Source organism: Pedobacter sp. W3I1 (assembly GCF_030816015.1).
Taxonomy (GTDB): domain Bacteria; phylum Bacteroidota; class Bacteroidia; order Sphingobacteriales; family Sphingobacteriaceae; genus Pedobacter.
The window spans coordinates 692,059-749,729 of sequence record NZ_JAUSXN010000001.1 but is presented as its reverse complement, the minus strand read 5'-3'; the positions used below and the strand labels follow the sequence as shown (position 1 = coordinate 749,729).

General features: G+C 35.7%; 55 protein-coding genes (2 of these 55 only partly in view). 3 read left to right on the top strand and 52 right to left on the bottom strand.

Translation table 11 applies throughout. The annotated features are described in order from the left end of the window. From QF042_RS03260 to QF042_RS03025, 48 genes are all read right to left on the bottom strand, one after another. A protein-coding gene (locus tag QF042_RS03260; RefSeq protein WP_307525324.1) for a gliding motility protein RemB crosses the window boundary here: on the bottom strand, positions 1-1,274 show its 5' portion. The gene continues 322 nt to the left of window position 1, outside the view; only the first 1,274 of its 1,596 coding nucleotides appear in the window; its start codon is at positions 1,272-1,274; the stop codon falls past the left edge of the window. A gap of 108 nt (positions 1,275-1,382) precedes the next feature. Beyond that, positions 1,383-2,774: an undecaprenyl-phosphate glucose phosphotransferase gene (locus QF042_RS03255; protein ID WP_307525322.1), complete on the bottom strand. Its 1,392-nt coding sequence runs from the start codon at positions 2,772-2,774 to the stop codon at positions 1,383-1,385. A 271-nt stretch (positions 2,775-3,045) separates the two neighbouring features. Beyond that, complete coding sequence (locus tag QF042_RS03250; RefSeq protein ID WP_307525321.1) at positions 3,046-4,143, bottom strand: mannose-1-phosphate guanylyltransferase; 1,098 nt, start codon at positions 4,141-4,143, stop codon at positions 3,046-3,048. A 2-nt stretch (positions 4,144-4,145) separates the two neighbouring features. Further along, entirely contained in the window at positions 4,146-5,264 is a 1,119-nt protein-coding gene (locus QF042_RS03245) for a glycosyltransferase (RefSeq protein WP_307525319.1), read from the bottom strand. Further along, complete coding sequence (locus tag QF042_RS03240) at positions 5,265-6,227, bottom strand: GDP-mannose 4,6-dehydratase (RefSeq protein WP_307525318.1); 963 nt, start codon at positions 6,225-6,227, stop codon at positions 5,265-5,267. It abuts the gene before it with no gap. Then, positions 6,224-7,489, bottom strand: a complete 1,266-nt coding sequence (locus QF042_RS03235; protein ID WP_307525316.1) for a glycosyltransferase family 4 protein — start codon at positions 7,487-7,489, stop codon at positions 6,224-6,226. Before QF042_RS03235 ends, QF042_RS03240 begins: the two co-directional genes overlap by 4 nt. Positions 7,490-7,552: 63 nt before the next feature. Continuing rightward, positions 7,553-8,323, bottom strand: coding sequence for a glycosyltransferase family 2 protein (locus QF042_RS03230; protein ID WP_307525314.1), 771 nt, complete (start codon positions 8,321-8,323; stop codon positions 7,553-7,555). Beyond that, positions 8,310-9,263, bottom strand: coding sequence for a glycosyltransferase family 4 protein (locus QF042_RS03225; RefSeq protein ID WP_307525313.1), 954 nt, complete (start codon positions 9,261-9,263; stop codon positions 8,310-8,312). Before QF042_RS03225 ends, QF042_RS03230 begins: the two co-directional genes overlap by 14 nt. Beyond that, positions 9,229-9,558 (bottom strand): hypothetical protein, encoded by a 330-nt coding sequence (locus QF042_RS03220; RefSeq protein WP_307525311.1) that lies wholly within the window; start codon positions 9,556-9,558, stop codon positions 9,229-9,231. The genes QF042_RS03225 and QF042_RS03220 overlap by 35 nt, the downstream gene beginning before the upstream one ends. 143 nt (positions 9,559-9,701) lie before the next feature. Then, complete coding sequence (locus tag QF042_RS03215) at positions 9,702-11,039, bottom strand: O-antigen ligase (RefSeq protein ID WP_307525309.1); 1,338 nt, start codon at positions 11,037-11,039, stop codon at positions 9,702-9,704. Positions 11,040-11,228: 189 nt separating this feature from the next. Next, the gene (locus QF042_RS03210) at positions 11,229-12,113 is read right to left on the bottom strand and encodes an NAD(P)-dependent oxidoreductase (protein ID WP_307525307.1); all 885 of its coding nucleotides are present in this window, start codon (positions 12,111-12,113) and stop codon (positions 11,229-11,231) included. Continuing rightward, on the bottom strand, positions 12,106-13,086 hold the full coding sequence (locus QF042_RS03205; RefSeq protein WP_307525305.1) for a Gfo/Idh/MocA family protein: 981 nt from the start codon (positions 13,084-13,086) through the stop codon (positions 12,106-12,108). Before QF042_RS03205 ends, QF042_RS03210 begins: the two co-directional genes overlap by 8 nt. Further along, positions 13,086-13,775 (bottom strand): NDP-hexose 2,3-dehydratase family protein, encoded by a 690-nt coding sequence (locus QF042_RS03200; RefSeq protein ID WP_307525302.1) that lies wholly within the window; start codon positions 13,773-13,775, stop codon positions 13,086-13,088. Before QF042_RS03200 ends, QF042_RS03205 begins: the two co-directional genes overlap by 1 nt. A gap of 3 nt (positions 13,776-13,778) precedes the next feature. Next, entirely contained in the window at positions 13,779-14,534 is a 756-nt protein-coding gene (locus QF042_RS03195; protein WP_307525300.1) for an NDP-hexose 2,3-dehydratase family protein, read from the bottom strand. Between the two features lie 33 nt (positions 14,535-14,567). Continuing rightward, a complete protein-coding gene (locus tag QF042_RS03190) occupies positions 14,568-15,710 on the bottom strand; it encodes a glycosyltransferase (protein ID WP_307525298.1) in 1,143 nt (380 codons plus the stop codon). Beyond that, a complete protein-coding gene (locus QF042_RS03185) occupies positions 15,689-16,579 on the bottom strand; it encodes an NAD(P)-dependent oxidoreductase (RefSeq protein ID WP_307525296.1) in 891 nt (296 codons plus the stop codon). The genes QF042_RS03190 and QF042_RS03185 overlap by 22 nt, the downstream gene beginning before the upstream one ends. Next, on the bottom strand, positions 16,576-17,202 hold the full coding sequence (locus tag QF042_RS03180) for a DapH/DapD/GlmU-related protein (RefSeq protein ID WP_307525295.1): 627 nt from the start codon (positions 17,200-17,202) through the stop codon (positions 16,576-16,578). Before QF042_RS03180 ends, QF042_RS03185 begins: the two co-directional genes overlap by 4 nt. Further along, a complete protein-coding gene (locus QF042_RS03175) occupies positions 17,199-18,464 on the bottom strand; it encodes a hypothetical protein (protein ID WP_307525293.1) in 1,266 nt (421 codons plus the stop codon). The genes QF042_RS03180 and QF042_RS03175 overlap by 4 nt, the downstream gene beginning before the upstream one ends. Next, positions 18,461-19,366, bottom strand: a complete 906-nt coding sequence (locus QF042_RS03170) for a glycosyltransferase (protein ID WP_307525291.1) — start codon at positions 19,364-19,366, stop codon at positions 18,461-18,463. The genes QF042_RS03175 and QF042_RS03170 overlap by 4 nt, the downstream gene beginning before the upstream one ends. Positions 19,367-19,383: 17 nt before the next feature. Next, complete coding sequence (rfbH, locus tag QF042_RS03165) at positions 19,384-20,688, bottom strand: lipopolysaccharide biosynthesis protein RfbH (protein WP_307525289.1); 1,305 nt, start codon at positions 20,686-20,688, stop codon at positions 19,384-19,386. Then, complete coding sequence (locus tag QF042_RS03160) at positions 20,678-21,559, bottom strand: SDR family oxidoreductase (protein WP_307525287.1); 882 nt, start codon at positions 21,557-21,559, stop codon at positions 20,678-20,680. The genes rfbH and QF042_RS03160 overlap by 11 nt, the downstream gene beginning before the upstream one ends. A 1-nt stretch (position 21,560) precedes the next feature. Beyond that, positions 21,561-22,097: a dTDP-4-dehydrorhamnose 3,5-epimerase family protein gene (locus tag QF042_RS03155; protein WP_307525284.1), complete on the bottom strand. Its 537-nt coding sequence runs from the start codon at positions 22,095-22,097 to the stop codon at positions 21,561-21,563. Further along, positions 22,097-23,188 carry a CDP-glucose 4,6-dehydratase gene (gene rfbG, locus QF042_RS03150; protein WP_307525282.1) on the bottom strand — a complete coding sequence of 364 codons (1,092 nt, stop codon included), beginning with the start codon at positions 23,186-23,188 and terminating at the stop codon, positions 22,097-22,099. Before rfbG ends, QF042_RS03155 begins: the two co-directional genes overlap by 1 nt. 1 nt (position 23,189) lies before the next feature. Continuing rightward, positions 23,190-23,966 (bottom strand): glucose-1-phosphate cytidylyltransferase, encoded by a 777-nt coding sequence (gene rfbF / locus QF042_RS03145; protein ID WP_215166071.1) that lies wholly within the window; start codon positions 23,964-23,966, stop codon positions 23,190-23,192. A 6-nt stretch (positions 23,967-23,972) separates the two neighbouring features. Further along, complete coding sequence (locus QF042_RS03140) at positions 23,973-25,010, bottom strand: ferredoxin--NADP reductase (RefSeq protein ID WP_307525276.1); 1,038 nt, start codon at positions 25,008-25,010, stop codon at positions 23,973-23,975. Continuing rightward, positions 25,010-25,960: a GDP-L-fucose synthase gene (locus QF042_RS03135; RefSeq protein ID WP_307525274.1), complete on the bottom strand. Its 951-nt coding sequence runs from the start codon at positions 25,958-25,960 to the stop codon at positions 25,010-25,012. The genes QF042_RS03140 and QF042_RS03135 overlap by 1 nt, the downstream gene beginning before the upstream one ends. Then, on the bottom strand, positions 25,960-27,087 hold the full coding sequence (gene gmd / locus QF042_RS03130) for a GDP-mannose 4,6-dehydratase (RefSeq protein ID WP_307525272.1): 1,128 nt from the start codon (positions 27,085-27,087) through the stop codon (positions 25,960-25,962). Before gmd ends, QF042_RS03135 begins: the two co-directional genes overlap by 1 nt. A gap of 11 nt (positions 27,088-27,098) precedes the next feature. Beyond that, positions 27,099-28,682 (bottom strand): tyrosine-protein kinase family protein, encoded by a 1,584-nt coding sequence (locus QF042_RS03125; RefSeq protein WP_307525269.1) that lies wholly within the window; start codon positions 28,680-28,682, stop codon positions 27,099-27,101. Between the two features lie 43 nt (positions 28,683-28,725). Next, on the bottom strand, positions 28,726-29,460 hold the full coding sequence (locus tag QF042_RS03120; RefSeq protein WP_307525268.1) for a Wzz/FepE/Etk N-terminal domain-containing protein: 735 nt from the start codon (positions 29,458-29,460) through the stop codon (positions 28,726-28,728). An 11-nt stretch (positions 29,461-29,471) separates the two neighbouring features. Further along, positions 29,472-30,278, bottom strand: a complete 807-nt coding sequence (locus QF042_RS03115) for a polysaccharide biosynthesis/export family protein (RefSeq protein ID WP_307525267.1) — start codon at positions 30,276-30,278, stop codon at positions 29,472-29,474. Positions 30,279-30,447: 169 nt separating this feature from the next. Then, positions 30,448-31,188 (bottom strand): tyrosine-protein phosphatase, encoded by a 741-nt coding sequence (locus QF042_RS03110; RefSeq protein ID WP_307525264.1) that lies wholly within the window; start codon positions 31,186-31,188, stop codon positions 30,448-30,450. A 1,504-nt stretch (positions 31,189-32,692) separates the two neighbouring features. After that, positions 32,693-33,970: a nucleotide sugar dehydrogenase gene (locus tag QF042_RS03105; RefSeq protein ID WP_307525261.1), complete on the bottom strand. Its 1,278-nt coding sequence runs from the start codon at positions 33,968-33,970 to the stop codon at positions 32,693-32,695. A gap of 591 nt (positions 33,971-34,561) precedes the next feature. After that, entirely contained in the window at positions 34,562-35,422 is an 861-nt protein-coding gene (rfbA, locus tag QF042_RS03100) for a glucose-1-phosphate thymidylyltransferase RfbA (RefSeq protein WP_307525260.1), read from the bottom strand. Between the two features lie 71 nt (positions 35,423-35,493). Then, the gene (rfbD, locus tag QF042_RS03095) at positions 35,494-36,354 is read right to left on the bottom strand and encodes a dTDP-4-dehydrorhamnose reductase (RefSeq protein WP_307525259.1); all 861 of its coding nucleotides are present in this window, start codon (positions 36,352-36,354) and stop codon (positions 35,494-35,496) included. Further along, a complete protein-coding gene (rfbC, locus tag QF042_RS03090) occupies positions 36,351-36,899 on the bottom strand; it encodes a dTDP-4-dehydrorhamnose 3,5-epimerase (protein WP_307525257.1) in 549 nt (182 codons plus the stop codon). The genes rfbD and rfbC overlap by 4 nt, the downstream gene beginning before the upstream one ends. Continuing rightward, complete coding sequence (gene rfbB, locus QF042_RS03085; protein ID WP_307525255.1) at positions 36,899-37,951, bottom strand: dTDP-glucose 4,6-dehydratase; 1,053 nt, start codon at positions 37,949-37,951, stop codon at positions 36,899-36,901. Before rfbB ends, rfbC begins: the two co-directional genes overlap by 1 nt. 597 nt (positions 37,952-38,548) lie before the next feature. Further along, positions 38,549-38,761, bottom strand: a complete 213-nt coding sequence (locus QF042_RS03080) for a hypothetical protein (RefSeq protein ID WP_307525253.1) — start codon at positions 38,759-38,761, stop codon at positions 38,549-38,551. A gap of 233 nt (positions 38,762-38,994) precedes the next feature. Then, positions 38,995-39,558, bottom strand: a complete 564-nt coding sequence (locus tag QF042_RS03075) for a DUF3109 family protein (protein ID WP_307533242.1) — start codon at positions 39,556-39,558, stop codon at positions 38,995-38,997. A gap of 2 nt (positions 39,559-39,560) precedes the next feature. After that, positions 39,561-40,334, bottom strand: a complete 774-nt coding sequence (locus QF042_RS03070) for a DUF3108 domain-containing protein (protein ID WP_307525251.1) — start codon at positions 40,332-40,334, stop codon at positions 39,561-39,563. 145 nt (positions 40,335-40,479) lie between these two features. Further along, positions 40,480-40,995, bottom strand: coding sequence for a DUF2480 family protein (locus QF042_RS03065; protein WP_307525249.1), 516 nt, complete (start codon positions 40,993-40,995; stop codon positions 40,480-40,482). Between the two features lie 66 nt (positions 40,996-41,061). Then, the gene (locus QF042_RS03060; protein WP_307525246.1) at positions 41,062-43,146 is read right to left on the bottom strand and encodes a SurA N-terminal domain-containing protein; all 2,085 of its coding nucleotides are present in this window, start codon (positions 43,144-43,146) and stop codon (positions 41,062-41,064) included. Between the two features lie 257 nt (positions 43,147-43,403). Then, entirely contained in the window at positions 43,404-43,976 is a 573-nt protein-coding gene (locus tag QF042_RS03055) for a hypothetical protein (RefSeq protein WP_307525244.1), read from the bottom strand. After that, positions 43,976-45,268 (bottom strand): OmpP1/FadL family transporter, encoded by a 1,293-nt coding sequence (locus QF042_RS03050; protein WP_307525242.1) that lies wholly within the window; start codon positions 45,266-45,268, stop codon positions 43,976-43,978. Before QF042_RS03050 ends, QF042_RS03055 begins: the two co-directional genes overlap by 1 nt. A 1-nt stretch (position 45,269) precedes the next feature. Continuing rightward, positions 45,270-46,004, bottom strand: coding sequence for a type III pantothenate kinase (locus tag QF042_RS03045; protein ID WP_307525240.1), 735 nt, complete (start codon positions 46,002-46,004; stop codon positions 45,270-45,272). A 155-nt stretch (positions 46,005-46,159) separates the two neighbouring features. After that, on the bottom strand, positions 46,160-47,140 hold the full coding sequence (locus tag QF042_RS03040; protein WP_307525238.1) for a DUF6427 family protein: 981 nt from the start codon (positions 47,138-47,140) through the stop codon (positions 46,160-46,162). 988 nt (positions 47,141-48,128) lie between these two features. Continuing rightward, entirely contained in the window at positions 48,129-49,118 is a 990-nt protein-coding gene (locus QF042_RS03035; RefSeq protein ID WP_307525236.1) for a glycosyltransferase family protein, read from the bottom strand. Between the two features lie 20 nt (positions 49,119-49,138). Further along, positions 49,139-49,993: a UDP-2,3-diacylglucosamine diphosphatase gene (locus QF042_RS03030; protein WP_307525234.1), complete on the bottom strand. Its 855-nt coding sequence runs from the start codon at positions 49,991-49,993 to the stop codon at positions 49,139-49,141. A gap of 784 nt (positions 49,994-50,777) precedes the next feature. Beyond that, the gene (locus QF042_RS03025) at positions 50,778-53,285 is read right to left on the bottom strand and encodes a YfhO family protein (RefSeq protein ID WP_307525232.1); all 2,508 of its coding nucleotides are present in this window, start codon (positions 53,283-53,285) and stop codon (positions 50,778-50,780) included. A 129-nt stretch (positions 53,286-53,414) separates the two neighbouring features. Between QF042_RS03025 and QF042_RS03020 the strand changes: the two genes are divergently transcribed. From QF042_RS03020 to QF042_RS03010, 3 genes are all read left to right on the top strand, one after another. Continuing rightward, complete coding sequence (locus QF042_RS03020) at positions 53,415-54,500, top strand: alginate lyase family protein (protein WP_307525229.1); 1,086 nt, start codon at positions 53,415-53,417, stop codon at positions 54,498-54,500. Between the two features lie 60 nt (positions 54,501-54,560). Beyond that, positions 54,561-55,067: a GbsR/MarR family transcriptional regulator gene (locus QF042_RS03015; protein WP_307525227.1), complete on the top strand. Its 507-nt coding sequence runs from the start codon at positions 54,561-54,563 to the stop codon at positions 55,065-55,067. A 250-nt stretch (positions 55,068-55,317) separates the two neighbouring features. After that, a complete protein-coding gene (locus tag QF042_RS03010; RefSeq protein ID WP_307525225.1) occupies positions 55,318-55,767 on the top strand; it encodes an SRPBCC family protein in 450 nt (149 codons plus the stop codon). A 6-nt stretch (positions 55,768-55,773) separates the two neighbouring features. Here QF042_RS03010 and QF042_RS03005 read toward each other — a convergent pair whose 3' ends face one another. From QF042_RS03005 to QF042_RS02990, 4 genes are all read right to left on the bottom strand, one after another. Then, positions 55,774-56,223, bottom strand: a complete 450-nt coding sequence (locus tag QF042_RS03005; protein WP_307525224.1) for a nuclear transport factor 2 family protein — start codon at positions 56,221-56,223, stop codon at positions 55,774-55,776. A 461-nt stretch (positions 56,224-56,684) separates the two neighbouring features. Beyond that, positions 56,685-56,933, bottom strand: coding sequence for a DUF4834 family protein (locus QF042_RS03000; RefSeq protein ID WP_230151222.1), 249 nt, complete (start codon positions 56,931-56,933; stop codon positions 56,685-56,687). A gap of 127 nt (positions 56,934-57,060) precedes the next feature. Beyond that, complete coding sequence (locus QF042_RS02995) at positions 57,061-57,258, bottom strand: YwbE family protein (protein ID WP_086548157.1); 198 nt, start codon at positions 57,256-57,258, stop codon at positions 57,061-57,063. A gap of 56 nt (positions 57,259-57,314) precedes the next feature. Then, a protein-coding gene (locus tag QF042_RS02990) for a DUF3472 domain-containing protein (protein WP_307525218.1) crosses the window boundary here: on the bottom strand, positions 57,315-57,671 show its end. Its footprint extends 936 nt past the window's final position; the window shows 357 of its 1,293 coding nt (coding positions 937-1,293); its start codon lies beyond the right edge, outside the window; its stop codon occupies positions 57,315-57,317.

Sequence of the window (57,671 nt, the reverse complement as noted above, 5' to 3'; positions counted from 1 at the left end):
GAATAGTTTAATAAACCAACAAGCTCTCTAAAGTTAGCACCAAAAGGATGTGCTAGAGGCTCATTATAGTTGGCGTAATTGCCGATACGGGTTCTTGAAGAAAATGTATAGGGTTTGGCCGTATTGTATTCCAATAAATAATTCAAACCTGCTACATGAAATACATCTGCTCCCCGCAATCCCAATTGCCAACCGTATTTATTTCTGGAACTGCCAGAACTTGAGAAGAAATTTTTAGCCTCAAACTCATCTAATGAAAACTGACCGTAAGCCACCAATTCTTTTGCAAATTCGTATTTTGTAGTAAATCCCAACAAAGCATTGTCTGGAGAACCGCTTGAGGCTTCTACTGGCCTTAAGAAGATGACAGGATTTGCATAGCCCCAATCAAATCCTCTTCTATTCCCAGCATCATCTGTCTGTGCCCAAATAATAGAGTCGAAAAATCCAATTGATAATTTATTGTTGACGTTCCAATCGAGGTAATGAAAAATCCCCCCTTTTTTACGGTTACCCGCATCGTAAGATAGTTTGGTCGCACCTGGATCCTGCATAGATGTCCACATCACCATATATTGTACATTCCCCAAATTACCGGTCAATTTCAAAAAGGGAGTTGGAGATGAAAAGTCAGATAACAATAAAGAGCGATAACCGTCACCAATAAAGGTTTTATCATAACCTGCGGTAATGTTCAAATATTTTATGGGTGTATAAGATACTGTTGCGGTAACATACGACCAATCTTTGGTTAATTTACCAAAGCTCCTATCATAAGATTGACCTGGCACAACTTTAGTCTGATTTACATAATTATCATAATAAGCTGCAAAACGCCCCTGATTCTCAAATCCGCTGGTGTAGAAAGAAAATTTCTTTCCTATTGTACCACCGACCTGATAACCACGGGTATTCAAATAGGTAGTTTTTTTACCAGAAACATCACGACCGATCTGGAAGTCAGGCAAAAAATCGGCATATACAGTATAATCTTCCCTTTGAATATCTAGTAAATGTTCCTGGAATAATTTTCTCGATACCCACGATTTTCTGGTTGAGTCTGTTCCGATGCTTAACAACATGCTACTTTTATCACGCAGCAAACTATCATCAATAAAAAAAGGCTTTAAAGCACTATGGATCCGTGTATTGGGATTATAAACCTCTCCACTCAATTTCTGATAAAACTGGAACGAATAAGGTTGATAAACAGCCTGGGCTTTAACTTCGTAAATGGAAACGACTAAAAAAAGGAGGAATAAGATTTTCTTCATCTGATAAATTTTAATTCAAACGGCAAAGAACGTTATTAATTATCAATTTAACACCTTTACCAAAGTTCTATAAGAGAAAAGCCCTTACGGGCTTTAAAACTTTAAATACTAAAAGGCGTTCTCTTCACCTTTAACCATATTAATCACGGTCATAAAAATAATCTTGACATCCAGCATCGCACTCCAATTCTCCAGATACCATATATCGTGCTCTACACGTTTTACCATTTTGTAATCTTCTTTGGTTTCACCACGATAACCGTTTACCTGTGCCCAACCTGTAATACCTGGTTTTAAAAAGTGGCGAACCATAAACTGATCTACAATACCTTTGTACTGTTCGGTATGGCTTAACATATGCGGACGTGGACCCACTACACTCATATGACCCATAAATACATTAAAAAATTGTGGCAGTTCGTCTAAACTCGATTTTCTCAAAAATTTCCCGATTGGCGTAATCCGGTCATCGTTTTTGCTGGCCTGTCTTTTATCACTATCCGAATTCATGCGCATGCTCCTGAATTTAAAACACCAGAAAGGTTCATCATCGCGCCCACTTCTCAATTGTTTAAACAAAACAGGTCCTTTACTCTGTATTTTAATCAATAATGCAATGATCGGATACAACCAGCTCAGTACAAAAAGAATAACTAGTCCACTAAACACCACATCGATTACTCTTTTCTTAAATCTATTATGAATTTTTTCTAAGGGCTCTGAACGTAAAGAGATTACCGGAAATTCATTCCCCAAATAACTCACCGTATAAGGCGACAACAGCGCCCCGCTAATATCTGGAATAAACTTTAACCGCACACATTGGCGCTCGGCCTCTTCTGTCAACAAAGTCATGTCAGCCATTCGATCAGGCGCAATTGTAACATAAATATCTTTTATCCCCTTATCAACTGCCATTTTAAATTGTCTTCCCACTACATCAGAAATCTGACCGTTACGATCTAGATAATCTTCTGGCACATCATTAATAAAACCATGGAACTCAATATAACGCTGTTTTTCAAAATAACTGGCCAGCTGTAAACCCGTAGCATTATTGCCCATGATGGCCACAGATTTAACCCCCCTCAAATGGTTAAATAATAAAAACTGAAAAGAGGTACCAATAAAGCGGTTCACCAAAAACAAAATGGCCAACATGCCATAAAAAATCACTAGGAAAGACCTAGAGAAATCATTTTGTTTTGAGAAAAACAAGTAGATTGAAAAAAGTACTGCATGTAGTACTACACTTTTCCACGTTCCACGATATATCCGCTCTATCCTTCTTGAGCCATATTCACTGTACAAACCAAAACTCGTAGTGCTTACTACCCAGATGAGGTTACACACTACAATATAATGCCATTGCAATTCTGAACTCACCGCTTTACCCATATAAGCGGTAAATTCGTAGGCAAAAAAGTACACAATGTTGACCATAATCAGGTCAGTAATCGGTAAAATATATTTGAGTATAAATAAGTAACGTGTTTGCATAGGCTTAAAGGGAAAACTTAAACATTTATCTATTGTTTTTGTTTTAAGTGAATCATAATGAACAAAATTGATGCCCAAAATCTGATTTCAAAGTTAAAAAATCATTACCAAAGTAAAAATCGTTAATAATCACACAATATAAGCTTTAAAAATCCTTCCAATAAAGAGAAGTATCTATATATTAATAAATAGTCGACTAGTCGTGCAAATACGTAGATACAAAAAAAGTTTACAAAAATGTAAACTTCTTAATCTTATTTGGCTTAGTATACTAAGCATATTTTATTCCGTGTTCGCTAACCATATCCTTAGCCACCTGCTTAATTTCTTGCTCATCCGATTTTGGATAAATCAAAAGTACCTCACCATCATCAACAACGATGTAGTTATCCAATCCTCTTATTACCGCCGCTTTATCATTGGGTAAGTGTATAATGCAATTGTTCGTGTCTTTCAAATTAATCTTAGTTAGATTAACCATATTATTATCGATATCTTTTTCTCCAACCGCATGTAAAGAAGCCCAGGTGCCCAAATCAGACCAACCAATATCAGCGGGAATAGTGTATACATTATCAGCCTTTTCTAAAATGGCGTAATCGATAGAGATATTAGGACTTAAAGGGTATTTTTCAGCAATAAAATTAGCTTCATCAGGTGTATTATAAAAAGGCAAGCCACTTTCAAACAGCGCAGTTATTTCGGGAGCATATTTCTCAAATGCTTTCTTCAAAGAACCTGCTGACCAGATAAATATTCCTGCGTTCCAAACGTAATCGCCGCTTTTTAAATATTCCTCGGCTTTAGCCAAAACTGGCTTCTCCATGAAGGCATTTACCTTTTTAATCTCATTTAATCCTTCCTGATTCTTGATACTTGCTTCTTGGTATTGAATGTAGCCATAGCCAGTGTCTGGCCTGGTAGGAGTAATTCCTAGTGTTAGCAATGCATCGTTTTTTGAACTAAAATTCAAAGCTTGTTTAATCTTGTCTAAAAATATATCCTCTTTCAAGATTAAATGATCAGAAGGTGCAACCACAATATTGGCATCGGGATTTAACTGACCAATTTTATAAATAGCATAAGCTATACAGGGTGCAGTATTGTTACGGCTAGGTTCTAACAAAATATTAGCCTTTAAAACAGTTGGCAATTGTTCGGCAACTAAATCCGAATAACTTTCATTTGTTAATATAAATATTTGATCATTTGGGCAAATGTTCAAAAATCGCTCATAGGTAAGCTGTAATAAAGATTTACCCATTCCTAAAATATCAATAAACTGCTTCGGGAAATGATTGCGACTTTTTGGCCAAAAGCGGGAACCTACTCCCCCGGCCATAATAAGTATATAGGTATTATTCTTCATTTTTATTTTAATTTAAGATTTATACTTTCAGACACAAACTTTTGCAATTCTTTCATAAATACACTTTCATCAAATTTTTCTGCATGAGCACGTATAAATTTTGAATCAAATTCTAAGGTCTCGAACAAACTAATAGCGTCAATCAAAGATTTGACAGTCTGTTCTTTGAAAAAGACAGCTGTTGCTCTAGACGCGTCATTATCATAAGGAATCATAGTCTCGAGAACCCCTCCAATTTCATAAGCAATAACTGGCCTACCCGAAGCATTTGCCTCTAAAGGGGTAATTCCATAGTCTTCATATTGAGGAAAAATCAATGCTTTGCAGTTTGCATATAATATTGCTAATTCTTCGCTAGATAATCCCTTTCGAAATTCAATATTATTTTTCGCCAGCCGTTTCAATTCTTCTGCTTTTGTCCCATTACCAACTACAATAAGCTCGAGGCCTAATCTGTTAAATGCTTCAATAGCCAAATCCGCCTTCTTGTAAAATTCAAGCCTTGATACCAATAAATAATAATCTTGTGGTTTTTCCACAACATGAAAATTACGGGTTTTAACATCAGGTGGTATAATCTTCACATCACGAATGTCATAAGCGTCTTTGATTCTTTGTGATGTTTCATTCGTCATTCCCAGATAAAAGTGACCTTTTTGTGCTGCCTTTTTATCAACTTTTCGCAAATAGCTTACTACTTTGTCAAAAACCCATCTATGGATTCCTTTCGAATCATTATACTGACTGTAAGAAGTTGGGTTCCACGCCAAACGAAATGGAGTGTAGGTATATATGAATACTACAGCATTTTTATCAATGTCTACATATTTAGCACTATGCGTGTTAGATATTAAAACTACATCATATCCGTGAACTTTGACAGCTTTCATCGCCCAAAGTGCAAATGGGAAATATAGTCGTTGCATCCATTTTACACTTTTTGATAAAAATTGTAATGCTGAAGTCTTAATATTGTAGTTCCGGTATTCAGGATAAGTACCCTCAGGATTATATGCCAGCGTATAAACATCTGCATCGGGAAATGCTTTTAACATAGTCAACACGACTTGCTCAGCACCTCCTCTCCTCATTAGTTCATCGTGAACGATTGCTATTTTCATCTATTTAAAATTTTTATCTTCTTCTTCAATCAATAATGTCAAGACATCGAAAAAAGACCTGTTATATTCCCAACCCAAGACTGCTTTAGCCTTTTGGTTATCTCCAAACATGTCTGCCATATCTGTTGGTCTAAACAATGTGGGATCTTCTACTAACCTATTTAACGGAATATTTAAATAATCTAAAGTATAATTGATTATGTCACGTAAATAAACCGAATTACCTGAGCAAATTAAATAATCATCTGCCTTACCCTGCTGTAAAGAAAGCCACATGGCCCTTACATAATCAGGCGCATAACCAAAATCTCTTTTTACATCAATATTCCCAACACGCAATTCATTTTTGATTCCTTTTCTAATTTCTAGTCCAGTTCTAATCACCTTCTTAACAAAGAAATTTGGGCTCCTTAAATACGATTCATGGTTAAAAAGTATCCCATTCACACAAAAAACTTTATAGGACTCACGATAGTTCACACCAATCCAATATCCAGAAGCCTTAGATATAGCATATGGGCTTAATGGATGAAAAGGGGTATTCTCATTCACTGGTAAATTATTTACTTGTCCAAACATCTCACTACTTGAGGCTTGATAGATTTTAGTATCTAGCTGTAACAACCTTACGCTCTCCAGAATATTTAACACTGACTGCGTGTTATAATTTAAGGTGCCGATAGGCTGCTCAAAGGATATTCCTACTGAACTTTGCGCAGCTAAATTATAAAATTCATCAGGTTTATATTTGAGTAAAATCTTAATAATACTTGAAAAATCAAGCAAATCACATTCTTCTATAAGAATGTTTTCTGAGATGCCCAAGTAAACAAAATTCTTTTTACTAAAATTATGACTGCTTCTCGTTAAACCTACGACCACATAATCATTCCTGGATAAAAGTTGCGCCAAATAAGCACCATCTTGCCCTGTAATGCCTGATATAATTGCGACTTTCTTCATTTATTTTGTAATACTAATTCATTTTTGCCAACTATTTGTCCATAAACGCTTACCAAATTTTTAGCATGATTCATGAGGGAATGATCCCTGTTCCAAAATTTCTCATAAGTTGCCTTACTTAAAGATGATAAAAGCTCATCGTTATTATACATGCAACTTATCTTTTCAGCCAAATCATTAACATCTTCAGAACGGAATATCATTCCATCTGTTCCATCGTTAATTAATTCGCATGCAGCGGTGCAATCGGAAACAATAGATGAAATACCAAAAGAAGAGGCTTCTTGAACTACTAAACCATAAGTTTCGTACCAAACTGAAGGAAAAACCAGAAATCTAGCACTTTTCAAGATATCTCTTATTTCCAATTTGTTCTTCCACCCTACAAACTTAAACTTAGGGTATTTTTGAATTAAATTTTTAAAATTATCTCCTTCACCAATAATTATAGCATCATCTATATTCAACTTAAGCATTGCTTCGCAGAAATATTCAACTCCTTTTTCTGATGAAAGCCTGCCAATAAAAATACAATTCTTATTTAGCTCTGCTTCAATCCTAGGGATAAGTATACTATCAACGGGGTTTTCTACATAATATGTATGCTTGAAACCCTTAATGTATGGAGTTAATACCTCATACGATAATTTTGAGATAGAAATTAGACTAAGTTTTTTCTTTAAAGCTACAAACATTGCTTTCTGAACAAACGATCTGATTATCCGATATAATTTAAAGCCATAATTTCTCGAATCACAGTTTGAAGCTATACAACTTAAAGAAAGTGGTACTTTTTTGCATATGCCTTTACTTTGAAAGTTATAAAAACTACCATTGGGGCAAGCAATAAAGTAATCATGTAGTGTAATTACTGTTGAGTAGGAGTGAAGCAGTGAACAAACAATAGGGCTAATCGATAAACCTTTGGTCCAGCCATGAATATGCACTATAGTATTCTCCTGATTAAAAGTCTTTAATAGTTTTTTCATTTGGCGATAAGCCTTAACATTCCAAATACCTCTAAAAAGAGCTTTAATCTTATTTTTGGAATACAATATCTCCTCATTATTAAGGTGACTGATGGACACATTACTATCCAACAAAGATTGGTCTACATTACCAACGGCACAAAAATAATTTACATTATATCCTGCCAAGCTTAAACCAACAGCGCTATCTACAGCAACTTTTGCAGCCCCTCCATTTATATTAGAAAAGTCATTAACAATTATAATGTTGAGTTTTGAGTTATCTTTTAACATCCTTCTGTAGCGCCTAGGCTAAACAATTTTAATTCGTATCAAGTATATTATTGTTGCTTATTATTAGATATTGTAGCCAATTTTTCTCAAAATTTTCTTCAAATTACTTTTAGCTATTTGCAAACAGTAATAATATTTGGCAATTATTAAATTCAATTTTCCAGTAGAAGTAACGATTTGATAATGCTCTTTAAAAAGTTTTTTTTCATTAAAGCTTACTCCTCCCTGGGCCATTCTTACAGTAACTTTATTAAAGAATGAAGTTTTAAATGCATTTCCAGGCCGTAATAATATCTCATAATCGCTACATATTTTATATCTTGTATCAAACAGTCCATAAGTATTGAAAAAAACTCTACTGTGAAGAGAGCCAGGATGTGCAATTGTATTCATTAATCTACTTTTTTTCCAATCCCATTTTTCACCGAGTGTTTTTATATATTTATCATTTGTATTCACTAAATCCATTTTCGATGACACATACTCCAAATCAGATTTACAAGTTAAAATATGATCTACATAATCCTGCAACGCATTTGGATAGTATGAATCATCTGATCCTATGAAGCCTATCCAGTCACCGGTTGAAAAATTTATACCCTTATTCCATGCCTCATAAATACCCGAATCCTTTTCACTTATCCATTTATGAATATATTCATTATACTTCTCTATGATATCTATTGTATTATCTGTAGATGCAGCATCAATGACAATTATTTCAAAGTTGCGATAAGTTTGCCCGATTATACTTTTTAAGCAAGTTTCTAAAGTTTTACCTGCATTATAAGTTGCGATTATAACGGAAATCAGAGGTGTATTATTTTTTATCATTTTTTTTATCCAAAATCAATTCATAAAAATCAACAAGATTTTTTTTATAAATTCCCCATGTATATTTTTCACCGATTAATTTCGAAGCACTTCTACCTATTTTTTCTCGTAGCATTTTATCATTAATTAGCCTTTCAATTTCATCAGCAAGTATCATTGAATTATTTATTGGAATAATTACCCCAGTTTCATCATGTACAATAGGCACGCCACAATTCTCTGTTGTTATTACTGGTAAACCTGATGCCATTGCCTCCATGGCAGCCCTTGATGAACCTTCGGCAAAGGTTGGAAAAACATATAAATCGCTATTCTTCAAATGATCTTTAAGTTCATCATATAAAAAAATGCCATGGAAAACAATATTAGAAGGAATATCTGGTATTTTTAAATCATCTACTATGCCCAAAACATCAAGAACTACTGAAACTCCCCTTTCGTTAAGTTCCTTAATTGCTTCAATTAATATTCTTGCCCCTTTTCTAAAACAAAAATGCCCAATAAAGATAAGATGAACTGCATCTTTTTTAACAAAAGACCAATCGGTTTTTAAGCCAACAAAATCCTCTCTCACCCCAAAATAAATTACCTTTACAATATCTTCCCTATAGCCATTATCTAAAAAAGTACTTTTTACAAAGTCTGAATTTACTAGGACATAATCTGCGTCTAAGCAATCTTTTTCAACGAGCGTCCAAAATTTTGAATTAGGATCTAGGTCATATTTTTGATTAAACCTCTTATATTCTTCGATTAAATATTCTTTCATCGATACTGGGTGGGCTATACTATGATCCGCAATTGTGATCATATTTTCTTTCTTAGCCTTTTCTATCGCCCCACCTTGCCCTGCACCACTCCTAACATGAAAAATATCAGCATTTTTAATGTGTTTTTTAGTTTCTTTACCTAAATAATTTCCAGCCCCAAGTAAGTGCATTATCCTCTTTTAAGAGCTTAAGTCTAACCAGAATAATTAAAAACCACAGGTAAAATTCTGACTTTGAACATGAGATAATATCATCATCATCAAGGCCTACAGGTTGCCTAACCATTAATCTTTTATAAAGATCCGCTCTTCCTACAATCTTTCCCAGAAAGTTAACAATTATAGGGTTTATTTTTTTTGGTAACCACCCGGTTAGATACTTAACCTTAATTCCACTTTCTTTTAAAAGGGCTCCAGCCTGGCCCAATTGTATTCTACCTTGGCCTTGGGATAAGATTATCTTCATAAAAATTCTTATTTTTCTGCATTTTAAAATTACACTGATTGATCATTCATTCATTATAAATGACATGAGAATTACGTCAATAAACCTAATTGTCAGGCCTGTTTAATCTAATCATCATAGTTAAAGTAATTCCTGTGGTAATATTAAATTCCATGTCTATAATCATTCTCAGCGTTAATAAATTTCGATTGATCATATTCATAGTTTGATTTTATTAATGTTTGAGCCGATAGAATGACACTAAAAAAGACCCAAATAAAAAGCATTGTAAAAGTAGGGAAAGCAAAAAAGTAGACACAAGAAGCAAGTATACCAGCCGCTAGCACATTTGACACTTTTTTAGCACGTTTATATAAAAGATAAAGAAAATATATAAAAAGTATAAATACAAAAATACCAGTTTCTGATAAAATTTCGACATATATATTATTTGGAATTCTTTTGCCCCCTAAATCGAAATCAGGTAAATTGTTAAAGTGACTATAATGCATTCCATAACTAGAAAGTCCAACACCAAAGAAAGGATTAGAAGTAGCCATTTTCAGTCCTGTAATTGTAGTATTTAAACGATCAAGCCTTGAATATATATCATTAGTATTCTCAACAGAATCTTCACTAGCGAAAATTTTATTATAGATCAAACTTCTAAAACCATCACTAAACTGAGTTAATAGAGTAACAGAAATGGCAATTACAGTTATAGAGGCAATCAATTTTAGCTTATGTTTTTTATAAACATAATATGTATATATAACAAAAAATAAAAATAAGCAAAATATTGAAGCTGTAGAAAATGTGGTTAATATTGTTCCCCAAAAAAAATAAGCCATTTTTTTCCTCTCATAAAAAAAGGAAATGATTCCCATAAGCAATAAATAGAAACCCATGTAGTTACCTTCTTTAAATGTTCCACTGCGGATAACATTCATTATCATCTGTGATTCTTCCTCCATTCCTGGTAATTTTAATACTGGTAGATGAAGTATCCCACTAAAAAAAAGGTACCATGAATATGATGCAGAAATAATTGCACCTACAAACAAAAATTTAATTAATTCTGGTTTTCTTTTTAAAATATCCGTTGTAATAAACATCCCTGCAACAACCAAAAAAACATATATAAATTTTAGCACACTGTCAACAGTCGGACTTATTCTAACGGCACTAGTAGTTAATGGGTAGTTGTAAGTATAGAGCGTATTTATAATTAATGATATTAAAATACAAATGCAAAACATTATAATTGTTAGGCTTGGTTTTCCAACCTTCCACATTTCTGTTTTTCCAGATGCTAACTTTAAAGAAATTAAACATAACAAACAAATCTCAGATAACTTTAAAGGAAACATAATATTTATTGTCAATGCCTGGGAAAAAGGTAAAAAAATTAAAAAACCCTTTATTAAAAAATCCTCGACTGAACTTGTCTTTCTAATTACTGGAACAGTATACTGATTAGCGCTTGCCAAGTGTTGTTTCATTAAAAATTTATTAATTTTAAGTTTCGTTTATATGTTGGCACTAGTGTTTTGTTAAATGTTTGCAGCAAGCCTCTTTAGATCTATAAACGCTACTGTAATTATTAGATGGAAATCTGATTACCCAATTATAGCGTTAACTTTTAATTCATATCCCTCAATATACCCTATTTTAGGGTCCCCATCCAATCGTTAAATGAATGAAATATAGTTATACTTAATAGTTGCCATTAATGCAGAATCATCAAACATGGTATCTCCCGACTCAATTAACATATCTATCTCTGGAAACGGAATAAAATTAACTGTAACATTAAAAAAATCTGCGATAGGCGTTGCTACATCCAATAATGAAAGATGGTCCTTTCCTCCAATGTTGTATACTTTATTATTTGTGTCACTAACCATCCCTCCAATAATTAAAATATTGGTAAGATCTTCTACATGTGTAAAAGTTCTGCATAAATTCCCGTCACCATACAGACTGATAGGTTGCCCATTTTGGGCTTTACTTACAAAATGGCCTAATGTACCATATGACAATTCTGTACCGATCATATTACCATATGGCACACATATTCTAAATATTGTATAATCTAAGCCAAATAAATTTCTATAAATTTCCAAATAGCTCTCGCAAGCAAATTTGTTTATAGAATAAATTGTTTTAAATTCCTTTTCATCATCTTCTTTTAATAAGACACCTTTTTTGCCTTTATAAATCAAGCGTGTTGAAGGAAATATAATTTTTGGCTTTGTTATCTGATCCTTTATTAAATCTAAGACCTTTAATAATCCAAGTTCATTTATGTTAATAAAATTTTGATATTCCTCTATGCTTTTATACGTCCCCGTTAAGCCAGAAAAAAAATAAATGTAATCTGAGTCGCATAATTTTTTTGTAGCATTATTGCTAATGTCGCTACTCAAGTCAAGTTGCTCATAGAGTTCATTTTTAATTTTACCCGTAGCTTGAACGTCAAACAGGGCTATATCATGCTCATGATTTTCTAATAAATTGTAAGCTAAGTGCTGTCCAATGTATCCATTGGCTCCTAAAATTGAAATTTTACTCATGATTTAAATTTTGGGAAGCCTTATACATTTCAGAAATAATTTCCATTCTCATAAGGATATCATCCTTTTCATTCTTAAAACTTCGATCTTCACCAGAAATTTTATGATAAAAACCATCTAGCATAAGATGAAATTGATTTACTGCTCGAATTTCAACAATTTCCGTGCCCTTATCTGTTTTAATAACAATTTCTGCTGTCATATTTGCTGGTTTAGTATATGCCCTATCGACAATGATCGTGCCTTCGCTGCCCCATATTTCTATCCGATTTTTGTACGAAAAACCAAATCCGTATGTTAAATTTGCTGAATAGTTTGCCCAATCTAGCCTTAAAAATCCTCTCTCATCGATCTGCAATTCTTCATTATTTTGAAAGTAATACGACTTATTAGTATATTTTTTGCCGAAAATCTCCAAGCTCGCGCTTAGCGGATAAATTAAATTATCTAAAATCGCGCCACCTCCAATTTCATTTTGATTTCTTATATCAGTTAATGGTAAGCTGGGAAAGCCAAATGAACTCTCGAATAGCCTTATGTCTCCGATAATTTTTTTATTAATCAATTCTTTCAATTTCTCAAAATATGGATGATATACGTACGCTAAACCTTCCATAGCAATTAAATTAAATTGGGCTGCAATATTTATAAGGGATTGAGATTGCTCTAAAGTCGATGTAAAAGGCTTTTCAAGCAATAAATGTTTTTTCGCTTGCAAAACCCGCATGCCCCATTCATAATGGAGTCCCGTTGGTACAGAAACATAAACTGCATCAACTCTTGAGGAATTAAGAACATCATCATAAGATCCAAAATCGCATTTATACTTTGCAGCAAACTGTTTACCTTTTTCAACAGATCTGGAGCCTACCATTACCAAATTAAACAGCGGGTTTTCAATAATTGTTGGCAAAACAGTTTTATCTGCTATTGCCGAACATCCTATAATCGCTATATTTAAGGGCTTTTTCATTAAACAGGGGTAATACAAGCCAATAAACTTCTGGCTTCAATATTAAAATAATTATTAAATTTTATAAAGGCCTTAGCCTGCTTCACTGTCATCCATATATAATTTGGATGAATTTCATTCAATTCATCTTCTCCAATTTCAATCACAATGTTCTGATTCTGTTCTTGATAAAATCTCCCACCTTCTTCAGACTGGAGTGTATCGTAGTGAACAATCCCCTTCTTGTCTAAAAAGTAATCAAGATATACAACATTATATTCTGGATTATTATAACTCCCTGTGATGCATTGAACAGTTGGTGCCATTTCTAAAACATCAAAGTTTCCAGCTTCTAATTTTGCTTGGATCAGTAAATGATATATCCCATTTATCTTTTTTATGATAAAACCTATTATCCCCTCTTCTCTCTGTCTAATGATAGGTTGATACCATTCAGACATTTCTCTATTTCCGACTTTGCATTTTACACCAAGAACTTCAAAGTACTTGCCAGAATCATGTGATACTGATAAATCATCAATACTCCAGTTTTGTGTCTGGTTAATACTGCATTCTTTAATTTCCAATGAAGCGTACATCTTCAAATTAGTAAACCAGCTAATTATTAATTCAAATGAGTTTAAATCACCATCTTTTGTAAGGATAGATTCTAGGAGTTGGTTTTTAAAATCGCTATTGTAAATTGCCATATCTTATATAATTTGAATGCATGATAAAACAGTTCTAGTATCCATATTTATCAGATTTGGATAATTGAGCAATGTTTTTAGCTGGTTTAATGTTAACCAACAAAAATTATCTGGAACATCAAGCTCTATACTCTGATCCATCTGTATAATCATATTTCTATTTCTCTTTTTCAGAAACCTTGCCCCCTGCTCAGACTGTAATTGATCAACAATTATTTTTTTTCCAAACACTTCATCTTTAAAGTATTCCAAGAATTTTGGAACATTTCCTCCGTGAACTTGCGTAAAGTTACTCTTTGTGGCCTGCAAAGTGGGTGAGAGCTGAATTTTATTAACATTTCCAGGTTCAATTTTACCCTGCATCAAAAAGCAGAGTATTCCATTTCTCTCCTGGCATAAAATTCCTAAGAATCCAACTTCTGGTTGATTGATAATTGGTTGGTCCCACTCCTTGGTTAAGTTATTTATAGTTGCCTTAACATGAATTCCTTCAATGCTAAAAAACCTGCCACTTTCATGTTTAATATTACCATTTTCTTCAACTTTCCAATTCTTAAGTTTTGATAAGGGAGTAAATTCGATTTCAAACGTTACCTTTTCGTTTAAATCGTTCAGCCACTTGAAAAAACTATCTAAACTTAACTCTGGATTATACTCTACTGCAGATGATAAAATAAGTTCAACTCCAATGGGCGAAAGTTCTGGATAAGTTTCCAATATTTTCTTCCTCAATTCCAAAATTTCTTTAATCGTTTTCATTATCAAATCTATAGTTTAATTTAATTTCTCATCTTATTTAAATAGTTTGTTAAAGTCTCCCCCAAACTTTTTCTGAAAAAATTGATAATCTATTTTAATAGGCTCCAAGTCGCTTGTCAATACTCTATTAATTACCTTAGCTAAATCTTCGGCATTGTATGGATCAAAAAAACTACAGTTTAAATTTATCTGCTCTCTATGAAGTTTAATATCAGAAACAATAATGTGCTGGTTAATTACTTTTGCATCTTCAACAACAGTACTCCACCCCTCGAATAACGATGGTTGTATAATGGCAATAGAATTTGCCATTAACTTAAGCTGTTCATTTCTGTCAATAAAACCTAAAAACTCAACGTATTTCTCAAGATTATTATCTTTAATGTATTTTTTTAATTCGCCAAAATATCCTGGATTTCTATAGTCAGACTCTTTGCCGGTAAAAATAATTTTAAAAGGCAAATCACCTTCATTTTGAAGTATTTTTAATGCTTCCAGAACAACCATGTGATTTTTGTGTACCCAAAACTGATTAGATACAATAAAAAAAGGTTTATCTATTTTAAACTTGTTAAGTAATGACTGTAAATTGATTTCCTTATATGTCTCATCAATAAAACTTGCAAAATTTAAAATATACTTTTCGTTCTTATTGTTAGGATAAAATGTATCAAATTCATCGGCGGCAGTTTTACTGCTAAAAACAATTCTACTTTGATTTTTCACCAATTGTTTATGTACATTTTTTCTATTTCTAACATCTAACTTTAAGAAAAACTCTGGCAAAAAATATTCCTGTAAATCGGCAATCCAATAAAAACCGTTCTTAATGTTAGCATCGCTAACATTATAAGATAATGGATAAACGTTTGGCCCAATATCATTTGGTAATACCATATTGAATATGGATTTTCCATTAAGATAATAGAATAGTTTGTTAATTACCTTCTTAGGTAATGACAATTGAAGGTCTACAACTTTGAATTCAATAAAGGGATATTCAATATCTAAAATCGGTTTTATCGAAGATTTGAGATTATGTAATACTAAAATTTTGGGTTTATCTTCATCCTTAAGGGTTAATAAGGCCTTTATAATATTTAGAATGTAGTATGTACCTCCTATCCAATTATCATCATATGAATAGATTAGCGTTATTTGTTTCCTTTTAACCATTTCACAGTATTTATTAATCCTTCTTCAATCGTTGTAGTTTGCTTAAAGCCAAAACTACTAATTTTGCTAATGTCGGCACGCCAATTGAGAGGATCTCCCGGTTTTACAATTGAGTTAAAAACAATTTTAATATTAGAATCAATTGCGCTGCAAAATATTTCTGCAGCTGTTTTAATAGAAGTTTCAACTCCAGATGCAACATTTAATGACTCTCCATTAAAAAGTCCTTTATCTATTATATTTTGGATTGCATTCAAAAGATCTTTTATGTATATGAAATCTCTGGTCTCGTTTCCTGTACCAAACAATTCAATTTCGTTAGATCTAAGACTTTTTTGATAAATATCCCAAAAAAGTTGTTTTTTTAAGTGCTCGCCATATACAGAGAACAACCTTAAATTAATGGTCTGAATTTGGTATAAATAATAGTATTCTCTACATAGTTGTTCTGCATATAATTTATGCCATCCGTATGGTGATAATGGCTTTAATTCTACCGTTTCATTTATAGGTAGAGCCGAAGGATTACCATAAACTGCAGCTGATGACATATTAATGAACTTACAATCTGGATTGTGAACTCTTATAGCATCTAATATTTTTATTGTATTGGTCACATTTAGCTCAAAATCAAAAACCGGCTTATTTATAGATATTGGAACACTTCCGTTACCACTCGCGTTTATACAAACATCGAAACGCTGACTTTCAAAGATAAAATCGAAATTGCTATGCTCAATATGCAACTGATAATATCTTTCAAACTTTTTATCTACAATATCAGCCCCCCAAACTTCATTTGATTTAGCAAAGAAATTTTTAGCATGGCTACCGATAAAACCTTCAGAGCCTATTATTAGTATTTTCATTTTTTCCTGAGTTCTTCTGGTATATCCTTTATTTTTTTTGCTGGATTACCCCCGACAATTGTCCAGGGTTCAACATCCTTTGTAACAATACTTCCAGCGCCCACTATTGCACCTTCTCCAATTGTAACGCCTTTTAATATAGTACAGTTCATCCCAATCCAAGCATGGGAACAAATTTTGATTGGCTTTGAATTTACAACATCCCACTTTTTACTATGAATAAAATTCCTTCCTTCTCTATAATCAGCCAGTTGCATTTTAATATCATATTCTCGCTCCCTATAGTCTATTGAATGAGAATCATGATCATATATATATCCACCCCACGCTATTGTTACATCATTTTCAATTTCAATTTTATTACGTGATATTAGGTGTGTTCCTCCAATAAAACACCTATCACCAATAATTACCTCTCCTTCTGTCGATTCAAATGTAATTTGGCAACCAAGCATTGTATCATTTCCAATTCTTAAATATTTTTTACCAGGCCTTGGATTAGTTACAGCAAATCTAAATGTCTCTAATAAAAAAGAACTTCCTTTATTTATAAAAGGATTTGCGTCCTTAAGTCTTTTTTTATTTTGATATTCTTTAATCTTTTGTATGAATAAACCTATCATGATACGTTATTAATTATTGCTCTTGCCTTATAAATAACAAATATAGCTGACGGAACAAGAAGGATAGCACTAGATAAAGGAACTGTACCGATGCCTACATTTAAAGTAAATAAAAACTTAGCTAAGGGAATAATGAATAGTGCTGCCATAACAGCCAAAATAATTTGTCCTTTTAAATTTTCAAAGGCATTTAATATTGTTGCGCCCGCGTATGCCAAAGCCTGCACGCAAACTAATATTACGAATGGATATAATTGAAACAACTCCACTTTTATCATTTTTTTTGTCCAAATTTCAATTACAAATGGGATGAAAAAAGTAAAAATCAATGTCCCCATACAAAAAACAATTGCTATAAGTAATAGTTGATTAAATAATTTATTGAGTACTTTTTTATCTTTAGTGGCTTTTGCATGCGATATTTCCGCCCAATAAACTGAAATTACTACATTAAACACAGTCATACCCATTAAGTATATTTTGTTAACTGTATCAAATTGTGCAACGTTTGACAAAGTAAGATGATCGTAAGTCAATATATTCCCAAGGGAAAAAAGGAATAATGAAGAAACTTGAAGGAGGAAAAAACGATAACCTACTTTCAATGATTCTTTTGAAGCTACGATATGCTTAAAATTAAATATTTCTTTTACCTTAAACCCTATTCCTTTTAAGGAATAAATCATAATCATTAAATTTGTCACGAAAAATAAGCCGCTATAAAGTGTTGCTAGTGTATAAAGGCTAACTGAAAATAATCCATATCTAAAAAACATTACTATAACTAACCAAACAATTGATTGGAATAATAATAAAAAATTAAATGTGTTAAATTTTTTCCTTCCCTGTATAATAAAATGACCTAGTGTTAATGGAAACGAGAAAATAATGGGTAAATATAAAACTAATGCGAGAATTAAATTGGCTTTGAAAACAGAAACGACGAACAAGGATCCTATAAAAACAAGTAAAATCCCTAAAGACATTAGTAAATAGAACTGGATAGTTCCGGCAATTAAACCATTTAATTCTGTATAGTTATCAAGGGCAATGCTTTCAGTAACTTTATTTTTCAAACTATATCCAGATCCAAAATCAAATAGGTTTAGCCAGGCTACCAACGCCGTTGTAGTAACCCAAATTGCATAGCTATCAGTTCCTAACGTTTTAAGCAATAAGGGAACAGTTAAGAAAGAAACAACCGCAGACAAAAGTTTGAAAGAAGTCGAGCCAGCAATAGATGTTATTAGGCTCCTTTTCATCCAATTAAGATTAATTTAAATACTTGTACTTTTGTCTTGAAATTTGCTTTCCAAGGAAATCTATTTTGGTAAAGAAACTTTAGGATAGATAATAACTGCTTTTTATTTTTTCTCATAACTACAATGCTATTGAGAAGATTTTGAGCGTATACTTCATCTTTTATGCTAGCTAAATTTAATTTTTTACCATTCGTTTTATTTAGTTCGATAGCAATTTCATCTTGCCATCTGTCGATTTTCTCAAGCCATTCTTTCGAAGCGATAAGCTGATTAGTGTAATTATTTGGCCAGGTACGATAGGCACCAACGATTTTATCTACAAAAACAGCGGTACCATTGATTAAACATTTTTGTATAAGTAAACTGTCCCCTGCGGTAAAAGAATACGAGGAGTCAATCCCCCCCATTTCCCTTACATGCGCAGTCCTGAACAAGATCGATGGAAATCTAGCGTTTACACCATATTTAAAAACTTCAAATCCCTTTGGTGCTAATAGTTCTACTTCTTGAGATGGTACCCATTGTGACAAAATTTTATCATTTTCATCAATAACATGATGACCAAAGATAAATATATCCCCATTAGGATATTTTTGTAAAATCTCCTGAATAGTTGCTAGACCATCTTCATAATAAAGGTCGTCGTCTGATGGAATAAAGAACCACTTAGTTTGTACTAAATCGATAGCTTTATTCCAATTCTCATACATTCCTACAACCTCTTTTGAAGAAACAATCGTAATTTTAGATCTATGTTTTTGAAGGGTTTCCTCTCTCACATAACCTCCATTATCACTAATTACAAAAGCTGTACTCAACGACACAGGGATAGAATCTAGCAATTTTTTTAAATACTCATTCCTGTTATAAGTGGGAATAGCAAAAGTAACCTCTTCAAGCATAACTGATATTATAAAAATTAAGAATTAATATAGTTCCTAATAACATCTGTTATATAGTCGTAATGATTTTCATTTAACCCCGGCCAAACACCTAACCAAAATGATTGGTTCATAATAATATCTGTATTTACTAAGTCCCCTACTACTCTATGTTCAACATTAGCATAGGCAGGCTGTCTTAATAAGTTACCAGCAAAGAGTAATCGCGTCCCGATTTTTTTCTCTTCTAGATGCTGCACCAACATATGACGATCATTCGAATCACCCTCTCTAAGTGTCATTAAAAATCCAAACCAAGAAGGATCAGAATCTGGGGTTGGTTCCGGCAATATAAATACTTCTTCAAATTCCTTCATTCTAGAATATAAAGCTTTGTAGTTTTCTTTCCTTCTTTGTATAAAATGCTCAACTTTTTTAAGTTGTGAAACACCTAATGCAGCTTGCATGTCGGTTACTTTGAGGTTAAAACCCACATGTGAATAAGTATACTTGTGGTCATAACCGTAAGGAAGACTCCCCAGCTGTTGACCAAAGCGACAGCCACAAGTATCATCTTTGCCTGGTAAACAATAACAATCTCTTCCCCAATCTCTAAAGCTTTCAGCAATTTTAGCTAATTCAGGGTTATTAACTACTACAGCTCCACCTTCACCCATTGTAATATGGTGAGCAGGATAAAATGAAAATGTAGATAAATCACCAAATGTTCCCGTTTTCTTTCCCTTGTATGTTGCACCTAAGGAATCGCAGTCATCCTCAATAACCCACAAATTATATTTTCTAGCAACACGCATCACCTCGTCCAAATCAAATGGATTACCTAGCGAGTGGGCGATCATAATTGCTTTCGTTTTTGATGAAACTGCAGCTTCAATCATATCTGCTTTAACATTATGCGTAGCAATATCCACATCAATAAAAACAGGTATCGCACCGGCTTGTACTATTGGATTAACAGTTGTGGGAAAGCCAGCTGCAACCGTAATTACCTCGTCTCCAGGCTTAATCGCTCTATCACCAAGTTTAGGAGATGTTAGCGTGTAAAATGCCACCAAATTGGCTGATGAGCCCGAATTTACCAATAACGCTTTAGTAGCTCCAAAATATTTAGCAAACTCATATTCAAATTCAGTTGCAAAACGCCCAGCTGTAAGCCAGCCATCCAACATAGAATCTACACCTAATAACAGGTCATCTTCATCCATTACTTTTCCTGTAACGGCAATATAATCCTTCCCCGGTATAATTTCTCGCTTTGCGTTTTTTGCGGCTATCTCAGATAGTTGTTCTTGCAAGGTTCCGCTAAAATGTCTATAGTTCATGTTTTGTTACTTTTAAGATAAAGAAATCTACATTTTCAAATGTAAATTCAGGATACTCTTCAATAAATTTTGTATTTAATAAGCCTCCATTTAAGGGTCTCAAGGCAGCTTGATTAACACTTAATGTTTTTACAGAATTAATTTTTAATGTCTTATTATCCTTGAAATAAGATAAGACTTTTGACGCAAGCTGAAATCTGTTATAATAGTCCGTACCTGATAAATGGTAAATACCATTTTTACGGTCTTCACATAATTTAAGTGTCATATTTGCAATATCCCCGGCATATATCGGTGTTGCAAACTGATCATATGGCAGATTAAGCTCTTTTACTACGTTATTACGAAGATCTTCAATTAATCTTGAGATAAAATTTTTTGACCTTTTTTCTTCACCGTAAACATTCGTAATCCGCAAAATTAAATAATCAGATAATGTTGAGACGAGTTGCTCACAATCTAATTTGTGGCTTCCATATACATTTAACGGATTAACTTCGGCATCTTCCCGATAGGGACCATTAGCGCCATCAAATACATAATCCGTAGAAATGAACGCTAATTTTACATTATTTTTTTTACAATAGTCAACGATTTTCTCTGTTGGCAAAACTGTTTTTTCGTAGCTTTCCTCTACATTTTTTTCACAATAATCCACATTGGTTAATGCTGCACAATGAATGATTACATCTGGTTGAAAATTTGAATTGTTAAATAAAATTTCTAAGTCATCCTTTAAGAAATCAAAAGCTATAGTTGAATCTGTAGAAAAGCTTAAATGGGTACCCATCACATCCCAGTTATTATTCTTAAAAACCGATAAACAATGTGAGCCAACCAAACCCGATGCTCCAATGATAAATGCCTTCATGTTAAAATGGGCTTTGTATTTCAGAAAAAATCTTAAATTCTAAATCTCTGTTAGACAATATAGGCTTTTTTACTTCCCAATCATATCCAAACGAATCGAACCTAATACCTGCTTCACATTCACGGTTTTGACTGGTTGATGTATGATACTCTACAGTTGTACCATTTTCTAACGATAAAAACCCATGTGCAAATCCTTTTCCAATATAAATACCTTTCCTGTTCTTAGCAGATAATTCTAAAAAGAAAAATTCCCCATAAGTTTCAGAGCTTGTTCGGATATCTAAGATAACATCTATGATTGATCCGGTAACAACATAAACCAACTTTGAATGATCTTCGGGAGGCACCTGAAAATGCATTCCACGAATCACATTCTTGTTGGAAATCGAATAAAAACTTTCTGTAAAAACATAGTTCAGGTTTTTCTCCAAAAATGTTTCCTTATGTATTGTCTTAACAAATTCCCCTCTATTATCAAGAAAGCTATTGTATTCCATTATATATAAATCCTGGAATGGTGTATCTAATATTTCCATTATAATGCCCAGTTTATCGCTTTATTTAAAGCTACTTTAGTGTAAAGTTCAATTTGTTTCGATCGCAGGTTAAACATGTTTCCGTCTTCGCTAAGATCGTCTAAATAACCAGTAAGTGTGAAATCTACAGTTTCTTTAAAACCTAATGCAGGTTTCCACTTTAGAAAATTAGCGGCCTTCGAGATATCTAACTTTAATAAAATAGCCTCGTGCATTTTTTGAGTCTGCTCAGGAATGATGTATCCTCCACGGCCATCAAGCGTAAGCATTTCATCAATCAACTCTTTTACAGAATAATTAGTATTGTCTTCTGGCCCAAAGTTCCAACCGCCGCTAAAGTCTTTACCCTTTAACCAAAGTTCTGCTCCAAGATTTAGATATCCGCTTAACGGCTCTAAAACATGTTGCCATGGGCGGGTAGCGAAAGGATTTCTGATTTCTAACTTTTTTCCTTCTTTGACTGCCCTAAAATAATCAGGAATAATACGATCGGCAGCCCAGTCCCCTCCGCCAATTACATTCCCTGCTCGAGCAGAAGCGATATTACAGGTACCTTCGGCCTTAAAAAAAGATTCAAGATAAGCGTTCGTAATCAATTCAGAACATCCTTTAGATGCGCTGTAAGGGTCCTTTCCGCCCATAGGATCATTTTCCCTGTAGCCCCACACCCATTCCTTGTTATCGTAGCATTTATCTGTGGTTACATTAACAGCCGCCTTAACAGATGGAGTTGCCCTTACAGCTTCCCAAAAATTAACCGTTCCCATTAAATTGGTATCAAAGGTTCCAACGGGATCTTTATATGATAAAATTACAAGCGGCTGCGCGGCTAAATGAAATGCAAAGTCAGGTTGTACATCTTGAAAATATTGTTTCAATTTAGCCCCATCACGCACATCACCTTCAAGATGATGTACATGATCTGCAAGTTTACTGGTTACGAAATTGTCCATTTCAGAATATGGCGGTAAAGCATAACCATATACATCGGCACCCAATTCCTTCAACCAGATCGCCATCCAAGACCCTTTAAAACCTGTATGTCCGGTAATTAATACCTTTTTACCTTGATATATATTTTGAAAACTCATACTACCAAATTTTCCATTTAGCTTCACCACTGCTCCAAAGTTGTTCCAATTCAATTCTGTCTCTCAGGGCATCCATTGGTTTCCAGAAGCCCGAATGCTTAAAAGCAGCTAATTGACCATCATTGGCAATTTCTTTTAGCGGTTTATTTTCCCACTGCACATCTTCAACATCTCCTTCTAAATATTTAAAAATCCCAGAATCAAGAACAAAGAATCCACCATTAATCCACATGCCATCACCCTGAGGTTTTTCTACGAAATGTTTAACGGTTCCATTATTATCCATTTCAATGTTGCCAAAACGTCCAGGAGTCTGAATACTCGTTAAAGTAGCCAATTTATCATGACTATTGTGAAATTCCACCAGTGCGTTAATGTTAATATCAGCAACACCATCACCATAGGTTAACATAAAGGTTTCACCGTCAACATATTTTTGAATTTTTTTAATCCTACCAGCAGTATTCGTCGTTAATCCAGTATCAACCAAGGTAACTTTAAAAGATTCAGAATTAGAAAAATGTACATCAACCTTGTTTTTTTCAATATCAATAGAAACATCCGAATTGTACAGGTAGTAATTTAAGAAATATTCTTTAATACTTTGTGCTTTGTAGCCCAGGCACAATACGAAATCGTTATAACCATAAGCCTCGTATATCTTCATGATATGCCACAGAATTGGCTTTCCACCAATTTCAACCATCGGTTTTGGGCGAGCTTCGGTTTCTTCCATTAATCGGGTACCTAAACCACCTGCTAGTATTACTACCTTCATATCTTTTTAACTTAATATTTCTATATGTACGTTTTCTGTTAAGGGATGGGCACAACAAAGTAAAAACTCATCTATTGCCAAATCCTCTCTTTTTTTATTTAACCCTATCATTTTAGCCTTTCCATCTAGCAATTTTCCTTTGCAGGTACTACAATTCCCAGTTTGGCACGAGTAAGGCAATTCAATATCAGCATTTAAAGCCGCTTCTAAAATACTTTTCCCCTTTGCTACTTCGAGATGATAGCCCTTTCCATTAAAATTTAAGAGCACATGTTGAGTATGAACATCAATCAAATCCTTTGGATCTTTCACCAGTTCAAAATCTTCAGAATATACATTTTCCAAAGACCCAAATTTATTTAGAATGGCACTTTTCACAGATTCTTTTAAACCAGCAGGCCCACAGATATAATGAGCACATTTTTTCGCATCAGAACTTTCATCCAGAATCTGTAAAGCCTTAGCTTGATCAATTCTTCCCTGAATTAAATGTGGATTAGCTTCGTCCACAAATAATTTGGTATGAAAATGACGTACGATAAAGCGGTCAGCATGCTGTGTTTTTAATAGTTCAATTTGATTCTTAAAAATAGTGGTTTCATGGTTTTTATTTCCATAATTCAAATGAACCTTTACGGCTGTCGTAGTTGATAATATATACTTAATAATAGAAATTAAAGGTGTAATCCCACTACCTACTCCCCAGAAATATATATCTTCAAAATCTTGCCCTGTATCATAAATAAAATCGCCCATTGGTGGCATTACTTCAATAGTATCACCAACTTGTACCATATCATTAATGTGATTGGAAACAAGGCCATTCTCTACACGTTTAACAGTAACTTCTAAAAAAGAATCAACACCTGGACAGGATGAGAATGAATAAGGACGGATATAACGCCTGCCATTAATTCTGAAGATTAAGGTAAGATATTGACCAGCCTCATATTTAACCTTTTTTAATCCAGGTTGCTTAAAACACAAAGTAACTGTATCCTCAGTTTCCTGCCTAATCTCCGCAACCTTTAAAGTATAATTCATTATGATAATGTTTTATTCTTAAAATCAGTATATGCCATTTTTAAACCTTCTGTTAGGTTTACGGTATATTTCCAGCCCAAATCGGATAACTTATCTACATTCATTAATTTGCGAGGTGTTCCATCTGGTTTAGAAAGATCGAAACTAATTTCCCCTTCAAATCCAACCACCTGTTTTACCGCTTCAGCTAAATCAGCAATACTTAAATCTTCCCCGCAACCTACATTTACCAAGCCTTTTTCGTTATAATTTTGCATCAAGAAATAACAGGCATCGGCTAAATCATCGGCAAACAAAAACTCTCGTTTCGGGGTACCTGTACCCCAAATGGTTACAGTTGGCAAATTTTGTTCTTTTGCCTCGTGAAATCTTCTAATCAAGGCTGGCAATACGTGTGAATTTTGTGGGTGATAATTGTCGTTTAAGCCATAAAGATTGGTCGGCATCACCGAAATATAATTGCAACCATATTGATCCCTGTAGGCGTCACACATTTTTATGCCCGCAATTTTTGCTATTGCATAAGGTTCATTCGTTTGTTCTAACTCACCAGTTAATAAATATTCTTCTTTCAATGGTTGCGGAGCCATTTTAGGATAAATACAGGAAGAACCTAAAAACATTAATTTCTTAACATCATTTCGCCTGGATGCCTCTATGATATTGCTTTGAATCATCAAATTATCATACAAGAATTCACCTCGGTAGGTATTATTTGCAACGATGCCGCCTACTTTTGCTGCTGCTAAAAAAACATATTCAGGTTTATTCAGCTCAAACCAGTTGAAAACTGATTGTTGATTTCTTAAATCTAAAGATTTAGAATCAGCCAAAAGTATATTTTTAAAGCCCTCAGCCTCAAGTTTACGCTTAATGGCAGAACCAACCATTCCTTTATGCCCGGCGATATATATTGCAGCTGATTTATCTTGAAGATACAAATCCGACATTACTCGTACTGATTTTTAATGGTATAACCGTGTGATTTCAGTAAAGATTCCTTCCTAAAATGATCCACATCAGCGGTAACCATTTCTTTCACTAATGCAGCTAAGTCATATTTAGGTTCCCAGCCTAATTTTGTTTTCGATTTGGTTGGGTCTCCGATCAACAAATCTACCTCTGTCGGACGGAAATAAGAAGGATCGACGCCAACTACCTCAGTACCAATAGCTACTTGAAATTCTGGATTTGAACAAGCACTTACATATCCTTTTTCGTCAACACCCTCACCCTTAAAATCGATAGTAATACCCACTTCTGCAAATGCCATACGTACAAATTCTCTAACACGTGTAGTAACACCCGTAGCAATCACGTAATCTTCTGCCACATCTTGTTGCAGGATCCGCCACATCGCTTCTACATAGTCTTTAGCATGTCCCCAATCACGTTCGGCATCAAGATTTCCTAAAAATAATTTTTTCTGTAGACCCTGAGCTATTTTAGCCACCGCCCGAGTGATCTTACGGGTTACAAAAGTCTCGCCTCTTAATGGGCTTTCATGATTAAATAATATGCCATTACAAGCAAACATGCCATAAGCTTCACGATAGTTCTTAGTAATCCAAAAACCATAAATCTTTGCTACACCATATGGTGAACGTGGATAAAAAGGTGAATTTTCATCATAAAATCCTTTATCATTTTTATTTTCTGGCATACCCCCATATAATTCAGATGTAGATGCCTGATAAACCCTGGTCTTTTTTTCCAAGCCTAAGATTCTCACTGCCTCCAATATCCGCAAAGTTCCGATTCCATCTACATTAGCTACATATTCAGGTGAATCAAAGGATACTTTTACATGACTCATTGCACCTAAATTATAAATTTCATCTGGTTGTATCTCCTGAACAAGTCTGATTAAATTCGTTGAGTCGGTTAAATCTCCGTAATGAAGCTTAAATGTAACATTATCGTCGTGTGGATCTTGATATAAATGATCAATCCGATCTGTATTAAACAAAGAACTTCTTCTTTTAATACCATGAACCATATAGCCCTTTTCAAGTAACAATTCTGCAAGATATGTACCATCTTGACCTGTGATTCCTGTAATTAATGCAACTTTCATTATTATATTTTTTAGCTTGACTTAAATTTACTCAATAACTTTTTTAATTTACTCTGTTCATCTACATTACCATAGGTTCCATATCCATACCCATAACCGTAATATTTACTTAATATATCATTTACAACAATTCCGATATTTTTCATTTTACCTGTTCGATATAAATGATCAACAATAGACAATTGTTGCTTTTGTGTTACTTTTTGCCTAACCAAATATAGGGTAACATCTGCGTAGTTTGCTAGCAATTGTGCATCGGTGATAATTCCAATTGGCGGAGCATCCATAATAATATAGTCAAACTCCTCTTTAAGCTTTGCGATTAACACAGAGGTATGTTCGCTCATCAAAGTTTCAGCTGGATTTGGTGGCAAAGGTCCAGAAGATATAATAAACATATTCTTATTAATAGATAATGGCTTAACTATATCATCAAGCTTGAGTCCGGGGCTAATGGTATAATTGCTAAAACCAATATCGTTCCTAACATCCAATTTGGCAGAAAGTCCGGGTTTTCTCAGATCCAATTCCATTAGCAGAACTTTTTTTCCCGCGAGTGCCAAAATATTTCCTAAATTAATAGCTGTAAATGATTTTCCTTCTCCGCTCATACTGGATGTTAAAAGAATAACCTTTTCATTTTTACTCTTTAAATAAAAAGATAAGTTAGTTCTCAAAGCCCGAAATTGTTCTGATATAGCTGATCGACTATGATTGGCAACGATTAGATTGTCAGCGCTAGTATTATGACTAATTTCGCCTACAACAGGAACCCTTGTTAATGATAAAATATCTTCTTTTGTTGAAATGGTGGTATTGAATAATCCTTGCGCAAAAATTAAACCAATCGGAAAAATAAAACCGGCGATCAATCCAGCCAGATATACTATCCTCTTTTTAGGGCTGATTGGGATTACTTGAGATTTTGGCGGATCTATCGTTTTTGCAACAGATATATTAGAGGTTTTTGATATTGCGGTTTCTTCTGCTTTCTGCATTAAAAAAATGTAAAGCTCTTGCTTAATTCCTTTATTTCTAGCTAATTTTAAATAATTTTTTTCTACCTTAGGAACCCCCGAAATTTGTCCCTCAGCTTTACTCAATTGATTTCTAAGCTTATTTCGGGTTTGCACATAACTATTTTTAGTGCTTTGTATATTTGCCAAAATCCCTTTCCTCAATCCTAAAATCTGAGTGTCTATATTTTGGATGAAGGGACTCTCTTCTGTGACACTAAGTAATTGTCTGTCTCTCTCAATGAGCAAGGCATTATATTGATTCATTAATCCAGAGAAAACCATATCCGATGGCAGTAATGAAGCAGGAAAAACCCTTTTATTTTTTGTTTCATCCTTAATATAGTTTTCTAAATCAGTTAGTATGGTTACCTGGGTTTCGGCCTTTGCCAATTCGCCGCTAAATTCGCCAGTGTTCTGAACTAACAATTTCCCTTGTTCGCTCATATCGGCAAGTCTATTTTGTTGTTTAAAATCTTCCTCTTGATTTTCTACATCACCAAGTTCGGTAGCTATTACATTTAATCGCTCTTTAATAAATTTGTATGTACTATCTGCTATCGCATTCTTATCACTCAAATTCGCATCAGTATATTTTTTAATAAGTGTATTTAGTATATCCTCACCTTTTTGGGGTTAGAGCATATGAAAGGCCTAAATCAATTATACTAACTTGTTTATTTGACACTCCAACAGATAGCTGATTCATCAATGCGGCTACTCTTTCATCAATCGAATTTATTAATGTAAAATATTCCTTATTCTCTTCCATGCCAAAAGGAGTTGGCTCTATGTTGATAATTCCAATCCCGTTTACAGCAAACTCCTCATTCCATTTTATTGTTTTTTCAAAATCCCTTGTACTAACCCTAAGCTTGTTGCTTGCTAACTTTACAACATCTAATTTAGTGGCCTTTATCGTATCGATACCCTTTAAAATGTTAATCTTAAAAGGAGCATTATATAATTCCCGACTGACAAAATCAGTTTTTCTTGAATATGTAATATTTAGTTGCATTTTACGGACAACCTGTTCCATTAAAAACCTGGTTTTCAAGATTTCAACTTCATTGTCAACAGAATTTTTAGCTCCCATCAATCCTCCTAAGTCCATTAAAGCGCCGGCCTGCTTACCTAAACTTCCGCCTTTATCATCGTCATTCACAAGCAGTTTTGCATTGATCTGATAAACCGGTGGTGTATAACGTGTGTATATAAATGCTATGATTAAACATAACAAAATACTGCAGACAAACCAAGCCCATTTATCCAATAGCTTATTAAAGATTTCTTTTAAATTTATACTTTCATCCTCCTCCACATCGTGCGTCATAATTCTTTCAGATAAATTACTCATTGATAAAAATGCTATTTAAAACTTGATATTGCCAAAACGATTACAGAAACAACAGATGCCAAAACCCCTATTGTTTGAATTTGAGCTGAATTTGATGCAGATACTTTTCGCTTATTTGGCTCGACATAAACAACATCATTTTGTTTTAAATAATAAAATGGACTATTAAAAATATCTGAGGAATTGAGGTTTAACCTCGCAAATTCCTTCTTACCATTATTATCCCGAACAATTAATACATTATCACGTTTTCCATAAATGGTCAGATCCCCAGCCAAGCTCAATGCATCCAAAATACTGACTTTCTCATTTGGCAATGTATAAGCTGAAGGAGCATTTACTTCTCCTAACACGCTAACTTTAAAATTAGCAAACCTTAGTTGAACATTTGGTTGTTTATAAACTTCAGCAGCTTTATCTCTAATCAGTTCTCTTGCCTGATAAGTAGTTAAGCCAGCGACTTTAAGTTTTCCTATAAGGGACAACTCAATTTCCCCATTCTTATCTACTAAAAATCCAGTACTCTGAGTAGAAAGGCTGCTATTAGAATTACCGCCCAAGGTTGGCGTATTGGCCGCTTGATTTACAATTGCGCCACTTTGGGGGTTAAGTGTAAATATATTAACGCTGAGGATATCGTCTGGCTGTATTGTGGGCTCAACAAATGCCGCTGCATTATCTAACTTCGCCTGATTAACAGCTTGAATATCTTGAAAATAGGCGATTTTTTTACTACTAACACAAGAAGATACAAGGACTGTACTAAAAAGTATCATTACAAGACTTAGTCCTCTAATCACATTATATTTTTTATTCATAGGTATATTTCTGTTTAAAATAAAACAACAATTTTAAACAGGTTGCAAACTTAATCATTTAATTGTAATATCTAAAAATCTCAACCATCAGATTCAAAATAATCTTTAATTACTTATTTATCTCGAACTAAACACCCATTTGATCTTATCTTACAGGTTGTTATATAATTCAAACTAAAATTGAACCAAAAATCTCCTGATTTTTAAAACCATATCGCCCCAATAAGTCATATAGTCGCCCCGACTGAATACCGTCAGTAAGAACACTCAAATGCTTATCATGATGCATGTCTGTACCAGCAAGATCATACATCTTATCCTTCAATAAAGCTTCAGCTAATTGTTTAACATCTTTCCCATAATAACCCAATATGGACAACAGGTTTAATTGAAAAAGACATCCTTTTTCTTTAAATCTTTTTAAGCGGCTTTTGTCTCTAAAATAAAAAGTATAGCGTTCTGGATGAGCGAGTATAGGCTGATATCCCTTTATTTCTATGTCGAAAATGGTCTGACTAATCCCTGGACTTTCAGACAAATACGACATCTCGATCAATAAATGTTTCTGATCTAAAGTACATAATGGGCCATCCATTTTAAAATCCTGATCAACCATATACTCTGCACCAGCACTTAATTTCAAAGAAACATTAGCTTTATCCATTTCTTGTTGTAGTAAATCTTTTGCACTAACGATTGTTTCCTTTGTATTTGGGTACAATTCTTTATAGATATGTGGTGTAGCAATCAATTGATCAAACCCCAGTTCCTGTAATGATTTAACAAAACGCAAAGAAGTAGCCAGATCTGGAGAACCATCATCGATACCGGGAAGGATATGTGAATGAATATCAACGCCTAGCCAGGAGATATCAGTTACTTTATTCTTTTTCGAAAAAAAACTTAACATATTTATAGCAATGGAATATCAAATTAACCCGCCTTATCATAATCACTCATTTACCAAACGAAATAATTACTGCAATAATATGCGAATTGGAAAGTATTATTTATAGAACAACAAAAGTATTCTAATTAATGTGTTAAATTTAAGAAAATTCATGCTATTTTCCAATAAAAAGTAGATTAAATCAGACAAATAGTCGAAAATGATGCTTTAAAAAGAATCTACAGCTTAATTCACGCTAGAGAATTAACAAAAATATAACCTGCATACTATTAACAATACTTAAGAAATTATTCAAAATAGTTACGGCTCTAAAACACTCCTCTTTTAAATATTCATCCTTTTTCATTAAATAAAGATCAGGAAATGACCATATCTTTTACCAAAGCTGCTAAATTATATTTAGGTTCCATCCGAATTGAGTCTTTGATTTCGCTGGATCTCCCCAGTAACACATCGACTTCTGTAGGCCTGAAATATTTAGATCTACCTTAACTATTGTGCTGCCCAAAAAAAGTTTTTCAGTGTCTAAGACTAAACGGTTAAGCACCTCCACATCTAAACTGATATTAAACCCTTCTCGTTATCATCCTTTCCCTAAAATTCTATATCAATCCAATTCGGCAAAACTCATGGGAGTAAAATCGCGCACGGTGGTGGTAATGCCTTTTACAATTCCAAAATCTCAGGTTTGCTACTGGCTTCGGTTTGCTATTTATGAGTAACTTTTGGTCTTTACCACATCCTTAGTTCGCGTTTGTAAAAATAAGATCGCCGAGCTCCCTGTAAATTTTAATAATTCCGTTCTGGAGAGCTATAATTTTAGTATATTAGGTTAAACAAAAGGGATGATCACCCAATTTAGCCAATCTGATTAAAAATCCGAAAAAATATTCAATACGCCACGTTTAGGCCACCTTCCGGCCAGGCTTGGCTGCACCCTACTGTGTACTAAACTGCCTGCTGCAACGAAGTCCCTTCGGTAGGACTGAGGCTTCGTTGCAGGCGGGCTATTCATGAAGTTTACATTACTTTCCATTAGCAGGTTAATAATGGCTAAATAAAAGGTAAAGAAAAACATAGCTTAGGGTTATTTTGGTCTATGGCGATGTCGGAGCAGTCCGGGTAAGGCGGTAAAAACCAAGACCACAGGTTGGCTCCGTTTATCAGATTACTTTACCGACAAATCGGTACAGGCTGGCTCGCTCAATCCCGTCCTCGCATCGAATAGCTATCGGATGACGAATTATTACCATTAAGATTCCCGCCTGCGCGAGAATGACGCACGTTGTTAATGACACTCTTCATAACCACCTTCCCCTCGTAGATTAGGAGGTAAGTGCCCTCATCGTTCCAAATATAGCAGCCCACATCAAACAGCAAGCAAACAGAAATAAGTGCTAAACACCTGCGAACAATCCTATAAAAGATCTAACTCAGTTGGTAATATGGTAGCAAGAAAAGATAAAGCGAGACAGCCAAAACTAGCTGTTTTGAGGTGAAGTGCCTATAACCTGGCATCCACCAAATTTCTATCGATAAAAGATTTGGTATCAAAAATGAGTGTCCCTTTTTCTTTAATACTGCGATAATCAATGTCTAAAAACTGCTGGTGCGCCACAGCGAGGATAACAGCATCATAATGTTTAAAATGATCATCATCAATCATTTCGATGCCATACTCAGCTTTCACTTCATCGGTATTAGCCCATGGATCATATACATCAACATCCATGCTAAAAGCTTTTAGTTCTTTATAAATGTCAATTACCCGGGTATTACGCGTATCAGGACAATTTTCTTTGAAAGCGAAACCTAAGATTAGGGCTTTAGCGCCATTGATCACTTTATCTTTGGCCACTAGCATCTTAATCACCTTATTGGCTACAAACATCCCCATGTTATCATTCACCCGCCTGCCTGATAAAATCACTTCAGGTTTATAACCCAGCGCTTCCGATTTATGCGCTAAATAATAAGGATCTACTCCGATACAATGGCCACCAACCAAACCGGGTTTGTAATTGAGGAAATTCCATTTGGTTGCAGCTGCAGCCAACACATCTGCGGTATCAATGCCCATCCGATCAAAGATTAGAGCCAGTTCGTTTACAAAAGAAATATTCACATCCCGTTGCGCATTTTCTATTGCTTTTGAGGCTTCTGCTACTTTTATGCTGGGTGCAAGATGTGTTCCAGCCGTGATGATAGAGGCGTAAAGTCGGTCTATCTCCAAGGCTATTGAAGGGTTAGAACCTGAGGTTACCTTTTTGATTTTGGTAAGGGTATTAATTTTATCGCCTGGGTTGATCCGTTCTGGGGAATAGCCACAGAAAAAATCGATGTTATATTTTAATCCTGAAATTTTTTCTAAAACAGGCACGCAATCTTCTTCGGTACAGCCAGGGTAAACAGTTGATTCATAAATCACGATATCACCAACTTTAAGCACAATACCCAACATTTTACTGGCCGCAAGCAAAGGCTGAAGATCTGGCCGTTTGAGCTGGTCGATAGGTGTAGGGACGGTTACAATGTAGATGCTGCAAGCAGCCAGATCGGCCAGATTAGCACTCAGGGTTAAGCATGTTTCAGATCCAGAAAGTACAGCTTGCAAATCGGCCAGATTGGCTTCATTTGTTCGATCCTTTAACTGGTTTAATTCCGCTACCCGCTCCTCATTCGTATCAAAACCAATTACTTTATATTGCTTAGCAAATTCGATAGCCAGTGGTAGTCCAACATAACCTAAACCGATAATGGCAATCTGCTTTTCTGTATTCATTTTTTCTTTCGATAATTGGGCAAATATAAGATAAATCAGGAATGCTTAATTCTTTTAACCACAAAGGACACAAAGAGAAAGCGCGAAGTACACAGAGTTGGATGGACCGTAGTGCTTAAATGAACTTATACCCCTTATGTGGTAAAAATTTCAGATACTTCTGTAAAGATCTTTCGCTGGGATAGCAATGAACGGTCGTCTCGACCAGAGCAACGCGTAATGTTCCAAAGGAACTCCTTCGGAGGAGAGATCTTTGGACTATATTAAAAGATCTCTCCACTGCGGTCGAAATGACGCTACTTCAAGATCCTTTATCTCTTTAAATCATCCTTCTGAAGATAAATGTAGAATGCTTAATTCTTTTAACCACAAAGTCCACAGAGAAAAAGCACTAAGCACACATCGTCGGGAGCAGAACAATACTTAAATGAGCTGATAGCTCTTATATGGCAAAAATTGCGTATGCATTTTAGAGATCCTTCGCTGCGCTCAGGATGACAAAATTCCCAAATAAAAGAAAATCACCAATCAATACCATGGCATCGATTGGTGTATTATTATGATGAGTGTATTAATCTGCCTTAGAACTTATCATTTAATCTGCTTCAACAGATAACTACCATAGCCACTTTTAACCAATGGCGTAGCGATAGCCTTAAGCTGTTCTGCATCGATAAAACCCATGCGGTAAGCAATTTCTTCAATACAACCTATCTTTAAGCCCTGCCTTTCTTCAATAATCTGTACAAATTGCCCTGCCTGCATTAAAGAGGTAAAAGTTCCGGTATCTAGCCAGGCCGTACCACGGCTTAAAACACCTACTTTTAATTTACCACGCTCTAAGTAAATGCGGTTTACATCCGTAATTTCATATTCACCTCTTGGAGAAGGTTTAATATTTTTCGCGATCTCTACCACTTCATTATCATAAAAGTACAGGCCAGGCACCGCATAATCAGATTTCGGCTGAACAGGTTTTTCTTCAATAGAAATAGCCTTCTTATTGGCATCAAATTCCACCACACCATAACGTTCAGGATCTGAAACTTGATAAGCAAATACCACCCCCCCATCAGGATCAGCACTCGCTTGTAATAATTTAACCATTCCATCACCATGGAAGATATTATCGCCCAGAACTAGCGCAACTTTATCTTCCCCAATAAACTCCTCACCGATCACAAAAGCCTGTGCTAAACCATTAGGCTCTGCCTGCACAGCATAACTAAATTTACAGCCCAACGTAGTTCCATCACCCAATAATTTCTCAAAATTTGGTAGATCGTGTGGGGTAGAGATAATCAGGATTTCCTTAATCCCAGCCAACATCAGGGTAGATAAAGGGTAATAGATCATCGGTTTATCGTAAACCGGCATCATCTGTTTACTACAAGCCAAAGTTAAAGGATGCAAACGGGTTCCGCTGCCACCAGCTAAGATTATACCTTTCATATTTTAGTCATTAGTTCATTGGTCATTGGTTCATTGGTCATTACAGACCTAAATGAAATAATGATGCCTATTTATTGTATTTTAATTTGTTTTATACACTCCACCAAACTATCTCTCCAGTAAGGAATTTCGATACTAAAAATTTCTTTGATCTTGGTTTTATCCATTACCGAAAATGCCGGTCGTGTAGCTTTAGTTGGATAGGCAGAACCCGGTATCGGATTAACTTTAACCGCAGTTTCGCTAATCTCAAAAATAGCCTTTGCAAAATCGAACCAAGAGGTTACACCTTCGTTACTATAATGGTAAACGCCATAAGCTGTTGATGAAGAAGCAACGATATCAAAAATAGCATTTGCCAGATCGATCGCATAAGTTGGTGTACCCACCTGATCGGCAATAATATTCAGCTCATCCCGTTCAGCACCCAGTTTCAGCATGGTTTTTACAAAGTTGTTGGCATATTCAGAATATAACCAGCTGGTGCGGATAATGAAATGGGCAGGTAATATTGATAGCACTGCTTTTTCTCCATCTAATTTGGTTACACCATAAACATTAATGGGTTTAGCAGCGTCATCCTCCTTTAGCAATTTCACTTCATTTCCTTCGAAAACAAAATCGGTAGACACATGTATAAGTGTAGCCCTATTTGTCAAACAAGCCGAAGCCAGATAGGCTGCCCCTGTTTCGTTAATGGCTTTGGACAGCTCAACCTCATCTTCGGCTTTATCAACAGCGGTATACGCCGCGCAGTTAATTACAAAAGCAGGCTGCTCCTTAGCCAAAAGCTCATTCAAACCACTTCCATTCAGAATATTGGCATCCTGTTCTGCAGGGAAAACAATATCGTTAATCCCCCTGCGTTCAGCTACTGTTTTTAAACATTGGCCCAATTGCCCGCCAGCGCCAATTACTAATATTTTACTCATATATGGTGTAACGCTGAAAAGGGTTTTAAAAGCAGGTCTTTATCAGAAACAGCCTGATGCTCTTCAGGAATTAACCAATCAATATTTAAATCCGAATCGTTATAAATTACGCCGATTTCTGAGGCCTTGTTAAAAAAATTATCGCATTTATATAAAAATTCTGCGGTTTCACTCAATACCGAAAAACCATGTACAAATCCTCTCGGAATATATACTTGTAATTTGTTCTTAGCATTGAGTTTAATAGAAAAATGTTTTCCATAAGTTTGCGAACCGGGGCGGGCGTCTATTGCAACATCCAAAACTTCGCCTCTAATCACACTTACTAATTTAGCCTGCGCAAATTCTCCGGCTTGAGCATGTAGCCCCCTAATTACACCATAGGAAGAAAACGACTGGTTATCTTGAACAAAATTGCCCGGCATACCTGTTTTCTCTTCGAAAGTATTTCTGTTGAAGCTTTCGAAAAAATAGCCTCTTGGATCTTCAAATATCCTTGGTTTAATAATCAGACAGTCTTTTAATCCTGTTTGCTCGATTTCCATTATTTATTGTTGTACTGCTGTTCGTAATAAGATTGATAATTACCAGAGGTTACATTGTTTAACCAGTCTTCGTTTTGTAAATACCAATCTACTGTTTTGGCCAAGCCTTCTTCAAATTGTAAGCTTGGTACCCAGTCCAATTGATTTTGCAGTTTACTTGAATCTATGGCATAACGTAAATCATGCCCTGCACGGTCGGTTACATAGGTAATCAGTTTGGCCGATTCCCCGGCTTCGCGGCCCAGTTTCTGATCCATAATGGTGCAAAGCAAATTAATCAGGTCAATATTTTTCAATTCGTTATGGCCACCGATATTATAGGTATCACCTGTTTTCGAGTTATGGAAAATCACGTCAATTGCCCTGGCATGGTCTTCAACCCATAACCAATCGCGTACATTTTCACCTTTACCATACACTGGTACCAGTTTGTTATTTTTAATATTATTTATCGCCAGTGGAATCAGTTTCTCAGGGAAATGATGAGAACCATAATTATTAGAGCAATTCGAAATTACACAGTCCATACCATAGGTATCATGATAGGCCCTCACAAAATGATCAGAACTCGCTTTTGATGCCGAATAGGGGCTATGTGGATCGTAGGCTGTAGTTTCGGTAAACATCCCTGTTTCACCCAAAGCACCATATACCTCATCGGTACTTACATGGTAGAAACGTTTTTTATGATAATCACCTTTCCAGTATTCGCGGGCAGCATTTAATAAATTCACCGTGCCGATAACATTGGTAATCACAAAAGCGGTTGGGTCAGAAATAGAACGATCTACATGACTTTCTGCTGCCAAATGAATCACTGCATCAAAATTTTCTGCCTTAAACAGATCAAACATTGCAGTAGCATCTGTGATGTCTTCCTTTACAAATCTGTAATTTGGCTTATTTTCAATATCGGTTAAGTTAGCCAGATTACCAGCATAGGTAAGTTTATCTAAATTGACGATCTCGTACCCGGGATAATTATTTACAAAACGGCGGACTACATGAGAGCCAATAAAGCCCGCACCACCAGTGATTAAGATTTTTTTCACAGTTATTAAATGATTTTCAATTCCGCTAAAGTAAGTTAGATTCAGGCAAAAAACAACTTAATTTTGACATTCTTAACATCTGAGTGGCTAAATATCGAATCTTAAAAGGCGAATTCAGAACGATATTGCTTGGCGTTTTATTTATTTTTCTAAGTTTTAGTCGATTATCTTATTTGAACAGTAGATATTGCTGTTTTTAATTGCATTGCTAATTATAAAACGAGGAGTGTAATTACAAACCACAAACTATTTATTTAGTTTTCAACATTAAAATAAACTATGTTAATAATTAATAGAAAATAAATATACTGCCTTATATAATTTAAGATAACTTAACGTTATAATTACACTAACCAAATAACTATTTGATATGAGCACATTCCTTTTAATTACCGCGGCATTCTATATTATTTCTTTTGGAACAATGTTGTACTGCTATTTCTCCGCTGAGCAGATTCCCAGCGATGACGAAAAATTTTAACCAGTTTTTTCTACTTCATCAAAATTAACGTCTCCCTTTAATGCATTTGACCTTTTCAGAGAAAGGCAATGATCCATATGGCTAAAATTTAGCCTCAGTATTTTTGGAATACTTCTTTATTTGTTGGCGATCCACTTAATTAAGTAGGGCGCAGCTCCTGTATACCATAAAATTGCAGAAATCAAAAATATCGCAATTAAGATCCACAAGATGGGCCACCCTTCAAATTTGTGTTTTGAAACAGGAGTGTAAGATTCATCAAGGTTATTATGCTCATTGTCCATCCTGTCACCTTTTTTCACCAGTTTCGGATCAGAGATATTGCTCATAAAATATTCAGTTAGAAATACAAAGTTAAACTATAAACTTATAAATTGAAAATTAGTTTCAAGAGATCCTTATTACTTAAGTTTAATAGGAGCATAAAGTTTCAAAAGAAGGCTATAAGTAAAAATCCAATGAAGTATATGCTCAAATTGATACTTAGCCTAAGTATGATAAAACGTAATTAGCATATAATCAACTTTTACCATCACTCAAACTTACCAATACAGAAGAAAACCTACATTGCCGCCACCGAACTTTCCAGTTCTTTATACCAGTCTTCTCCGTATTTGCGGATAAGCGGTCCCTTTAAAAAACTGTATACCGGCACCTTAAGCTCACGACCAAAAGTACAGGCATCGTGGCAGATGTGCCAGCGGTCATAATTTAACACTTCGAATTCCGGATATTTAGTTATCCGGATGGGATAGAGGTGACAGGAGATCGGTTTCTGCCAGTCTACAATACCCTGCTCATAAGCTTTTTCAATGGCACATTTGGTAATACCACCTTCGAAAAGCACATAAGCGCATTCTTTATTTTTATCTACACAGGGGGTGGTTAAATCGCCATCTTCATCCACTACATAAACCCCTTGCTCTTCAATGGCTTTAATGCCTTTTTCATTTAACAGGTGTTTAATTTTTGGATAGATCTCTTCTAAAATAGCTTTTTCTTCATTATCCAATGGTGCACCCGAATCACCTTCTACACAACAGATCCCTTTACATTTGCTTAAATTACAAACAAAGTTCTCTTTCAATACATCTTCGTGCACCAGCACCTGTTCAACTTCTATCATCATTATTCTTTTGCTAAAGCATATTTCAGCCCATTGGCCGATTTTAATTCCATGGTTACCGCGCCAACTAATATCTCTACCTGAGCCTTTATCGGTACGCGGTTTCCATCGTCAGTTACCCAAAGGTATAACCGGCTATCTTTTTTAAAGATCCTTCCCGGTTTTATCGATGGGCTAAATTTTAAACAACGGATATTCCCTAATTTACTTTTAATGGTTTCTTTACCCACATATTCAACCTCTAAAGCAGAAATTTCATCTCCTAAAAAATAGTTCAGTTTAAACTTATCGCCAACTTTGATTTTACCAATGTCAAGGCTTCGGGCAAAGTAATAGGCCGAAACCAGATCAAAAGTCTGATCGGTTGGTGTGGTAAAAGTTCCCCTGTTCGAAACTACTTTTTTAGCACTTTGCGTAAAACGCGCTTTATCCTGGCGCCTGTAACTGGCCTCTCTTATATTCTCCTGGTAGAAGTACGGCAAGAGGCTGGTTTTATCGATATAAGAATCGTAATGATCTCTTATCTTGTAAAAAACATCAAAGGTTCCAGAGGTCTGCGCATCAACGGTAAGTTTATAGGTAGGCCTGTTATCAAACTTTAAATCAGAATTAGTGACCTTAATTGTAGCCTCTGCCGCGGTGATAAACCCGTATCTTAATTTATATTGTAACACCTCACCTTCCTGAAATACAGATTCTTTCTTCAAAGGAAGTTCCTGAGCCATTGTGAAAAGACTGCATAAGCCAGCCGCGACCGTTAAAAATAATTTCTTCATTGCTTTTGTACGCATTTGTGTGTGTTGATTAACAGCATAGATCCTGAAATAAATTCAGGATGACGACAGCCGAATCTTGAAAGAACCATTATTAACCTGGTCAAATTCTTTCTCCCATGAAGATATACAAAAAGCAATCCAAAATTTAATCTTTTCTTTTATATACAGGAACTGTAGAGCAGGGCTCGCCAAACATAATGCTTTTCACTACCGGGGTTAGCAGGTTGGTTACCTCAACATAGGCTGAAACCGGAACTTCGATATCTCCACATCCTTTTACCACCACACGCTCGTTGGCATAATCCTGCGGATTAATTTTAGCCAATGCCTTGGTAAATAAAACAGCCTCCAATGTGTTTAAGTCGCCAAATACCACTTCATTAGCATATGGCTTTAGCCTGTTGGCCAGCAGCATATATGCCCAGGTAGGCACAATGGCATCGGCCGAACAGATAATGGCTACATTCTTATCCTGGTATTGTGTCCAATCGTGATTTTTGATAAACTCCCTAAAATCCTTTTCCCTTAACATTAAACCATGAAACAGATTATCTACAATATCATAAACTACCCTTTCGCCTTTATGATAAAAATCTTCCAGATTTAAGGTTATTAAACCGCTGTTCGCTACTTTATTAATAATGTTTTCCTGAATTTCCATGGCCTTAAATAAAAAAAACCGTTCCGACTAATCATCGGAACGGTTACAAAATTACGGAATTTCTATTTAATAGAATTTCACGCGATTGTCTTTTATCTTTGCATTTTCTTGTAAAGCCTGGAAAGCCGATCCTAACGAACGCTGTCCTAAACTTAACATCATGCTTTCTTTCTGTTTGAACATGTTGGCAATTGGCGCAGGATTAGTAAATCCATCAACTGAAAACACATAAACACCACGTTCGCCCTGAACAGGAGCAGACACTTTACCTGGCTGTGAACCGAAAACGCTTCCTACTAAAGCATTTTCCTGTGCTACACCCGGGATTACCGGATTGGCAAATACGACATTCTGTACAGGATTAACCGGACGTGCAACTTTAGCAGCAACCTGCTCCAAACTTCCTTTACCTGCCTTAGCTAATTTTTCTTTCAGCTGTTTTGCTTTAACCGCGTTGATTACCATTGGCTCGATTTCTTTCTTCACATCGGCTAATGATAAAACACCTTTCGGACTGATGGTAGTTAAACGGGCCACAACATAAGCATTGCTCATTGTATAAATTTCAGGTAATACATCACCTTTATCTGTTGCGTAAGCGTCCTGGATTAATTTACGTGGATTATCTAATCCAGCTGCAAATCCTTGTGTAGCGGCAACCTTATCAGCAACAGCAACTTTTAATCCTTTTTGTGCTGCAAATTTGCTAAAATCGTTACCTTTTACTTCGGTTAAGAAATTACTTGCGGCTTTGTAAGCAGCTGCCTGGGTTTTGCTACTCGCATTTAATGCTTTTTCTACGTAAGCTAATTTAGCTACTTTAGATGAACCGATCTGTTTTTCAATTTTAAGCACATGGTATCCAAACTGAGATTTTACTACTTTAAGATCTCCTGTTTTACCATCAAAGGCTGCATTCTCAAACTCAGGTACCATCGCACCACGGGCAAAAGCCGGCATTTCACCGCCTTTATCTTTCGAACCATCTACGCTGTAGTTTTTAGCCAGTTCTGCAAAGTTAGCGCCCTTTAAAATTAATGCTTTTAATGAATCAGCCAACTTAAGTGCTTTATCTTCGCCACCCACTTTAGCCGGATCGATTAAGATGTGACTTGCTTTTACTGAATCAGGAGAAATCCGGGTAGAAACTACCTTTATAATTTTGTAGGAGTTACCTGTTAATTTAGGACCATAAAAACTGCCTGCCGGTAAAGCAAACACTGCCGAATCAACCGCTGGATCAAGTTTACCTTTTGTGATATAAGTAAAGGGAACTTTTACGTCTGAATTAATTGCTGCGAAAAGTGAATCGTTTTTAGCTACCTGGAAATCAGCAGCAATTTTATCTACCTGAGCTTTGATTGCCAATGAATCTGCTTTGGTTGGGCTGATACTGAAAGTAACGTATTCGAAAGCACGTGTTTCTTGTGGATTGTTGAAACGTGCTTTGTTCTGCTCATAATATTCTGAGTAGTCGTTGTCTGTTAATTTAACAGCAGCATCAGGAATAGAAGTATAATCTAAACTTACGTATTTAAAATTAGCCAGTTTATTGCGGTTGGTATACTCATCTGTAGCTTCTAAAGAAGTTACATAAACCGAATTACGGATTAAGTTAGAATATTTGGTCTGCAAGGCCTGGTTTTTAATTTCTTCCTGTAACATAGTAGATTGCTGCAAAGCCTGAGGTTCTTTCGATTTTAGAAAGTTCATCAAGGTAGCACGGTCTAACTGTCCTGTTTGTGGGTTAGAGAAATATTGTTTAATCAGGGGGCTAGGGTTTTGACCTTGTAATAAATCTAACAATTCATCTTCAGAAACGGTTAAACCTAAACGATCATATTCTTTAGTTAACAAAACTTTTGCCAACTCTGCATTCCATGCCTGATCTACAGCCATAGCGGTCATCTGTGCATTTGCACTACCGCCATATTGTTGTTTCATCTGGTTTACACCCTGATCAACCTTTGGTCCGAATTCATCAATACTGATATCCTTACCATCAATTGATCCTACAACTTTTTGATCTGCTGCCCAAAAAGGTTTACCCACGTTAATTGCATCACCTACTAAAAATGCAACAATTGCAAAACCGATTGCGAAGACCAGGATGTAGCCCGCACGGTTACGCAAAAATGTCATTAATCCCATATTGTAATTATAAATTTATTTAGTTCTTTTTTAAGAGGGCGCAAGATACAAATTTGCCTCAAAAAAGAAAACACAAAATTTTATTTATTAAGTGTTTAATTTTTAAGGCAATAGAAGCCCTATTTTAATGATTGATTGAGAGATTGATTGAATGAGAGAATGAGGGAATTATTGATTGCTTGAATGACTGAATGATAGCAAAAAAGTAAGTCCACTTAACATTCACTCATTCAAAATTCTATCATTCACTCATTAGGTTAAGGCGCCACACCTTCCTTCATATTCAATTCACCGTTTCCACTATCCATTTCATAAGTGCTAAAATCTTGTGGGGCTTTAAAGTTAATACCTTCGCCAATACTACCATCTACACCTTTCACATATACCCGCTGATTGGAATAAAAAATCTTCTTCGATTCATCCCAAATTAATTCTTGTGAGGAAAAGGTATCACCCTTACTGTTTTTCACCACTACGTTTTTCCTGAATTCGGTCTTAAGCTCATTGTCTTTCCTAATGGCATAATCGCAAACCAGGTTCCCATCAATGGTTCCGTTCGGATTATAGAAATCGATATTTACACCCTTAATCATTTCCTGATAAGCGCTTCCGTTGGTAGGGGTAACCTTATCCATTATCGGCGCATAACCTTTAGCCTTAATTCTGGCCGAATCGCTATAAGTAATATCCACACCAATGGTACGGTCTCTGCTTAAGATTACTTTATTTGGTGACACTGAATTGGCATTTTTTAGATCGTCGTCTCCACAGGAAGCCAGAAAAAAAGGCAACACCAGGAACAGACCATATAAAAATGCTCTCCAATTCATTAGTCTACACGATACTTACGAAACCAGGTATCGTTCAGGGTAAAACCTAAGTGGAAATTAATATACTGCTCTTTAACCAGATTATTGGTTAATGTTCCTCTTTGTCCAACTTCTGTTGTAAAATTGATTTTATAAAATGCAGTACCGCCATTAGCAGTAGGTAGCGGGAAGCCAAAACCTAACGATGCACCCATTTGTTTGATATCCTGATTACCGATCTTGATATAAGTTTTATCGTAATTAAAACCAATGCGATAGTCTACACGTTTCATATAACTGTTGTAAGAAAATGCATCTGGCGTCCACTGGCCACCCAATGAAGCGCCCCAGCTATCTTGCAGGCCCTGGTTTACATTATTGATACTGGTTGCAGACCATTTACCCATTCTAAAATCGGCACCAATCATCCACTTATCATTTTGCTGGATAGAGATCCCAAGATTATGCGTTAACGGTAGGGTAAGATTAGATTTTCCGTTATTCGCGATATTTAACGTATCGGCTGCAGGGTTTTCATTACCACTTTGATCTCTTGTGTAGAACGTAGCAAAAGAAGTTTGTGTTGAATTTATTTTCCCGGATGTACTTCCAGAATAACCCAGGGTCATAATTGTTTTTTTACCGATGTTAAAATCGTACTGGATGCCATAAGAATAATTTATACCACCAACGCTGTTTTTATTTTGAAGTTTAGCGTTATAAGCCCCTACCGATTGAAATTCGGTAGCACGCGTAGTTTGGAGATTACCAAAAATATATTCTAAGTTACCACCAATTCTTAAATGATCCCCAAAACGATAGCCGTACCCCAGGTAAGCTTTTGATAAGCCACCTTCGCCTTCATAAAGCTGATCTAAAGTAGTTGTATCAACTTTGGTCGTGTTTCTGTAAGAATAACCTAGATCTGAGTAAGGTAAAATACCAAAACTCAGGGCCGATCTCCTGGTAACCGGAGCCGCGAATGCCAAATGACTAAAAGTAGAATTGAAACTCGTTTCCTTTAAATTGCTTCGCGAAAGACTGGTTAAACCAGCGCTCATACCCACATCAATAGTGGTTAAAGTTATTCCGGCATAAGATGCTGGGTTTTGCATATTGATATAATTGAACCCGGTTACTTTACCTACTGCGGTAGAAATTCCACCCATTGCTCTCAGCTGAGGCAACAAAGATCCTTTTATATTTCCAAGTCCATATCTTGAATATGGTGATGAAGTGGTAACCTGTGCCTGCGCACTTAAACCACAAACTAGAACGAGTATGGCTGCAATATAATTTATTCTTTTGTACATTTTAATCTGCAATAGCTTCATTTAATCCTTTTAATACTAAGTAAGGATCTTTTATAATTTGAGGCGCAAAGATGCTGTTTTGTAATTGTTTATACAAAAAATTAGCATCACCCCCCGTTATAATTACCTTCAGAGCACTTTCTTTTTTATTATTTAGGGCAATAAAGCCTTCAATTTCGTTTATTATTCCTTGTAAAACGCCGTTTTTGATTGCCGATGGTGTATCCGTACCTTCTACAATATCTTCATTTGCATCCCACTCTACCAAAGGCAAACGGCCCGTAAATTCGTGCACAGCCTTAAAACGCATTTTAATGCCCGGGCTTATACTTCCACCAAAATATTCCTTCGAGCTCGTTAAAACATCGTAAGTAATACAGGTACCTGCATCAACCACCAAACTTGCATTTGTTGGATGTAAGCCATTTGCACCCAAAATAGCAGCCCACCTATCGAGTCCTAAAGTAACCGGCGTTTTATATCTGTTTTGTACGCCATTCGTCAACATGGTTGAAAAACGGATATACCCGGTATGCTTTTTTAAAAATACTTCTAATGGTCCAATTTCCTGGCTAACACTGCTGATAATGGATTTCGCAGGCGAAAACTTCTCAATCAATTGAGCCAGATCAAGTATTCCAATTTTATTGAAACGCTGATGATGAACAATTTCCTGATTTGCAAAAACCGCAACCTTAACAGCAGAATTTCCAATATCAATGCTTAGGCTACGCATTTAAAATCTCCCACTGCAAATAATATGTTCTTAGCAATTCCAATGATCCCATTTTTTATCCATCTTGATTAAAACTAAAAAAGCTTTAATTCTAAAATCATGCACAAAGCTATTAATCTTTGTTAAGTTTCGTTCTAGTTATTTGTTAAAAAAGGTTAAACAAACAGAAAATACTGTATAGAAAGCACAAATAAAACGAACAATGTTTCGTAAAACCAACGTTTTTTGGCATTGCTAAAATAGTAGGCTAACAGTACCGATCCAGGTGGTACACAGAGTAAGAAATGCCATGTCCTGAAATCTGGTTTAAGGTAAAAACTAGCTGCAGAAATAATAAACATGAAAAACAACAGCTGAAAACTTTTCCTCGTACTGATAAAACTCCTGAAGAAATTTTCGCGGAGCTGTAGCGATGCCAGTATGATAATTACCGTTACCGGAATCAGCACCAGGTAGTCGTTATAGTTGATTTTAAAAACCGAAGGAAACTTATTGCCTAATGGCTTCCAGATCTGATAAAACGAGCTTAAATTATCTTTCCAATAATAAAATACGGCCAGAAAAAAGAAAACCGTAATAAAGCCAATTAAGCCCGCTACCCATTCGCGCCAGTTAAACGATCTAAAAAGCAACAACGCTAAAAAGATCATGAGCAACATGGCCATAAACGGAAAATAGATTAATGTTCCAACCCCAATAATCATCCCGATATCGAAAACAGTGGTTATGGCGTTGGCACTTTTACCCAGTTTTAAAAACTTATCTATAATCCAAATCAGCAGAAAGTTGCACAACAATGCCGGACTCAAAATCATAAAAGGCATAAACAAGCTTGTTCCGGTAATAAACATCAGGCCAGGAAGGAAACTGGGTTTGGCCAATAAATTATGATTATTGACAACCCGGTTGAAAATTAGCGCCTGTACATAAACCAAAAGTGCTGCAATAAAAATATTGGTATATGGCGTAAAGGCATTGTCTAAATCTATATTAATCAGCAATCGGGCAAATGGCTCCAAAAAATCAAAATTCAGCTTCTCGTGCGTTTCATGAAAAATGGCAATGCGCAGAAAGAACGTGTATGCCAGCAAGAATACGAGGTTAATTGGATTTAGCTTTCTAAACTGATTAATCATGCCTTTTTAAAGAGTAGGCAAAGTAAAGAAAATAATTTAACAGTAGCAGAAGAAAGATAAAGAGCGGAGGGCGGTAAGCGCTGAGCGGAAAGACCAAAGCTTAAAGACCAAAGCGGAGGGCAGTAAGCGTTGGGCGTATAGCGGAAAGACCAAAGCTTAAAGACTAAAAAACAAGGTTCATGCGGTCATCTACCTTATAAAATATATCAAAAGGTTTGTCAGTCTGAGCGGAGTCGAAGACCGTTTGATGGATAAAAGGAAAATTAAAGACATCCATAAAGCTGTCTGTCTGAGCAGAGTCGAAGGCCTTTTTGTAGGCAAAAACAAAAGAATGGCTCTGTATTTTTAGAAAAGCAGGTTCCTGTTTGTATCGCTTCAACCAGCCCTGCCATCCGCTTTACCTCACTACGTTCGGTGCCCGCTCCTGTCAGGTTTAGATGACGCAGTATTGTGTCACGAATTAGAATAAGCCGAAAGATTAAAATATACTCAAAGATTTGTCAGTCTGAGCGGAGTCGAAGACCGTTTGGTAGGTAAAAAGAAGAAATGTTATAGAAAATTCTAATAGGTGATGTAGCTAACCATGCCCAAAAGTGCTGCTCTGCGTTAAATAAACCCGGGAGTAGCGACAGCCCCGATACTTTACCGATGAATCGCCACTAAATTACGAATGACGGGGCTGTACAAGCCAAAAGCTACTAGCATTCATTTCCAAATCAAACAGCTAACGCTGGTGAGTAGGTTCATCATAGAGATCCTTCGGCTACGCTATAATTGACAGATTCTGATAGAATCGTCGTCCTCTCGACTGAAGCGCAGTCCCGAACTTTCAGGAGAGAGATCTATCTAGGCAGATTTCTCGAATGCGTTGCACTTCGCTCGAAATGACGGTATCTCGAGGGGATAAAATAAATTACTCCTCAGGATGACAATCCGAGGGAATCGACTTTGGACTCAAGACTGCCGACTTAAGACTCAGGACTAAAAACTAAACCCTGGCATATTTCTTCACCATATCATCAATTATTTGGGCAGTTTCATCCGGAAAATTAAACTCATGCTGTTGCGGATTTTCTATCCAGTTTTTGATAATAGGCAACCAGTTTCTGGTACTTCCCCAAATCACAGGCAACCCAAACTGTTTTAAGGCATAGGCATTACATTGTTGTTCAAACTGAAAACGCATAGGCGCAACCAGCAACTTTTTCTTTAAATAAAGTGCTTCTGCGGGGCCTTCGAAACCACCGCCGGTAAACAAACCTTCACAAGTGGCCAGACTTTTATTAAATTTTTCGTTGTTAACAGGCTCCACAAAAACGTTCCCTTCCTGGTAGGCAACTTTACTGTGTTTAGAAAAAACCTGCCATGTAATATCAGGTAGCTGTGTAAAGAGCTTTACCAAACGTTTATCGTCAATGGCTGGAAGATAGACCGTATAATGTCCTAAATTTTCACTTTTCAGGTTTCGGATCTCTGCCCTGATTACCGGAGTATGGATAAAGCTATCGTAACGATCGAAATGAAAGCCAATGTGGTATTTGGTAGGTGCATAGCGGCTCAAAATAAGCTTCCCCCAATCTAAAGTTCTTGGGCGGGGTACTTTTTTAGATTTAAATGCAGCCTGATGGCTCAATGACACACATTCTATGCCCTGCAGCTTACAGGCCCAGGCGCTTACAGGTTCAAAATCGTTAACGATTAAATTGTACTCTTTAAGCGGCAGCTGCTTCATATCTTTCCTAAAGCGGAAAAGATTCATGTTCAGCCATGTTTTAAAATGGTCTACACCACCTTTTTTTCCAAAAATAAAACTGAAGCCATGTAACTGGTATTTTACGGGCTGACTGAGTTTCACATCGGCCTGTGTTCCACTTACTAAAATATCCAATTCGCCATACTGCTGAAGCAAAGGGATAATTTCCCTCGCCCTACTGATATGACCGTTACCTGTTCCCTGTATTGCGTAAAGTATCTTCATTTATGCCCGAATATCATAAATTATTGGGCAATTTCATATTTTATATTCTGTAAAAGAATATTTATGTCCAGTTTACTTTTTAAATCCTCGGCATCAGAAAGGATTCCTTCATCCAATTCATCTTTCGTAAAATGCTGATGCTCGTATTTAAAAACCGTCCAGTTTTTGTTTTCATATTCTAAAGCGGTTAAACTTTCTACCCAATCGCCACTGTTCAGGTAAAGCACTTTACCATCTTCGGTAGCAATTTCGCGTTGCTCAGCCTGATGAATATGACCACAAACGACATACTGATACCCTTTTTCGATAGCCAGTTCTGCTGCTGTTTGCTCAAAACTGTTTATAAACTTTACAGCATCTTTAAATTTAGCTTTGATTTTTTTCGAAAAACTCATCTTTTCTCTTCCAAATGCGGTGAGTATCCAGTTTACAAAACTATTAATGAGGATAAGCGTATCATAGCCAACCGCGCCAAGTTTAGCCAGCCATTTAGAATGTTGCATGGTTACATCGAAAACATCACCATGAAAAAACCATGCTTTTTTACCATCCAGTTCTAAGATTAACTTATTCTGAAGGTGGAAAGTCCCCATTTCCATACCATCAAACTTGCGGAGCATCTCATCATGATTCCCGGTCAGGTAGTGAACCTGCACACCTTCTGACACGAATTTCATCAGTTTACGGATCACTTTCATGTGCGATTCGGGCCAATAACTTTTGCTGAACTGCCAGATATCGATGATATCGCCGTTTAAGATCAACGTTTTTGGCTTTATGCTCTTCAGATATTTTAGAAGTTCTTTTGCATGGCAACCATAGGTGCCTAAATGTACATCGGATATCACGACTACATCGACATTTCTTTTATCCATAAACGGGAAATTTTAGGGGGAAAGATCTTATTACCGCTCGGTTAAAGCAGTTTAGAGATAAATTAGTTGTGTTACCACTCCTCTTCCTCATCGAGTTTTACCTCAAAGGGGCTAAAGAAATAAAGTACAACAATTAATAAACACACGGCAAAGAATGATTCTAACATATCATCTGATTTACATTACAAAGGTAAGACTCTGTATATCAAACAAATGTTACGACATTGTTAAATTATTATTCTATTTGCTAAAGATTGTTAAAATGACGTAGGAGGAGTATTTGTTAAATAGTTCATTAGTATGGTTACTTGTATAATTGGTTAACTGGTTAATTGCAGAATAGCTTAATTGACTTAAGGACTTTGAACTTCGACTAAGCTCAGGATGACACGTAGCGTGATATCGACTTTGGATTGTTGAATAAAGCTTAGGGTTGATTGCACCTTATAGATCCTGAAACAAGTTCAGGAGGACGATCGCAAGTTTGAACGGCAAGAATCACAAGGTACTCAGTGAATTTATCTTAAAGATTTTTTGACTGCGCAATCATTGACGGATTCCAAAAGAAAGGTCGTCATCTCGACTGGAACGCAGTGGAATGGAGAGATCTATCTGGACAGATTTAGCTTCGCTGAGCCTTCGGGTTCTCGACTGCGTTGCACTCCGCTCGAAATGACGGGAGAAAAGAAGAGATGATAAGTTGCTGGGAGTGAACGACTTAGAACTTAAAAACAAAACCCCGCAAGATTTTGATCTTGCGGGGTGTAATCTATCTAAGAAAATATTAAGCCTTAACAGCTTTCTTTTTCTTCTTTTCTTCTGAGTAAAAGCCAAAACCTAATCCGGCCAACAATAAGATCGATCCTGCTAAAGAGATTTTCTCTCCGGTATAATACGATGTTGGGTGGAAAATAAACTCAAGTTTATGATTACCAGCTTCTAACTGCGCTGCACGTAAAACGTAATCTGCCCTGAAGTAAGGCTTTTCAACACCATCGATATACATTTTCCAACCTTTATCATAATAGATTTCTGAAAACACTGCAATTACATCTTTAGCGGTTGAGTATTCATAAGTTAAATGATCAGGATTATAATTCGTTAATTTAATAAAACCTTCCTGCCCAGTTCCCAAACGCTTGGTATCCATCGAATTTTTGAAGCTTTCATCAACAATGGCTTCTTTTTTAGCATCAAAACTGCTAATGGCTTTCATTTCTTCATCAGCGTTTTTGGCAAACTGCACACTTTGTACAAACCAGGCATTACCTGCAGCCGTTGCATTACGCTGCATTTTATACGATCCGTTTTGCTGATCCTGCGTAATGATGTACTTCGTATTTAACATATCCAGAACATCCTGGTTAACACTTTTAGTAAATTGATGCTGAATGAGTTCATCATAACGTTTCAGTTTAGCGGCATGGTAACCACCAATTGTTTTATGAAAATTAGAGGTGCTGGCGTCGCTAAAAGTATTTATGGAAGCATCAAATACCCTGAAATTCGGATCTTTATCCGCCATAATAAAATTATCAACGTCTCTTGGTTTGAAAAAATCTGAAGCCGTTTTTTTGTATTCAAAGTTTTGGTTATTTAAATACCTGCGGTCTACCTGCCACATATCTACCAAAACAGCCAGCCCTAACAAGCCTAAAGCCAGTTGTGAGTTCAATTTCTTAGTAATAAATGCCCAAACGATTCCGAAACCGATAACCACGAAAAAGAATGAACGCAAAGCATCGGCACGACCTATTGCAATTCTATCTTCCACTAATCCATTTGCTATCTTTTGCGCAACGGCAGCATTATTTTGCAAAGTCTGCGTTAAAGCCTGCACAATCTGCATATGGTTTGATGCTTTAAAGCTGAAGAACAGTGTAGGCACGATGGCTACAATTAAAGCAAAACCACCAGTAATAGCAGCCGACCAGGTTAATTTCCTGATCAAAACCTTTTGGTCTATAGCTCCATCCTGAATTTCTTTGATTCCTAAAATGGCTAATATCGGAACCATTAAGCCAACTACGGCCAAAATTGATTCAACAGCTCTGAATTTATTATAAAGCGGGAAATAATCGAAGAATAAATCGCTTACAAGCGGGAAGTGGCGGCCAAAAGAAAGTAAAATAAATAAAACGGTTGTTGCCAGGATCCACCATTTTAACTGGCTACGAACAATGAACAAGCCAAAAACAAATAAGAAACAGATAATTGCACCGAAATAATAGCCTCCCTGGGTAAATGGTTTCTCACCCCAATACTGTTGCATATTTAGTTGCCCTCCCAATTGCTGGATCGCTTGTGCGGTTTGAGTAGGGTCTCCTCCTGTAATTTCGGCAACAGCTTTATACATATTCCCTTCAGGTTTCACCAACTTATCTACTCCTGAAGCACCTCCGTATAAATCCGGAATTAAAAAGGTAAAACTTTCGCCAACACCTTGGCTCCATTGGTAAGCATATTCTTTTGACATGCCCGCCCCTTTTTCTGCTGGTGCTGATTCTGTAGTGGTTAGGTTCGATTTGCCACGGTTTGTTTCTTTCGCATATTCTGCGGTAGACCATAACAAACTGGCGTTAATCATTATTGCGATAGCTACCGAAAAAGCAAGAAAAGCGAACGATCTTAATAGATTTGAAACGGTTTTGTTTTTAAATGCCTGGTAAAACTCTACAATAACAAAAATAAAAATAGCCAACATCAAATAATATGTCATTTGGACGTGGTTAGTTCTTATTTCAAGCGCTAAGAATAGCGCCGTTAAACTCGCTCCATACCAATATCTGCCCCTTAGGGTTAACAATATACTGGCTATTATTGGCGCGAAAAAACCAATCGCCAGGGCCTTGCTACTATGCCCGCTGGCAATTAACACAAAATTGTACATCGTAAATGTAAACGCAATTGCACCTGCCGCAGCTAACCAGGGATTAACCTTTAATACAATAAACAAGAAATAAGCCCCTAAAAGCAATAAAAGAACTGTACCTGTTGGATTTGGCAAGGCTTTGGTAATTAAAGCAATTCCATAAGTAGCACCATTATAGGCATAAGGTACCCAAATTTGATAGGCAGGCATACCGCTAAACATCTGGTTGGTCCAGAGTGGTGCCTTACCATCCTTTTCTTTAAAGTCCATAATTTCCTTTTGCATCGCTTGCGATTGGATCACATCGCTTTGCGCAGGGGCTTTACCTACCAAAACAGGACTGAAGTAGGCAAAAGTGATGACTACAAAAAATGCAATAATGGCTAAGTGAATGCCATTTTTATTAAACCAGTTATTCATTAAGGTTTGTTTAAGTTTAAACGAACGTCAAAAATAAAAAATTGGGCGGTATAAAAAAGTAATAAATTAAATGCATGCTGAATAAAAAATTAGATTTGTAACAAAGAATAAAAATTCAACCTATTTATTATGAGAAAGTTTGTGGTTACAATCGCGCTGGCTTTATTAACTTTTTCTTCGTTTTCGCAGCTCGTCAGTTTAAATATCAATGAAATTAAAAAGCTGAAAAGCCAGATCAAAAATGATGGGGAAACCCAAAAACTATACCTGGGCTTTGAAAAATCGACATTAAATTATCTAAACGAACAACCGAACCCCATTGATACCATCAGAACTGAAGGATTATTGAAAGGAAATCCAAAAAAAGAAAAGACCAGATTAGCGCTGGCTGATATGAACAAAATGTTTGCACTGGCCTTACAATACCGGATTACCGATGATCAAAAATATTTAAACAAATGTGTAGAATTTCTTGATGCATGGGCCAAAATCAATAAACCGAATGGCGATCCTATTGACGATACCAATCTGGATAAAGCCATTGAAGCTTTCGATCTGATTAAAAAAGATATCCCAACAGCTGATAAAAAACAGATTGAGCAATGGCTTACTGAAACGGCCTGGGCAGAAATTAACAGCAAACGAATGAAAGCAGGGAGAGCCACGGCCATTAATAATTGGAACGCCCACCGGCTAAAAGAAGTTGGTGAAATTGGTTATACCTTAAACAATCAAAATTTTATTAAATGGACCATCGAAAATTTGAAGAGCCACATTAATATCAATTTATATCCCGATGGAACAAGTTTGGATTTTAAAGAGCGCGATGCCATGCATTACCACATTTACGACCTGGAACCTATGCTAAAGTTGGCCATTATAATTGATAGGGCAAACGGTACTAATTTTTATAACTACGAGTCGCCAAAAGGATCGTCGATCAAAAAATCGGTAGAATGGCTGATTCCATACATCAATGGCGAAAAACAACACGAAGAATATGTAAATACCACCGTTAAATTCGACCGCGACCGGGCGAAGAATAATGAACCAGGGTTTGCTCCGGGGACTATGTTTAAACCAGATTTGGCTTTACCTGTAATAAAACTATCTGTCTATTTCGATAGGGCACACGCTGATCTGTTAAAAAAAGTAAATAACAATGATACCAGCTGGCAGATGGTGTTAGATAAAATACAACGCGAGAGCAAATAGCTTCAAACAAACAAACTTTCAAGAATTATTGAAAGTTTAAAAATAAATTTATATTTGTGTATGGAACTAGCAGCAGCGAAATTAAAATTTATAGAAGCCTGGGGTAAATTAGGCTCCGAATGGGGAATTAACCGCACCATGGCCCAGGTACATGCACTATTGTTAATTACGCCTGAAGCACTTACCACCGAAGAAATTATGGAAGCGCTTAGTATTTCCAGGGGCAATGCCAACATGACGCTGCGCGATTTAATTGGATGGGGCTTAATTGAAAAACAACACAAAGCCGGTGAGCGCAAAGAATATTTTTTTGCCGATAAGGATGTTTGGAATATTTCCCGTCAGGTAGCCAAAGAACGAAAAAAAAGAGAATTAGAACCTATTTTAAAAGTTTTGAATGAGCTGTCAACGGTAGTAGGTGATGAAAAAGACCCGGCGTTTAAAACCTTCAAAAAATCAGTAAGCGATATTAACAAACTGGCTGTTAACGTAGATGAAACGTTAGAAACGATGCTTAAAGCCGAAGAAAGCTGGTTCTGGGGTTCGGTATTGAAGGTGTTTAAATAGATTTGAGAGAGAGGTATTGATTAGTAAGATTTGAGTATCAAGTAGTAAGTATCGAGTATCAAGACATATTCACCCTAAACGCCAAGCGCTAAACCCTAAAAAGTTTTACCCTCAAGTTTAGTTTAATTTTTTAACCATGTCTTTCATTTTTTTACTGAAAACATAAAATTAAAACAAGAGATGGCCGAAAAGACTAAAGCTGAAAGACCAAAGAAGATGAAAGTGTAGAAAAAGCCTAAAGTTAACAGTGATGCCTACAATTATCTTAAAAACATTGATTAACGCCCGAATTGAAAATTGTTTCGATCTGGCCAGAAGTATCGATCTCCACTTACAATCAATGAAAGCCTCTGGAGAAAAAGCAATAGCTGGAAAAAAAAGTGGTTTGATCGATTTAAATGAATCGGTTACCTGGCGAGCCAGGCATTTTGGCATTCCATTCGAAATGACAAATAAGATTAGCACAATGGAATATCCAAAGCTATTTGTAGACGAGATGGTGAAAGGTCCCTTTAAAAAACTCCATCACCAACACCAGTTCATAACAATAGATTCTCAGACAGAAATGACCGATGTTTTTGAGTTTCAGGCACCTTTTGGCTTATTAGGCTGGCTTGTAGAAAAAATATTTCTTAAAAATTACATGTTGAAACTAATTGAGAAAAGAAATAAGGAAATCAAATTTCAAGCTGAAGGTTAATGTGTGCTATTTGTGCCTTGCGCTATCATTAAATTGCCAAAGCACATTAATAATCTTCCAGGCACCATTTAATTTAACAAGATGCATGTAATCTATCCATTCATCTGCTATTAGTTTAACCGAAGCTGTTTTCTCAGAAATATCAAGCATTTTAATCTCCTTTTTAGGAACAGCAGGGAATTTATCTTTTTTGCGGTTATAGCTTTCAGCTAAGATAACCATCGATTCTGCAGAGGTTTCACGAACATAATCTTTGTTGGTTTCCTTATCCGTCCAAAATGTGCGTTTAACCAGCCTTGGGTGCAAAGCTTGCTCCATTTGTTTAGGGTTTGGGCTATGTTGCGATTCTATATAATCAAGGACTGCACGTTTGATTTCTAAACTATCCTGTTTTGTTTGGCTAAAGCATTTCGCACTTATCATCCACAAGGAGATAAAAACAATAAAGTATTTCATAGTTGCCAGTATATTTTTGGTTTTCGAGTTGAGAGTTAAAAGTATTAAACTTAAACTATATACTTTAAATTATTGCTTTTTGAATTCAAACAAAAAAGAGTCTGTGTCCTAAATATAGAATTGTCATCCTGAGGGTTAATTTATTATATAAAAATCAATATTAATGACAAGAGATTTAAGGAGATAAATCTCCTCAGATTATCGTCATTGCGAGAAGGCTTTTTCAGCCGACGAAGCAATCTTTATAGCAGGATCACTAGCAGGAAAGATTGCTTCGTCGTTCCTCCTCGCAATGACGACCCTTCTATAAGAATCTATCAATGGTAGCTGGTCGAAGGACCCGTTTTAAATGCCTTACAAGGCGTTTCGACAGGCTCAACGTGACAAAATAAAAGTGAATTACAATTTATGACACAGCCTCCTTTAAACAAAAAACCCTGAAACAAGTTCAGGGTTTAGTTTTATTTCACTTCTTCGTAGTCTACGAAGTCGCCGAGTTTATCTGTTTTACTTTGATCAGGCTTTGGAGGCATATAATCTATCGAAATAGCGCCTTCGGGTTTTGACCGTCTTTGTTGTTGCTGGCCTGTAGCCTGACTTTGCATTTTGCTGGCCAGGTTATTAAACAGCATTGGCAGAATTAACCTAATCAACATTCTGATCAGCCAAAGTACCAATATTGTGATGAAAATAAATTTTACTAATGCCATTCTTTAAATTACTGTTGTTACAAATATAGACGTCATAAAATTTATTTTGTTACTTATTGAGCCTTTAATTGCATTTTGATTACAAATATAATACGTAAATAAGCCCATAAAGGTTTTAATATCGCCATTAATCTTCAATAATTTCAGCTACGCGGCCAACCTGGCCATCTTCGAGCCTCACTTTTATCCCTCTTGAATGAAATGCGGATGAAGTAAGCAGATCTTTCACCACGCCATAAGTGATGTTTCCTGATCGTTGATCTTTCTTTAAAATAATTCCGACTTCTAATCCTGGATAAATGTCTTTTCTGTTTTGCCCGTCCATGTATGCTGAAATAAGATAATGATTAAAGCCTCAAAATTCCATAATTATTTTGAGTGTTAGGGTAATTTATTGAAATCTATTTCGGGTTTTTTACCTGGAGTGCTTCTGGTAAAGATTTTTCCTGGTGTGGTATAATCGTTAAAGAAACCACCGTTCTTTAAATAAAAGGCGTCCTTATCTACTCCCCCCTGATAGTCCATCCGATATCCTTTTGTTCCTGTATTATCGGTAGTAAAGCGCGCAGATTTTAATTCAATCCAAGTGCCTTTATCATCGCAGATCCATTGGTTATTAAACAAAACTTTTCGCGATAAGTCTCCCTGCACAGGTGAGAAATTTTCTAAAAAGGAATGGAAGCGTTTTAAATAAGTTTTAGTCTGTGGCCTGGTAAAACTGGCTATCAACTGCCATTT

Excerpts from the sequence above, each read along its gene's own strand:
- QF042_RS03255 (WP_307525322.1), bottom strand. The coding sequence starts at position 2,774 with ATGCAAACACGTTACTTATTTATACTCAAATATATTTTACCGATTACT.
- QF042_RS03250 (WP_307525321.1), bottom strand. The coding sequence starts at position 4,143 with ATGAAGAATAATACCTATATACTTATTATGGCCGGGGGAGTAGGTTCC.
- QF042_RS03245 (WP_307525319.1), bottom strand. The coding sequence starts at position 5,264 with ATGAAAATAGCAATCGTTCACGATGAACTAATGAGGAGAGGAGGTGCT.
- QF042_RS03240 (WP_307525318.1), bottom strand. The coding sequence starts at position 6,227 with ATGAAGAAAGTCGCAATTATATCAGGCATTACAGGGCAAGATGGTGCT.
- QF042_RS03235 (WP_307525316.1), bottom strand. The coding sequence starts at position 7,489 with ATGTTAAAAGATAACTCAAAACTCAACATTATAATTGTTAATGACTTT.
- QF042_RS03230 (WP_307525314.1), bottom strand. The coding sequence starts at position 8,323 with ATGATAAAAAATAATACACCTCTGATTTCCGTTATAATCGCAACTTAT.
- QF042_RS03225 (WP_307525313.1), bottom strand. The coding sequence starts at position 9,263 with ATGCACTTACTTGGGGCTGGAAATTATTTAGGTAAAGAAACTAAAAAA.
- QF042_RS03220 (WP_307525311.1), bottom strand. The coding sequence starts at position 9,558 with ATGAAGATAATCTTATCCCAAGGCCAAGGTAGAATACAATTGGGCCAG.
- QF042_RS03215 (WP_307525309.1), bottom strand. The coding sequence starts at position 11,039 with ATGAAACAACACTTGGCAAGCGCTAATCAGTATACTGTTCCAGTAATT.
- QF042_RS03210 (WP_307525307.1), bottom strand. The coding sequence starts at position 12,113 with ATGAGTAAAATTTCAATTTTAGGAGCCAATGGATACATTGGACAGCAC.
- QF042_RS03205 (WP_307525305.1), bottom strand. The coding sequence starts at position 13,086 with ATGAAAAAGCCCTTAAATATAGCGATTATAGGATGTTCGGCAATAGCA.
- QF042_RS03200 (WP_307525302.1), bottom strand. The coding sequence starts at position 13,775 with ATGGCAATTTACAATAGCGATTTTAAAAACCAACTCCTAGAATCTATC.
- QF042_RS03195 (WP_307525300.1), bottom strand. The coding sequence starts at position 14,534 with ATGAAAACGATTAAAGAAATTTTGGAATTGAGGAAGAAAATATTGGAA.
- QF042_RS03190 (WP_307525298.1), bottom strand. The coding sequence starts at position 15,710 with ATGGTTAAAAGGAAACAAATAACGCTAATCTATTCATATGATGATAAT.
- QF042_RS03185 (WP_307525296.1), bottom strand. The coding sequence starts at position 16,579 with ATGAAAATACTAATAATAGGCTCTGAAGGTTTTATCGGTAGCCATGCT.
- QF042_RS03180 (WP_307525295.1), bottom strand. The coding sequence starts at position 17,202 with ATGATAGGTTTATTCATACAAAAGATTAAAGAATATCAAAATAAAAAA.
- QF042_RS03175 (WP_307525293.1), bottom strand. The coding sequence starts at position 18,464 with ATGAAAAGGAGCCTAATAACATCTATTGCTGGCTCGACTTCTTTCAAA.
- QF042_RS03170 (WP_307525291.1), bottom strand. The coding sequence starts at position 19,366 with ATGCTTGAAGAGGTTACTTTTGCTATTCCCACTTATAACAGGAATGAG.
- rfbH (WP_307525289.1), bottom strand. The coding sequence starts at position 20,688 with ATGAACTATAGACATTTTAGCGGAACCTTGCAAGAACAACTATCTGAG.
- QF042_RS03160 (WP_307525287.1), bottom strand. The coding sequence starts at position 21,559 with ATGAAGGCATTTATCATTGGAGCATCGGGTTTGGTTGGCTCACATTGT.
- QF042_RS03155 (WP_307525284.1), bottom strand. The coding sequence starts at position 22,097 with ATGGAAATATTAGATACACCATTCCAGGATTTATATATAATGGAATAC.
- rfbG (WP_307525282.1), bottom strand. The coding sequence starts at position 23,188 with ATGAGTTTTCAAAATATATATCAAGGTAAAAAGGTATTAATTACCGGA.
- rfbF (WP_215166071.1), bottom strand. The coding sequence starts at position 23,966 with ATGAAGGTAGTAATACTAGCAGGTGGTTTAGGTACCCGATTAATGGAA.
- QF042_RS03140 (WP_307525276.1), bottom strand. The coding sequence starts at position 25,010 with ATGAATTATACTTTAAAGGTTGCGGAGATTAGGCAGGAAACTGAGGAT.
- QF042_RS03135 (WP_307525274.1), bottom strand. The coding sequence starts at position 25,960 with ATGTCGGATTTGTATCTTCAAGATAAATCAGCTGCAATATATATCGCC.
- gmd (WP_307525272.1), bottom strand. The coding sequence starts at position 27,087 with ATGAAAGTTGCATTAATTACAGGAATCACAGGTCAAGATGGTACATAT.
- QF042_RS03120 (WP_307525268.1), bottom strand. The coding sequence starts at position 29,460 with ATGAGTAATTTATCTGAAAGAATTATGACGCACGATGTGGAGGAGGAT.
- QF042_RS03115 (WP_307525267.1), bottom strand. The coding sequence starts at position 30,278 with ATGAATAAAAAATATAATGTGATTAGAGGACTAAGTCTTGTAATGATA.
- QF042_RS03110 (WP_307525264.1), bottom strand. The coding sequence starts at position 31,188 with ATGTTAAGTTTTTTTTCGAAAAAGAATAAAGTAACTGATATCTCCTGG.
- QF042_RS03105 (WP_307525261.1), bottom strand. The coding sequence starts at position 33,970 with ATGAATACAGAAAAGCAGATTGCCATTATCGGTTTAGGTTATGTTGGA.
- rfbA (WP_307525260.1), bottom strand. The coding sequence starts at position 35,422 with ATGAAAGGTATAATCTTAGCTGGTGGCAGCGGAACCCGTTTGCATCCT.
- rfbD (WP_307525259.1), bottom strand. The coding sequence starts at position 36,354 with ATGAGTAAAATATTAGTAATTGGCGCTGGCGGGCAATTGGGCCAATGT.
- rfbC (WP_307525257.1), bottom strand. The coding sequence starts at position 36,899 with ATGGAAATCGAGCAAACAGGATTAAAAGACTGTCTGATTATTAAACCA.
- QF042_RS03080 (WP_307525253.1), bottom strand. The coding sequence starts at position 38,761 with ATGAGCAATATCTCTGATCCGAAACTGGTGAAAAAAGGTGACAGGATG.
- QF042_RS03075 (WP_307533242.1), bottom strand. The coding sequence starts at position 39,558 with ATGATAGAAGTTGAACAGGTGCTGGTGCACGAAGATGTATTGAAAGAG.
- QF042_RS03070 (WP_307525251.1), bottom strand. The coding sequence starts at position 40,334 with ATGAAGAAATTATTTTTAACGGTCGCGGCTGGCTTATGCAGTCTTTTC.
- QF042_RS03065 (WP_307525249.1), bottom strand. The coding sequence starts at position 40,995 with ATGGAAATTCAGGAAAACATTATTAATAAAGTAGCGAACAGCGGTTTA.
- QF042_RS03060 (WP_307525246.1), bottom strand. The coding sequence starts at position 43,146 with ATGGGATTAATGACATTTTTGCGTAACCGTGCGGGCTACATCCTGGTC.
- QF042_RS03055 (WP_307525244.1), bottom strand. The coding sequence starts at position 43,976 with ATGAATTGGAGAGCATTTTTATATGGTCTGTTCCTGGTGTTGCCTTTT.
- QF042_RS03050 (WP_307525242.1), bottom strand. The coding sequence starts at position 45,268 with ATGTACAAAAGAATAAATTATATTGCAGCCATACTCGTTCTAGTTTGT.
- QF042_RS03045 (WP_307525240.1), bottom strand. The coding sequence starts at position 46,004 with ATGCGTAGCCTAAGCATTGATATTGGAAATTCTGCTGTTAAGGTTGCG.
- QF042_RS03040 (WP_307525238.1), bottom strand. The coding sequence starts at position 47,140 with ATGATTAATCAGTTTAGAAAGCTAAATCCAATTAACCTCGTATTCTTG.
- QF042_RS03035 (WP_307525236.1), bottom strand. The coding sequence starts at position 49,118 with ATGAAGATACTTTACGCAATACAGGGAACAGGTAACGGTCATATCAGT.
- QF042_RS03030 (WP_307525234.1), bottom strand. The coding sequence starts at position 49,993 with ATGGATAAAAGAAATGTCGATGTAGTCGTGATATCCGATGTACATTTA.
- QF042_RS03025 (WP_307525232.1), bottom strand. The coding sequence starts at position 53,285 with ATGAATAACTGGTTTAATAAAAATGGCATTCACTTAGCCATTATTGCA.
- QF042_RS03020 (WP_307525229.1), top strand. The coding sequence starts at position 53,415 with ATGAGAAAGTTTGTGGTTACAATCGCGCTGGCTTTATTAACTTTTTCT.
- QF042_RS03015 (WP_307525227.1), top strand. The coding sequence starts at position 54,561 with ATGGAACTAGCAGCAGCGAAATTAAAATTTATAGAAGCCTGGGGTAAA.
- QF042_RS03010 (WP_307525225.1), top strand. The coding sequence starts at position 55,318 with ATGCCTACAATTATCTTAAAAACATTGATTAACGCCCGAATTGAAAAT.
- QF042_RS03005 (WP_307525224.1), bottom strand. The coding sequence starts at position 56,223 with ATGAAATACTTTATTGTTTTTATCTCCTTGTGGATGATAAGTGCGAAA.
- QF042_RS03000 (WP_230151222.1), bottom strand. The coding sequence starts at position 56,933 with ATGGCATTAGTAAAATTTATTTTCATCACAATATTGGTACTTTGGCTG.
- QF042_RS02995 (WP_086548157.1), bottom strand. The coding sequence starts at position 57,258 with ATGGACGGGCAAAACAGAAAAGACATTTATCCAGGATTAGAAGTCGGA.